Below are 48,050 nucleotides of genomic sequence, written 5' to 3'. Positions count from 1 at the left end.
CCCCGCGCACAGAAGGGGATTCCTTTTGTGTAGGCTTTGCGGAAATATGCTCATCTTAGGATACGCCCGGCGGCGTGGTCTGTTGACGACACAGCTAACGGCACGTATCCTATCGAACTGCGTGTTTCGTAGGGGGATGCTGACCCCTCGATTCAAGCCGTTGCACTTTACAGAAAGCTGGAATCATTCGAGAAGGAGTACGCTTTGCCTACTATTAACCAGCTGGTTCGCCAGGGCCGTCGTTCCGTGCCCAAGAAGTCCAAGAACGCTGCTCTGCAGCACAACTCCCAGAAGCGCGGCGTGTGCACCCGCGTCTTCACCACGAGCCCCAAGAAGCCGAACTCGGCTCTTCGTAAGGTTGCCCGTGTTCGCCTTGTCAACGGCATCGAAGTTACTGCTTACATCCCGGGTGAGGGCCACAACCTGCAGGAGCACTCCATCGTGCTCGTCCGCGGCGGTCGTGTCCGTGACCTCCCTGGTGTCCGTTATCACGTCATCCGTGGCGCTTACGACGCTGCTCCGGTCCAGAACCGTATGCAGGCCCGTTCCAAGTACGGTGCTAAGCGCCCCAAGGCCAAATAAGCCAGATAACGTTTTGATACTTTCGCCGTGTGCCGCCTAAGCGCCGCACGGTAGACACTTAAGGAGATTTCACATGCCGCGTCGTGCAGCAGCTAATCGTCGTGAGGTTCAGCCTGACGCCGTTTACAACAACCGCCTGGTGACTCAGCTCATCAACAAGGTCCTTCTTGACGGCAAGAAGGCCACCGCTGAGCGCATCGTTTACACCGCTTTTGAGATCGTTGCCGAGAAGTCCGAGGGTGGCGACGCTCTCGCTACCTTCAAGAAGGCTATGGACAACGTCAAGCCCACGCTCGAGGTTAAGCCCAAGCGTGTCGGTGGCGCTACCTATCAGGTCCCGATGGAGGTCAACTCCCGTCGTTCCACCGCTCTGGGCATCCGCTGGATTGTCAACTTCTCCCGCGCTCGCAAGGAGAAGACCATGGCCGAGCGTCTCGCCAACGAGATCCTCGACGCTTCCAACGGCCTGGGCGCTTCCGTCAAGAAGCGTGAGGACGTCTTCAAGATGGCCGAGGCCAACCGCGCGTTCTCTCACTATCGTTGGTAAGTTAAGGTAAGGAACTAACATGGCTAAGCCTAAGTACAAGCTTTCCGATACCCGTAACATCGGCATCATGGCCCACATCGATGCCGGTAAGACCACCACGACCGAGCGTATTCTTTACTACACCGGTAAGACCCACAAGATCGGTGAGGTTCATGAGGGCGCTGCCACCATGGACTGGATGGTTCAGGAGCAGGAGCGCGGCGTAACCATTACCTCCGCTGCTACCACGTGCTTCTGGAACAAGGACGGTAAGGACTACCGCATCCAGATCATCGACACCCCGGGCCACGTTGACTTTACCGCCGAGGTCGAGCGCTGCCTGCGCGTCCTCGATGGCGCTGTCGCCGTCTTCGACGCCGTTGCCGGCGTTCAGCCCCAGTCTGAGACCGTTTGGCGTCAGGCTTCTACCTTCAACGTCCCCCGCATCGCCTTCATCAACAAGTATGACCGCGTGGGCGCTGACTTCTTCAACGCTATCGAGACCATGAAGGATCGTCTCGACGCCAACGCTGTGGCCGCTCAGGTCCCGATGGGCGCCGAGGACAACTTCTGGGGCGTCATCGACCTCGTCACCATGACTGCATGGGACTTCAAGGCCGACGACAAGGGCATGACCTACCCCGAGCCGATGGACGAGATCCCGGCTGAGTTCGCCGACATCGCTGCCACCAAGCGCGAGGAGCTCCTCGACGCTGCTGCCAGCTTTGACGACGAGCTCATGGAGAAGATTCTCATGGAGGAGGACTTCACCGTCGAGGAGCTCAAGGCTGCTCTGCGCAAGGGCGTTCTGGCCAACGAGCTCAACCTCGTCTTCGTGGGCTCCGCCTACAAGAACAAGGGCGTCCAGGAGCTGCTCGACGCTGTCGTCGACTACCTGCCCAGCCCGCTCGACGTCGAGGCCGTCACCGGTACCGATCCGGACACCGGCGAGGAGATCGAGCGTCATCCTTCCTTCGACGAGCCCTTCTCCGGCCTGGTCTTCAAGATCATGACCGACCCGTTCGTCGGTAAGCTCACCTACGTCCGCGTTTACTCCGGCCGCGCCGAGTCCGGCTCCTACGTTGTCAACGCTTCCAACGGTCAGCGCGAGCGCCTCGGCCGCATCCTCGAGATGAACGCCGCCGAGCGTATCGACCGTGACGACGCCGCTGCCGGCGACATCGTCGCTTGCGTCGGCTTCAAGAACTCCACCACCGGTGACACTCTGTGCGCCGAGGGCAAGGAGATCGTCCTCGAGAAGATCGAGTTCGCTAAGCCCGTTATCGACGTTGCCATCGAGCCCAAGACCAAGGCCGAGCAGGACAAGATGTCCCTGGCTCTGACCAAGCTCGCCGAGGAGGACCCGACCTTCCAGGTGTCCACCAACCACGAGACCGGCCAGACCATCATCGCCGGCATGGGCGAGCTGCACCTCGAGATCATCGTCGACCGTCTGCTCCGTGAGTTCAAGGTTGACGCTAACGTTGGTAAGCCCCAGGTTGCCTACCGCGAGACCGCTGGTCACGACGTCGAGAAGGCTGAGGGCAAGTTCGTCCGTCAGTCCGGTGGTCGCGGTCAGTACGGCCACGCCGTCATCAAGCTCGAGAAGATGGAGGAGGGCTTCGGCTACGAGTTCGTCAACGCTATCGTCGGCGGCGTCGTGCCCAAGGAGTACATCCCGTCCATCGACAAGGGCATCCAGGAGGCCCTGAACACCGGTGTTATCGCCGGCTTCCCGGTCCTCGACGTTAAGGTCACCCTGTTCGACGGTTCTTACCACGAGGTCGACTCCTCCGAGGCCGCCTTCAAGATCGCCGGTTCCATGGCTATCAAGGACGCTCTCAAGAAGTCCGACCCGCAGCTGCTCGAGCCGATTATGGCTGTCGAGGTCGAGACCCCCGAGCAGTACATGGGCGACGTTATGGGCAACCTCTCCGGTCGCCGCGGCAAGATCGAGGGCATGGAGGATCGCAAGAACAGCAAGCTCATCCGTGCCAAGGTGCCGCTGGGCGAGATGTTCGGTTACGCTACCGACCTTCGCTCCCAGACCCAGGGCCGTGCATCCTACACGATGCAGTTCGACTCTTATGAGCCCGCGCCCAAGTCCATCGTGGACGAGGTCATGAGCAAGAACGCCTAAGTTCGAGCTCCCTGTTACGTAATCTGCGAGAACATCTCTCGCACTCTTTGGAGGTTTAAGTTGGCTACCCAGAAGATCCGCATTCGCCTCAAGGGCTATGATCACGAGGTCGTCGATCAGTCCGCGAAGCTCATCGTCGAGACCGCTCAGAAGACCGGCGCTCGCGTTTCCGGTCCTGTCCCCCTGCCCACCGAGCGCAACCTGTACACGGTTATCCGCTCGCCGCACGTGAACAAGGACTCCCGTGAGCAGTTCGAGATGCGCACCCACAAGCGCCTCATCGACATCCTCGACCCCACCTCGGGCACCGTTGATTCGCTCATGCGTCTCGACCTCCCCGCTGGCGTCGACATCGACATCAAGCTCTAAGCGATATTGCTCATAGCTTAAAGAGCCCCGCTGCCATTATGGTAGCGGGGCTCTTTTGTTTGAATGATGGTTTGGACTGCCGGGTAATACTGCCGAGCAGGTGGCTGCGGCGCCCTATTCGCTCAAGGGGCGCAGCGATGCCTCCTCAAAATGGAAGGATCGCAAGCCGTCTTCCGTCTCGATGCACGCGCGACCAAAGTTATCGACCGTTTGAAAGATGCCACGCGCCAGCTCGTCACCGGCAGGGGAACGGGCGATAACGTGCTCCCCAATCCAATTGAGATGACCGATATATTCGCCGTGGACGGGCGCGAGCGGTCCGGCGTCTCCTTCCATGGCGTTGAGACGCTCTGCTCACGCATCTACAGCTTCTATAACTGCGTGATAGACCTCTTTGAGTAGCACATCGACGGCGGGAACAGTTTCGTTGAGGTCTGAGAGGCCAATTGCCGCCAGGCCGCCATCGGGCACCTCTTGGGGCGTGTAGTTTACATTGACGCCAATGCCGCAGACAGCAAAGGGCTTGCCCTCGTTGTCACGAGCCGCCTCGACCAAGATACCGCCGAGTTTGCGCCCTCGCGCGACGAGGTCGTTGGGCCATTTGAGGTCAATCTCGTTTGCAAGACCCTGCTTTTCGAGCGCCTCGAGCACCGCTAGGCCGCTGACGGCGGCAAGACCAGAGTACTTTGCAGGATTAACGCATGGACGCAGGACAATCGAAAGCAATAGGTTGCCGGCGGTTGAATCCCACTTGTGGCCGCGCCGGCCGCGTCCTGCTGTCTGAGCCCGGGCGGCAAGTCCTGTGCCGTGCGGCGCTCCTTGTTTTCCTGCTTCGAGCAGGTCATCGTTGGTCGATCCGGTTACGTCGACTATCTTTAATTGGGCATCCATAGCGGCTGCTACCTCCTTAATGAATAAGTGAATAACGCAATGGTGTCGAGAGACAGACACAATGTGAAGCCTTTGTCGCATTTGGACAATTTAATGTTAACACGTCAACAATAACTGAAATGCGCTATCCTCTCTTGGTCGATGTAAACACGTCAACAACTCAAAGGAGGTTAGTGATGGGTTTCACGATACTGGGAACGGGCTCGGCACTTCCCGAGCGCAGCGTTTCTAACGACGAGCTGTCCGAGTTCCTTGACACCTCGGATGAGTGGATTTTTACCCGCACGGGGATCAAGAGCCGCCATGTGTGCACCACCGAGTCACTCGACGACCTTGCCGTGGCAGCGAGCGAGCAAGCGCTCCAGACGTCCGGAATCGATGCGAGCCAGTTGGATCTTATCGTCTGTTCGACGACGACGGGCGATCATCTCGTTCCTGCCGAAGCGTGCGCCGTTGCCGAGCGCCTGGGTGCCACATGTCCTGCCTTCGACGTCTCGGCGGCTTGTGCCGGCTTCGTATTTGCGCTCGATGTCGCCGAGGGTTATATCGCCCGCGGTCGCGCCAGGCACGTGCTGGTCGTTGCCGCCGAGCAGATGACGCGCGTGCTCGACTGGACCGACCGTGCCACGTGCGTGCTCTTTGGCGATGGCGCGGCTGCTGCGGTCATAGAGGCTGGGGGAGAGAATCCCCTTGCTGTTGAGCTTTCGACGTCGCCTGACGTCGAAACACTGCGCGTCCCCGGATTGGCGGGCTCCTCGCCGTATAAGGCGGCGCAGGACTGCGAAAGCGTGCTTTCCATGAACGGCCGTCGCGTCTTCAAGTTTGGCGTCAATGCCATCTGCGACACGGTAAACAAGCTTGCCTGCGACGCGAGCATCGCGGTCGAGGACATCGACCACTTTGTATTCCATCAGGCTAACGAACGAATCTTGAGCCAGGCAGTCAAGCGCCTGGGTGTGCCGGACGACCGTGTGGTCCGAACGTTGCGTGAAACCGGCAACATCTCGAGCGCCTGCATTCCGCTTGCTCTCGATCGACTGGCAAATACCGGCGCGCTGCACGCGGGCGACACCATCGCCCTGGTCGGATTTGGCGCCGGCTTGGATGTAGGTGGCTATCTACTTCGCTGGAAGTAGTTGCACATAGGAAATGAAAACGCCCCTAGGGCACAAACAAAGGAGAAATACCATGGCAGATCAGAAGACCTTCGAGCGCGTTTGTGACGTTATCCGCGAGACGGCCGGCCTTGACGATGTCGAGATGAAGCCCGAGTCCACGCTCGAGGAGATTGGCCTCGACAGCCTGGGTACCGTCGAGATCCTCGTTGCCGTCGAGGACGAGTTTGGCATTGAGCTCGATACCGAGGAGAACCCCAAGACGGTCGGCGAGTTCGTCGATACGGTCGAGGCGGCATTGGAGAAGTAGTGATGCTCAAGTCTCCTCTCTGCGATCTGCTCGGCATCGAAAAACCCGTGTTCCAGGGTGGCATGGCCTGGATTGCCGATGCCTCGCTGGCATCTGCCGTGTCCGAGGCGGGCGGCTTAGGCATTATCGCGGCCATGAATGCCGACGCAAACTGGCTGCGCGATCAGATCCACGAGCTGCGCGCCAAGACGGATAAGCCCTTTGGCGTCAACGTTATGCTCATGAGCCCGTTTGTCGACGAGGTCGCACAAGTGGTGATTGATGAGCGGGTGCCCGTTGTGGTGACCGGCGCCGGCAATCCCACCAAGTACATGAAGGCCTGGAGCGATGCAGGCATCAAGGTTATTCCCGTCGTGGCTTCGGTGGCGCTGGCGCGTCTCGTGGCGCGTCGCGGAGCCACTGCCGTGGTTGCCGAGGGTACCGAATCAGGCGGCCATATTGGCGAGACCTCGACGATGGCACTGGTGCCGCAGGTTGTCGATGCGGTCGATATTCCCGTGGTTGCGGCTGGCGGCATCGCCGATGGCCGCGGTGTGGCGGCTGCCTTTATGCTCGGCGCTGCCGGCGTCCAGGTGGGAACACGCTTCCTGGTCGCAAACGAGTGCACCGTATCCGAACAGTACAAAGAGCTGGTGCTCAAGGCAGGCGACACGTCGACGCGTGCGACCGGTCGCTCGACGGGACATCCGGTTCGCGCCCTCAAGAGCCCCTTCACCAACGCGTATGCCAAGAACGAGGCGGCGGGCGCAAGTCCCGAGGAGCTCGGGGCCATGGGCACGGGCGCGCTTCGCAAGGCCGCCAAGGACGGTAATTACGAAGAGGGTTCGTTTTTGTGCGGACAGATTGCTGGCATGGTCAACGAACGCCAGAGCGCACGCGAAATCGTCGACGATCTGGTCGAGGGTGCCGAGCGCGTCCTGAAGGGTGCGTGCGCATGGGTAGCGTAGCGTTTCTGTTTGCCGGCCAGGGCGCCCAGCACCCCGCGATGGGCGTCGATCTCATCGAGGCATCACCGGCGGCCGCCGAGGTGTTCGCCATTGCCGATGAGGTACGCCCGGGGACCAGCGAGCAGTGCCGGAGCGCCTCCAAGGAGGAGCTCTCGCAGACCGAGAACACGCAGCCTTGCGTATTCGTGCACGACTTGGCTGTCGCCGTCGCCCTGCGCGAGCGCGGCGTGGTGCCTGCCGCTTGTGCGGGATTCTCGCTGGGCGAGGTTGCTGCACTCACCTTTGCGGGGGCGTTCGATACGCGAGCGGGCTTTGAGCTTGTGTGCGAGCGCGCGGCGCTTATGGCCACGGCGGCTGAGCGTCACCCCGGCGGCATGCGCGCCGTCATCAAACTCGATGCGGCGCAGGTCGAGGGCTTGGCAAAACAGGCCGGCGAGGACTGCTGGCCGGTCAACTACAACAGCCCCCAGCAGACGGTTGTGGCCGGAGCGCCCGATGCGTTGCAGACCCTCGACGTCCTGGTAAAAGAGGCTGGTGGCCGCGCTATGAAAGTCGCGGTGTCGGGTGCATTCCATAGCCCCTATATGGCCGAGGCGACCTGTGGCCTTGCTGCATATATCGATGCCGGTCACGCGCCGTCCCCGTTGCTCATTCCCGTTATGGCAAATATGACGGCGGCGCCCTATCCGGCCGACCCGCAGGCGGCATCGGAGGTGCTGGCCAACCAGGTGAGTCATGCCGTGCGCTGGGTCGACACGCTGCATGCTCTGCAGGATCAAGGCATCGACACGTTTATTGAGGTCGGCCCCGGCAAAACGCTGTCCGGCCTGGTTAAGCGTACGCTGAGCGATGTTCGCGTGTATTCGTGCGAAACGGCCGAGCAGGTCGCAGCTATTGCCGACGAGCTCGCATAGCCCACAGGGCTGTAACCCGAAAGGAACGACATGGGCAATTTGAACAACGGCGCGCTCGAGCGCGACGAATCGCGCCGCGTGGCGCTGGTCACGGGCGGCTCGCGCGGCATCGGTCGCGCTTGTGCCGTGGGCCTGGCGGAGGACGGCTTTGATATCGCCGTCGTCTATGCCGGTAGCGCAGATGCGGCGCGCGAGACGTGCGAAGCCTGTGAGGCGGCTGGCGCCACGGCGCGCGCATATCAATGTGACGTGGCCGACCCCGCCGCCGTCAACACTTGCGTGGAGACGGTCCTCAACGACTTTGGCTCCATTTGGGCGCTCGTCAACAACGCCGGCATCACGCGAGACGGCCTGCTCATGCGTATGGGCGACGATGCCTTCGACCGCGTGCTCGATGTCAATCTCAAGGGCACGTTCAATACGACGCGCGCGCTCACCAAGACCTTTATGCGCCAGCGCGGCGGTTGCGTCATCAACATGAGCTCGGTCGTGGGCCTGATGGGCAATGCCGGGCAGGCCAACTATGCAGCCTCCAAGGCGGGCGTCATCGGTTTGACCAAGGCGGTAGCGCGCGAGCTTGCGTCCCGCGGCGTACGAGTGAACGCGGTCGCCCCCGGGTTTGTCGAGACCGATATGACGGCAAAGCTTTCGGAGAAGGTTCGCGCGGCAACCGAGGAGCAGATTCCCCTAAAGCGCATGGCGCACCCCGAGGAAGTGGCCGGCGTGGTGCGCTTTTTGGCGAGTGATGCGGCTGCCTACATTACGGGCGAGGTCGTGCGCGTCGACGGCGGAATGGCGATGTAGAAACCAGGGCCGAACAACGGCTTGAATGAGGAGACCATGATGGAACAGAGAGTTGCAATCACCGGTATCGGTGCCGTATCGCCGCTCGGTAACACGGCGCTTGCTACCTGGGCGGCCATGTGCGCCGGCACGTGCGGCATCGGCCCGATCACGCACTTCGATACCGATGCGTTTGCCGTTAAGGTGGCGGCCGAGGTCAAGGGTTTTGACGGCAACGAGTACTTTGGCAAGCGTGACGCCAAGCACCTGGACCCCTGCGTTCAGTTTGCCCTGGCAGCGTCGGACGAGGCCATGCACGATGCGGGCTTTGATGTCGAGGGCGCCATCGATCGCGAGCGCCTGGGCGTCTACGTGGGTTCGGGCGTGGGCGGCATGCAGACACTCGTCGACAACGTCCACACGATTGCCGACCGTGGGCCCCGCCGCGCATCGCCCTATATGATCGCGATGATGATCCCCAATATGGCTTCGGGCAATATCGCAATCCGCCACAAGGCAAAGGGCCCGACCCTGCCCGTGGTGACCGCCTGCGCGACCTCGGCCCATGCCGTGGGCGAGGCGTTCCGCGCCATCAAGCATGGCTATGCCGATGCGATTCTCGCCGGCGGCGCCGAGGCCGCAATCATCCCCGATGCCGTTGCGGGCTTTACATCCTGCCGTGCTCTCACCACTAATCCTGACCCGTCGACGGCTTGCCGTCCGTTCGATGCAGACCGCGACGGCTTTGTGATGGGCGAGGGCGCCTGCGTGCTGGTTCTCGAGAGCATGGAGCATGCGCAGGCGCGCGGTGCGCACATTTATGCCGAGGTCGTGGGCTACGGCAACACCGATGATGCCTATCACATCACGAGCCCCGATCCCGAGGCTGCCGGCATTGCCCGTGCGATATCGCTGGCGGTGGCTGAGGGCGACGTTAAGCCTTCCGAGGGCCTCTACATCAACGCTCACGGCACCTCGACCAAGCTCAACGATTCGTCCGAGACGGCGGGCATAAAGCGTGCGCTCGGCGAGGACGCGGCACGCGCCGCGCACGTCTCGTCGACCAAGTCGATGACCGGCCACATGATCGGCGCCACGGGCGCCATCGAGGTCATGGCCTGCGCCATGGCGCTCGAGCAGGGCGTGGTGCCCCCGACCATTAACTACCACACGCCCGATCCCGCCTGCGATCTTGATTACACGCCCAATCGAGCGGTTCGCGCCGACCTTACCTGGGCGCTTTCGACCAATCTGGGCTTTGGCGGACACAACGCTGCCATCGCGCTGCGTAGATATACGAGGAGCTAGAGCATGGATTCCAAAAGACTTGCCGAGATAGCCGATGTTATGGAGGACCGCGGCCTCACGCGTGTACGCGTTGAGGAGCCCGATGGCACCGCGGTTGAACTCGAGCGCGCGAGCGCCGCACAGCCGGTTGCCGTGCCCATGCCTATGCCGAGTGCCATGGCTGCTCCGGTTGCGGCTCCCGCAGTCGTGCCTGGCGCACCGGAGCCCGCTGCGCAGGCGCCTGCCGCCGCGCCGGAGCCTAAGGGCACCGAGGTGACCGCTCCCATGGTCGGCGTTTTCTATGCTGCCCCGGCACCGGGCGACGAGCCGTTTGTGCACGTGGGCTCCAAGGTCAAAGCCGGCGAGACCCTCTGCATTATCGAGGCCATGAAGGTTCTCAACGAGGTGACGGCAGAGGCGGATGGCGAGGTGCTCGAGATCTGCGTGGCCGACGGCGACCTCGTGGAGTTTGGCAGCTGCCTCATGAGGATCGGATAGGTGATATCCATGAACAAAGAAGAGCTCAAGAAGCTGTTGCCGCATCGTGAGCCGATGCTTTTGCTCGACGAAGCCGAGCTAGTGGGCGACGAGGCCCACGGCAAGATCACGATTACGGGCGACGAGTACTTTTTGCAGGGGCATTTTCCGGGAAACCCGGTCGTCCCCGGCGTGATTCAGTGCGAGATGCTCGCCCAGAACTGCTGCGTGCTGCTGATGGGCGATGAGGAGGCGCGCGGCGCGACGCCGTTCTACACCAGTCTGGACAAAGTGCGCTTTAAGCGTCCGGTGCGCCCGGGCGACACGGTTGATCTGGTGTGCTCCATCACGCGTGCGCGCGGGCCGTTCCGGTTTGCGACGGGCACCGCGAGCGTCAACGGCGAGGTGTGTTGCCGCGCCGATATGTCCTTTGCACTCATGCACGAAAGTTAAGGAAGGCTTCATGTTCGACAAAGTGCTCATCGCCAACCGCGGCGAGGTCGCGGTCCGTGTTATCCGCGCGTGCCGCGATATGGGCATCAAGACCGTCGCCGTCTACTCCACGGCCGATGCGGACGCGCTGCACGTGCAGCTTGCCGACGAGGCGTATTGCATCGGCGGTCCGCGTCTTGCCGAGAGCTACCTCAACGACGATGCCGTGCTCACCTGTGCCGTAAAGTCGGGGGCTAAGGCGATCCATCCTGGCTACGGTTTCTTTTCCGAGAAGGCGAGCTTCGTGCGCGACTGCGACAAGTACGGTCTGGCGTTTGTCGGTCCTTCGGCCGAGGTGATCGACAGCATGGGCGACAAGGATGCCGCACGTCGAACGGCTGCCGCGGCGGGCGTGCCCATCGTGCCGGGCTGCGATTTGCTCAAAAGCCCCGAGGAGGCAACGGCCGAGGCCGAGCGCATTGGCTGCCCCGTGCTTATTAAGGCGCGCGCGGGCGGTGGCGGCCGCGGTATTCGCAAGGTCGAGCGCGTGGAAGATGCGGCAAAGGCCTTTATTGAAGCACGTGCCGAGGGCGAGGCCGTTTTTGGCGACGGCGAGTGCTACATGGAGAAGTTCGTCGCGCCGGCGCACCACGTCGAAGTGCAGATTATGGCCGATAAGCAGGGCCATGTGTTTTCGCTCGGCGAGCGCGAGTGCTCGGTGCAGCGCCGCAACCAAAAGCTGATCGAGGAGAGCCCCGCACCGTGCCTCGACGGACACGACGATATTCGCGCGCACATGCACAAGGCCGCGCGCGACCTGGCCCGTGCCGTCGGCTACGAAGGGGCCGGTACCATCGAGTTCCTGTATTCGGACGACGGCAATTTCTACTTTATGGAAATGAACACGCGCTTGCAGGTGGAGCATCCAGTTACGGAGTTTGTGACCGATACCGACTTGGTCAAGTGGCAGCTGCGCGTGGCGGCCGGCCAGCCTCTGCCCTTTGAGCAGGAGGACATGCCGGTCCGCAACCATGCCATGGAGTGCCGCATCAATGCCGAAACGCCGGACTTTCTGCCGTCATGCGGAACGGTCACCGCGTTGCGCGTACCGGGTGGTCCGCGCGTGCGCTGGGATTCGGCCATGTTCACCGGTGCGACAGTTCCGCCGTACTACGACTCCATGCTCGGCAAGCTCATCGTGTGTGCGCCCACGCGTGACGGCGCCATTCGCAAGATGCGCTCGGCCCTGGGCGAGCTCGTGATTGAGGGCGTGAGCGAAAACAGCGAGCTTCAGCTCGACGTGCTGGCAAACGACGAGTTCTTGTCGGGCATGTATCACACCGATCTGATGGGGCATCTCTATGCTGATGAATAGAAAAGCGAAGACGGTCAATGTCCTTGAGGGGCCGATAACCGAGTCGTGCGCCGAGTTTCCCGCGCGCCACGTGTTTATCAAGTGCCCGGAGTGCCGTCGCGTGATCGATGAGGCACGCCTGCACGATAACCTGGAGGTCTGCCCTCGTTGCGGCAAACACTTTCGTGTGAGCGGTCGCGCGCGCATGCGCATGACGGTCGACGAGGGCACGTTTGAGGAATGGGATGCCAATCTGGCGTCGGAGGACTTCCTCTCGTTTCCCGGCTATGCCGACAAGCTCAAGAGCGTAAGCGAGCGTTCGGGCGAGCGCGATGCCGTTGTGTGCGGCAGGGGCAAAATCTGCGGTTGCGATACGGCGCTCTTCTTTATGGACGCCAACTTTATGATGGGCTCGATGGGTTCCGTAGTGGGCGAGAAGATCTGTCGCGCATTTGAGCGTGCGACCGAGCTGGGATTGCCAGTTGTCGGCTTTACCGTTTCGGGCGGTGCGCGCATGCAAGAGGGCGTGACCTCGCTTATGCAGATGGCCAAGATTTCTGCGGCGGTTAGGTGCCACAGCGAGGCGGGCGGCCTGTATATCACGGTGCTCACCGACCCCACGACCGGAGGTGTAACCGCGAGCTTTGCCATGGAGGGTGACATTATCCTGGCCGAGCCCGATGCCCTGACGGCATTTGCCGGCCCGCGCGTGATCGAGCAGAACATGCACAAGCGTCTGCCCAAGGGATTCCAGCGCTCCGAGTTTTTGCTGGAGCACGGCTTTTGCGATGCCGTTGTTCCGCGTGGCGAGATTGCGCTCACGGTAGGCGAGCTGTTGGCGCTGCACGAAGGGCATGCGCCCGGCCTGGGGGCACCGCATGAGATTGTGCATGCGGGTCGCCGCGGCAAAAAGCTGGGACACTTGTTTAAGCGCTCGCCGGCACCAAAAACCGCGCTCGAGATTGTCAAGCAGACCCGCTCGGCAGATCGCGCCACGGCGGGTGAGATGATCTCGCTGGGCCTGGATGGATTTGTGGAGCTGCACGGCGACCGTTACTTTGGCGACGACGCCGCTGTGGTGGCTGGCATTGGCTGGAAAGACGGACGCCCCGTAACGGTCATCGCCATCGAGCGCGGCACCACGACCAAAGAGCGTATGCGCCGCAACTTTGGCATGGCACATCCCGAGGGCTACCGTAAGGCGCGTCGCCTTATGCGCCAAGCCGAAAAGTTTGGTCGACCGGTTCTGTGCCTGGTCGATACTTCGGGCGCGTTCTGTGGCATCGGTGCCGAGGAGCGCGGCCAGGGCGAGGCGATTGCCCAGAACCTTATGGAGATGAGCGGCCTTAAGACGCCGATTGTCTCGGTGGTGACAGGCGAGGGCGGCTCTGGTGGCGCGCTGGCGCTGTCCGTGGCCGACCGCATCCTGATGCTCTCGAGCTCGGCCTATTCGGTCGTGAGCCCCGAGGCCTGCGCGTCGATCCTGTGGAAGGATACCGAGCGCGCGAATGAGGCCGCCGAGGCGCTGAAACTCACGGCCCCCGATCTGTTGGCGCTCGGCATCATCGACGGCATCGTTGACGATAGGGGCCTGTCTCATGAGGAGATCGCCGGTGCCGTCATGTCCTCGGCATTTGCCGCCTTCGATACGCTTGGGCGGCTCGACGACGCGACCCTCACAAACCTCCGCTACCGAAAGTACCGCGCAATCGGTCAGTACCGCACGATGTGACAAAGGGACAGTCCGCATGTCACATTGGGAAAGGGTTCCTGTGTCACAAGTTTCTAACACCTCGTTTACAACGACGGTCTCATCAAACGCCATGGCCGTGGTGGACTATCTGTCCAAAAGCATGATGTCGGCGCTGCCGTTTATTGTCTGCGCGGCGTTGTTCCGCACCGTCGCCGTCATTATGGGCGAAGGCATACTGGGCCTGTGGTCTGCCGATTCCGAAATCTATCGCCTGTTCTACAGTTGGCTCTATAACGCCGGCTACTACTTTTTGCCCGTTTATCTTGGTTGGGCGGCCGCCCGCCAGCTCGGTTGCTCGGAGCAGCTGGGCATGATGCTGGGCGGCGTATTGATTGCGCCCGATCTGCTTAAGCTCGTCGATACCGCATCGACGACGGGGGCATCGATGACTTCCGTGTATGGCCTGCTTCCCGCGCCGGTCAACGATTACACGACGACTGTTATTCCGGTTCTCATCTCGGTGCCCGTGCTATGGCGAGTGGAGTGTTTCTTTCGGCGCATTATCCCTAAGGCCGTGGCGTTTTCGTTTGTTCCGTTTGCGACCATGCTTGTTATGGTTCCGGTTTCGCTGTGTATTACGGCGCCGGCTGGTAGCTATTTGGGCATGCTGTTGGGCCAGCTTATGTTTATGCTTGGCAATTCCGGTGGCATCGTATCGCTGCTCACGCTCATGGGGCTTGCCGCGGGCTGGGAGTTCCTTAAGATCGCGGGCGTCAGCAACGTCGTCCTATCGCTCGCCTATGCGCAGTTTATGAGTGTGGGAACGGATTCGTGCATCCTGATCGCTGCGACGATGGCAACGTTCGCCGTTTGGGGCATGCCCTTTGGCGCGTCGCTCCGCGTTGCGGATAAGGACGAGAAGACGCTCATGCTGGGCCATTCAATCTCGGGTGTTCTTGGCGGCGTAAGCGAGCCGGCGCTGTACGGATGCGGTTTTAAATATGGCAGGTGCCTGACGTGCATGGCCATTGGCGGCGCCGTCGGAGGCCTTGTTGCGGCCGTGGGCCACGTTACGGCCTATACCATCGGCATGACGAATGTCCTCATGGTCATTGGTTTTGCCACAGGTGGTTTTTCGAACCTGCTGTGGTGCTGCGTTGCCGGCGGCACGGCTTTTGTGGTGTCTGCGGCGCTGAGCTACTGCTTTGGCGTGGTGCCGGCGAAGGGGCAGGCGACGGGGGACGGAGCCGATTCGCCCGAAACAGTGGCGAGCGCTGCTGAAGTAAGCGCATAAACCTGTGCGACAAAAGGACGATCCCTTTGTCGTGTTCCAAGGCCGTGGCTCGTGTGGGCTGCGGCCTTTTTGTATCTGGAGGACAAAGTGGCTACACTACAATCCGTTTGAGCAATAGATATATAAGTAGTACCGTGGGGGCGGATGTAGATGGTCGAGTGGATTGTTAGGCGCGCGCAGGGCGATCGTGCGCGTGTGGGCACGTTAGCGGGCATGGTGTGTATTGTCGCCAATGTTGCGCTTTGTGCTGCGAAGGGCGCAATTGGTGTGGTTTCGGGATCGGTTTCGATTGTGGCGGATGCCATGAACAACCTGTCCGATGCCAGCTCGAATATCGTGAGCGTGCTGGGCTTTAAGCTGGCGAGCAAGCCGGCCGACCCCGAGCATCCTTACGGCCACGGTCGCTATGAGTATCTCTCGGGATTGGTCGTGGCGGCGCTCGTGCTGCTGATTGGCGTTGAGCTGGTGAAGTCCTCGGTCGAGCGCGTCATCCACCCCGAACCCGTCGAGTTCTCGCTTGCCCTGGTGGCAGTTCTAGTGCTTTCGATGGTCGTAAAGCTCTGGATGGCGGCCCTCAACCAAAAGCTCGGCGATCGCATTGAGTCCGAGACGCTGCATGCGACCGCGCAAGATTCCAAGAACGATGTCCTTGCCACGGGCGCCGTGCTGGCGTGCGCAATTGTTTCGCAGGTGACGCACATCAATCTTGACGCGTGGGTCGGCCTTGCCGTTGGCGCCTATATTGGCTGGAGCGGCTTTGAGCTTATCCAAGATACGGTGAGCCCGCTTTTGGGCCAGACGCCCGATCCTAAGCTCGTCGAGCATATCCGCAGCAAGATCATGAGCTACCCCGGCGTTTTGGGCGTTCACGATCTGATGGTTCACGACTACGGCCCGGGCAGGAAGTTCGCAAGCGCTCACGCCGAGATGGCAGCCGAGGCCAGCCCGATGGAAAGTCACGACACGCTCGATAACATCGAGCAGGCGTTTAGGAACGAAGACGGCATGATCGTCACGCTTCACTACGATCCCATCGTGACCGATGACCCCAAGCTGGCGAGCATGCGTTTATGCATCAACGCTATGGCTCAAGAGATCGATAGCCGCCTTTCGATTCACGATTTGCGTTGCGTGCCGGGCCCTACGCACACCAATGTGATTTTTGACTGCGTGCGTCCCTCGGATCTGCACATGAGCGCCGAAGACGTAAGGCACGCGCTGGCACAACGGGTCGAATCGGAATATCCCAAGTCGGTCGCCAAGATTACGATCGACGAGGACTATGTCGGCCATGCCCACGAGCAGGGCTGTGCCGGCAAAGCAAGGTATACAGAAGGGGAGAACATGAAGCGTCTATATCTACTCCGCCACGGTCAGACGGAATTCAACGTTAAAAAGCTGGTCCAGGGCCACTGCGATTCTCCGTTGACCGACCTGGGCCGCAAACAAGCGGGAATGGCAGCCGCATGGCTCAAGACCCACGGCGTCGTCCCCGACAAAGTGGTCTCATCACCCTTAGGCCGAGCCATGGACACGGCGAGTCTCGTCGCATGCGAACTCCTCGGTCCGGACGCCGCAGTCGAGCCCTGCGAAGGCATCATCGAGCGCAGCTACGGCACCTTCGAAGAAGGCCCCCACGATGCCCTTCCCACCGACGTCTGGGACCCCGGCGAGGACCTTATCCCATTTAGCGGAGAAGGAAGCCATGCCCTGCAGGAGCGCATGGTGGGCACCCTCACCAATCTCATGGGCGCTAAGGACACCGAAACCCTCCTAGCAGTAAGCCACGGCAGTGCCAGCCGCCAATTCATCAAGGCTGCAGCCCCAGAGGGCTTCGAGCTCCCAACAAAACTCCCCAACTGCGCCATCATGATCTTCGATTTTGATGAGGCGGAGCCACAAGTAGAGGGCGAGCCAATGCAATGCAAGTTCACCCTCCAGCAAATAGTGGACCCCCAACAAAGTCATTAGCCTGAGCGAGCAGAGTTAAGCAGACATCAACGTGTCGTCTCCCGAGCACGGCGGAGGGCCGGAGAAATATATTAAGGTCATCGCGAGTTCCGCACGCAAAGGAGAGCACTTAATGTGCTCTCCGTCTTGCGCAGGACTGTAGAGCAGGGACCTTAATATATTTCTCCGGCCCTCCGCCGTGCTCGGGAGCCATCCACGCACTTTACCTGCGTAAACAATGTGAGTGAAATATGAATCTCGATGGATACGCCCGCAGCCGTGTATACTAAACAGCTGTGTGAAACCAGGGGAGTATTCTGGCTGGACAAAATGCCTGCTTAATAGGGTTGTCAGGTAGTCCGGGCGTAATACAAGACTGGGGAGCACGTCGTGTAAGTAGTGGTCCTCTAGGGGCGTACGCTCGGTGGTGTACGCATTGTCCCAAGACCACGCGAGAGTTGGGATCATATCTTGATCAGCATGATTCTCGGCCGCAAGATTGGCATGACCCAGGTTTGGGACGAGGACGACAACGTCGTTCCCGTCACGGTCATCCAGGCTGGCCCCTGCGCTGTCTCGCAGGTTAAAACTCAGGCAACCGACGGCTATGACGCCGTCCAGATCGGTTTCGGCGACATCAAGGCCAAGAACGTGAACAAGCCCATGGCTGGTCACTTCGCCAAGGCTGGCGTCGAGCCTGTCCGCTTCCTTCGTGAGGTCCGCGTCGAGAACGGCGAGGAGCACAAGGTCGGCGAGGTCGTCACCGTCGCTGATTTCGCTGATGTCGAGAAGGTCGACGTCATCGGTACCTCCAAGGGTAAGGGCTTCCAGGGTCGCATCAAGCGCTGGGGTCAGCGCCGCGGTCCTATGACGCATGGCTCTCACTTCCAGCGTCACCCCGGTTCTATCGGTCAGTGCGCCTATCCTGCGCGCGTCCTCAAGGGCGTCAAGATGGCCGGTCACATGGGTAACGAGCGCGTTACCGTCAAGAACCTTTCCGTTGTCCGCATCGATGCCGAGCAGAACCTCATCTTGGTCAAGGGCGCTGTCCCGGGTGCCAAGAATGGTCTCGTCGCCATCCGTATGGCCTAAGGGCCCAGCCCATTTAGCCCAGCGTCATACCAAGGAGAACACTTAAATGGCAAAGTTTGAAGTAAAGAACAGCGAGGGCAAGAAGGTCGCCGAGGCCGAGCTCGCCGCTGAGGTGTACGGCATCGAGCCGAACATCCACGTTATGCACCACATCGTCAAGTGCCAGATGGCCTCTTGGCGTCAGGGCACCCAGTCCGCTAAGGGCCGCTCTGAGGTTTCCGGTGGCGGCAAGAAGCCTTGGCGTCAGAAGGGCACCGGCCGTGCCCGCCAGGGTTCCATCCGTGCTGCCCAGTGGCGTCACGGTGGCGTCGTCTTCGCCCCCAAGCCCCGTTCCTACGCTAAGCGTATGAACAACAAGGAGGTCAAGCTGGCTATGCGCTCCGCGCTGTCCGCCAAGCTGGCCGATGGCGAGCTCGTGCTCGTCGACGACTACGGCTTCGAGAAGCCTTCCACCAAGGCTGCCGTCGCCATGCTCAAGGCTCTCGGCCTTGAGGGCAAGCGTCTGACCATCATCGTTCGCGATGAGGACGTCAACGCCTACCTGTCGTTCCGCAACATTCCCAAGACGTTCATCATCACTGCCGACGAGGCCAACACCTACGATCTCGTCAACAACAACGCCGTGCTGATGCCCGCCGACATCGCCGCTCACTTCGGGGAGGTGCTTGCATAAATGACCGCCCACGAGATCATCATCCGTCCGATCGTGTCCGAGCGTTCCTTCTCCGGCATGGAGCTGAACAAGTACACGTTCGAGGTCGCCAAGGATGCTAACAAGTATCAGATCAAGGACGCTGTCGAGGAGATCTTCGGCGTCAAGGTCGTTCGCGTGAACACCCTGACGGTCAAGCCCAAGACCAAGCGCGTGCGCTATGTCGCCGGCAAGACCCGTACTTGGAAGAAGGCCATCGTCACGCTGGCCGAGGGCGACACCATCGAGGTCTTTGGCAACCAGGCCTAAGACTCGCTGCTGTTGAGTGAGCTCATGCCTCCCAAATAGGGGAGGCGAGAGCTCAAGGTTTTGGGCGTATAAAATGGACACGCCCGGAACCGTGTATACGTCCGGTGTCATCGCACCCGAGGCAGAACCTCGAATCCCTGTCTGCGATGGCTAACGGATTCCTATTGAAAGGGATTGTAATGGCTGTAAAGCACCTTAAGCCGACCTCCGCTGGTAGGCGTTGGCAGACGATCTCCGACTTCTCCGAGATCACCTGCACCAAGCCCGAGAAGTCTCTTCTCGAGCCCCTGCCCAAGAAGGCCGGTCGTAACAACAACGGCCGCATCACCACCCGCCACCAGGGCGGCGGCGTGAAGCGTCGTTACCGCGTAATCGACTTCAAGCGCAACAAGGACGGCGTGCCCGCCAAGGTTGCCACGATCGAGTACGATCCGAACCGTTCCGCTCGCATCGCTCTGCTGCACTATGCTGACGGTGAGAAGCGTTACATCCTGGCCCCCAAGGGCCTCGAGGTCGGTCAGACCATCATGTCTGGTTCTGACGCCGACATCAAGCCGGGCAACGCTCTGCCCCTCGCCGACATCCCCGTCGGTACGCTCATCCACGCTGTCGAGTTCCAGCCGGGCAAGGGCGCTGCTATCGCCCGTTCCGCCGGTAACTCCTGCCAGCTGATGGGTAAGGAGGGCAAGTACGCTATCGTCCGTATGCCTTCCTCCGAGATGCGCCGCATCCTCGTTACCTGCCGCGCCACCGTCGGTGAGGTCGGCAACGCCGATCACGCCAACATCGTCATCGGCAAGGCCGGCCGTAAGCGTCACATGAACGTGCGCCCGACCGTCCGCGGTACCGTCATGAACCCTGTCGACCACCCGCACGGCGGTGGCGAGGGCAAGAACCACACCTCTGGTCGTCCCTCCGTTACCCCCTGGGGTAAGCCGACGAAGGGCCTTCGTACGCGCAAGAAGAAGAAGGTCTCGAACCAGCACATCATTCGTCGCCGTAAGAAGTAATTTCGGATACCGAGTTTTAGGAGAAAGCACTTATGAGCAGAAGTCTCAAAAAGGGCCCGTTCGTGGAGACTCGCCTTCTCTCGCGTATCACCGCGATGAACGAGGCTGGCAAGAAGGACGTCGTGAAGACCTGGTCCCGCGCGTCCACCATCTTCCCCGAGATGGTTGGTCACACCATCGCCGTCCACGACGGCCGCAAGCATGTGCCCGTGTATGTTACCGAGTCCATGGTTGGTCACAAGCTCGGCGAGTTCGCGCCGACTCGTACGTTCCGTGGCCACAAGGCCAAATAGGGGGTTAACCGTAAATGGCAACTAAGTCTATTGAAACTGAGGCCACCGAGGTTCGCGCCGTCGCTAAGTACGTGCGTGTTTCCCCCAGCAAGGCCCGCCTGGTGGTCGATCTGATCCGCCGCAAGCCTGTCGCTCAGGCCTTCGACATCCTCCACTTCTGCGACCGCGCCGTCGCCGTGGATGTCGAGAAGGTTCTCCGTTCCGCCGTTGCGAACGCCGAGAACAACAACGGTCTGCGTGCCGACAACCTGGTTGTCGCCGCTGCCTATGTTGACGAGGGTCCGACGCTTAAGCGCATCCGTCCCCGCGCCAAGGGTTCCGCTTCTCGCATTCTGAAGCGTACTTCCCACATCACCGTCGTCGTTGCTCCTCGAAAGGAGGCGTAAAGCTGTATGGGTCAGAAAGTCTACCCCACCGGCTTCCGTCTTGGCATTACCGAGAACTGGCGCTCCCGCTGGTTCGCAGAGAAGGATTACGCTAAGACCCTCGGTAACGATCTCGAGATCCGCAAGTACCTCGAGAAGCGTCTTTCCCGCGCAGCTGTCTCCCGCGTCGAGATCGAGCGCGCTGGCGACAAGGTGAAGGTCATCATCCTCACCGCTCGCCCCGGCGTTGTCATCGGTAAGAAGGGTGCCGAGATCGATACCCTCCGCACCGAGCTCGAGAAGGTCGCTGGCGTCTCCAAGGGCCAGCTCTCCGTCGACGTTGTCGAGATCAAGCGCCCCGAGCTCGACGCCAACCTCGTTGCTCAGTCCATTGCTGAGCAGCTCGAGGGCCGCGTTGCCTTCCGTCGCGCTATGCGCAAGGCTGTCCAGTCCGCCCGCAAGGCCGGCGCTAAGGGCATCCGTATCCAGTGCTCCGGTCGTCTCGGCGGTGCCGAGATGGGCCGTCGTGAGTGGTACCGCGAGGGTCGCGTGCCTCTGCACACCCTCCGTGCCAAGATCGACTACGGCACGGCTGTCGCCAGCACCACCATGGGCGCTTGCGGCGTGAAGGTCTGGATCTACCTGGGCGAGAAGCTCCCGGGCCAGCCTGTTCCCAACCCTGCACTCGAGGGCTCTTCCCGTCCTCGTCGTCGTAACTCCGAGAGGAGGGGTCAGTAGTGCTTGCCCCTAAGCGTATTCTTCACCGCAAGGTGCAGCGTGGCTCCATGAAGGGCCAGGCCAAGGGTAATACCGAGCTGCATTTCGGCGAGTTTGGTATCCAGGCTCTCGAGGCCCATTGGATCACCAACCGTCAGATCGAGGCCGCTCGTATTGCCATGACCCGCTACATGAAGCGTGGCGGTCGTGTGTACATCACGATCTTCCCCGATAAGCCCATCACCAAGAAGCCTGCTGAGACTCGCATGGGTTCTGGTAAGGGTAACCCCGAGGAGTGGGTGGCCGTCGTCAAGCCCGGCCGCATCATGTTCGAGGTCAAGGGCGTGCCCGAGGAGGTCGCTCGCGAGGCTCTGCGTCTTGCACAGCACAAGCTTCCCATCAAGACCAAGATTGTTGCTGCTAAGAACGCTGAGCAGCGCATCGAGAAGGAGATGGCTGAGGAGGCCGCTCTCGAGGCCAAGTGGGCTGCTGAGGACGCCGCCGCCGCCAAGGAGGAGAACTAATGAAGCCCGCAGAGATTCGTGAGCTCTCGGACGCTCAGCTCGTTGAGAAGCTGAAGGAAATGCGCGCCGAGCTCTTTAACCTTCGTTTCCAGATGGCCACCAGCCAGCTGGACAACACCGCTCGCGTCAACACCGTGAAGAAGGACATCGCTCGCGTCCTCACGGAGCAGCGCGCCCGCGAGATCGCAGCGGAGAAGTCCGCTGTCGCCGAGTAGGACCTAAGGAGAGAACATGACTGATTCGCGTAACTCGCGTAAGGTCCGTACGGGTGTCGTTACCTCCGTCTCCGGTGCCAAGACCATTGTCGTCACCATCACCGAGCGCAAGCGTCACCCCAAGTACGGCAAGATGATGACCAGCTCCAAGAAGCTGCACGCTCACGACGAGGAGTGCACGGCTGGCGTGGGCGATACCGTCCGCGTTATGGAGACCCGTCCTATGTCCAAGATGAAGCGTTGGCGCCTCATCGAGGTCGTCGAGCGCGCTAAATAAGCAGTCGCTCTTACGACTTGTACGTTTCCGAAGATGTGCGTATGCCTGGTTTGCATACCACAGGCCGCCTAAAGGCTGCGCACCTCTCTTCGGTTCTTAGTTCGGAGGAACATCTACCATGATTCAGATGCAAACCATGCTGAACGTCGCCGACAACTCCGGCGCTCGCAAGATTCGCTGCATCAAGGTGCTTGGCGGTTCCAAGCGTCGTTATGCAGGCATCGGCGATGTGTTCATCGGTGCTGTCCAGGAGGCTACCCCTGGCGCCAACGTCAAGAAGAAGGACGTTGTCCGTTGCGTCGTCGTTCGCACCGTTAAGGAGATCCGCCGCAAGGATGGCTCCTACATTCGCTTTGATGAGAACGCTTGCGTTGTCATCAACAACGATGGTTCGCCCGTCGGCACCCGTATCTTCGGGCCTGTCGCTCGCGAGCTTCGTGACAAGAAGTACATGAAGATCGTCTCGCTCGCTCCCGAGACCCTGTAGTTAGGGGAGATATATGTATATCAAGAAGGGCGATAAGGTCCAGGTTCTCTCTGGTAAGGATCGTGGCAAGCAAGGCGTTATCCTGCGTGCTCTCCCCGCCGAGAACAAGGTCGTTGTCGAGGGCGTTTCGGTCGTCAAGAAGGCCGTCAAGCCCAACGCTGCCAACCAGCAGGGCGGCATCGTTTCGCAGGAGGCTCCCATCGACGCCTCCAACGTCAATCTCGTTTGCCCCGAGTGCGGTAAGGTTACCCGCGTCGGTCACGAGAAGGACGGCAAGAACAAGCTGCGCGTCTGCAAGAAGTGCGGCCACAAGTTCTAAGCTGCCCGCAACATCAAGTTGCTAGCAAAGGCCCGGATGCCACGGCACCCGGGCCTTTTTCTATCCCTACTCATTGGGGACAGACTTAAATGAGTGGCCGTTGAGGACGTTCTTAACCGGCTAGTTGATGGGGACGGTCTTCAACTAAGTTGCGGTGAAATAGGGACTGATTGGGGGCTCTAGGGGGCTAAACAGTCCCTATTTCACCGCAACTTACGTCGGGTCTGTGGCGGTATGGCGCATGGATCGATGTGGCAGGAAAGGAACGTTCCTATGTGCCGGCAACCGGGGACGTTCCCTTCGTGTCGGCAGTTTGGGACAGTCATTTGGAGTCAGATGATCCGATTCTTCCGTCTTTCTGTCCATCTGATGGCGCGCGTTTCTGCGCATTAGTCTGCGTAGAATTACGTGAACGTGCGCAGAAATGCACCGTTTACGGTCGAATAATGACCGTTTCGCGGTAATACGCGCTAAAGTACGCACATACGCGCGTAATTATGCGAATATAGAGCTGTCAGAAATGCAAGACGTTCTATGACACAGGAGGCACATGATGGCAGATTCCAAACAGGCTCCGCTCGATGCTGCGGCAGCCGCTAAGGCAGCGTTCGCATCGGTCCAAGACAAGCCGTTCCCCGATGACCTCTTTACGGCTCCCGAGCTCCGTTGGGCCGTGATCGGCTGCGGCGTTATCGCCAACCAGATGGCTCAGTCCCTCGCACTTGCCGGCCGCAAGCTCGCTGGCGTTGCAAACCGCACGCTTTCCAAGGCGCAGGCTTTTGCCGAGCAGTATGGCGTCGAGAAGGTGTACGACACGGTCGAGGATCTCTATGCCGATCCGGATATCGACGCCGTCTATATCACCACGCCGCACAACACGCATATCACCTATCTGCGTGCCGCGCTGGCCGCCGGCAAGCACGTGCTCTGCGAGAAGGCCATTACCCTCAACTCTGCCGAGCTCGACGAGGCCCGTACCATCGCCGACGAGCATAACGTGGTCCTTATGGATGCTACCACGGTGCTCCACATGCCGCTGTATCAGGAGCTGCGCCGTCGCATGGATGCGGGCGACTTTGGCCGCATGAACCTCGCCCAGCTCAACTTTGGCAGCTATAAGGAGTACGGCGACCTGACCAACCGCTTCTACAACCGCAGCCTTGCCGGCGGCGCCATGCTCGACATTGGCGTGTATGCCCTGTCCGTCATGCGCCTGTTTATGGCCAGCCAGCCAGCCGAGGTCGTGTCTCTGGGCAATACCTGCGAGACTGGCGTTGACGTCGCGGGTGGCATTGTCTGCCGTAATGCTGAGCAGCAGCTGGGCGTTGTGAGCCTTACGCTCCACTCCAAGCAGCCCAAGCGCTCGGTCATCAGCTTCGATAAGTGCTATATCGAGGTCAACGAGTATCCGCGTGCCGATCATGCGACCATCGTGTGGACTGCGGACGGTCACCGTGAGGAGGTCCACGCTGGCACCGAGGCATACGCTCTGTGCTACGAGATGGCCGACCTGGAGAAGGCCGTTGCCGGCGATGATTCGAAGCGCGAGCTTCTGGGCTATGCTTCTGATGTTATGGAGCTGATGACCAAGCTCCGCGCCGACTGGGGAGTCGTGTACCCCGAGGAGGAGTAAGCGATGCTTGCGGAAGATAGGCTCAACGCGATCGTGACGATGGTGCAGCAGGCCGGCTCGGTTACCGTGCCGGAGCTTGCTGAAGCCCTGGGCGTGACGGCGTCTACCATTCGGCGCGACCTGCAGGCGCTCGACCGTGCACACCGTATCGCCAAGGTGCACGGAGGCGCGACGAGTCTGGAGCGTGCGCACGTGACGCGCGACCTGACGATCAGCGAGCGCAGTGATCTCCATAACGATGACAAGGAGCGCATCTGCGCCCGTGCCGCGGCTCTGGTGGAGCCCGATAGCTTTGTGTATATCGATTCGGGCTCCACGACCCTCAAGCTCATCGAGCATCTTCCGCGCCTTGAGGGTGTCACCTATGTGACCGATTCCGTGCTCCATGCTCAGCATCTCGCCCTGCGTGGTATGCGCACCGTGGTGCTAGGCGGCGAGCTCAAGCCCGAGACCGAGGCACTCGTCGGTCCCGATGCCTTGGCAACTCTGGACCGCTATAACTTCAACTGCGGCTTTTGGGGTTCCAATGGCATCGCCGCCGAGCAAGGTCTCACCACACCGGATATCGAGGAAGCGCAGGTCAAGCGTATCTCGATGCGCCATACCGCCAAACGCTTCGTAATCTCGGACGCCAGTAAATTTGGCATGGTGGCGCCCGTTAAGTACGCGGACTTCCGCGACGCAACGATTATTACCGCAGGTGAGGTGCCCGCCAAGTACCAGACAATGGATAACGTCATCACGGTCTAGCGACAGGGCAAGGTCAAAACCATTTAGGTTCCTCAATAGAAAAGCGGCAACACCCTCGATGGGCGATGCCGCTTTTGTTGTCTGCCGTTTTGTCTAAATCTGTAACAACTGGACCGTTAAAAGTGGGTTAGATGTTACAGATTGAGATACTTCCGAACCGCGCGGTCCCTTTGTCTCAATCGGTAACATCTGGGACCGATTTTGCCGAGTTATTGTTACACATTGAGATTTTCCCTTAAGGGGGATTCGAATATCTCGATCTGTAACAGATAGACCGGAAAATGGGTTCTAACTGTTACAGATCGAGACGTTTTGGGACCGCGGCTGAGCCATTGCGGCAAACCCGCCACAAAGGTGACTGTCCCTTTTTTGGCAGGTTTTAGGGCTCCCAGGGGCAGGGGGCTTCGATGTGGATGTGCTCATCGGTTACGGGATGCGTGAAGGACACGCTGTGGGCATGGAGCATCAGGCCGCAGGGGCGCGGCGTTCCGTACAGGTCGTCGCCAACCAGGGGATGACGCTCGCTTGCCAGGTGCACACGGATTTGGTGCTTGCGGCCGGTGAGCAGCTCGACATCGATATACGAGCGCGTGGGCAGGCCACGACGGCTCTTAAGGCGCTTGAGCACCTTCACGCGCGTTAGAGACGGCTTGCCGCTGGCGCCGACGCGCATCTTTCGGCTGTCGTGACGGTCGCGGGCGATGGGCTTGTCGATGAGCTTTTCGTTCCAGTCGATCTTGCCCTCGGCGAGCGCCAGGTAGTGCTTTTCGAAAGCGTGGTCGATGACCATCTGGTCAAAGGCGGGCTGCGTCTGCTTGTCGAGCGAAAACAGCACTACGCCGGTGGTGTCGCGGTCCAGGCGGTTGAGCGGCTGCATGTCGGTCGCGGCAAAGCCGTCGCCCATCGCCAGCAGCAGGTCGCTGGCGTAGTCGGTGAGCGTGCGCTCGCCGGTGCCGTCGCCGTGGACGATCATGCCGGCGGGCTTGTCGATGGCCATGAGCCAGGCGTCGCAGTAGAGGACTTGAGGTTCTTCGTTCACGTGTAAGCCTTTCGGTTAGCTGATTCCCACAAACATGCAGCCCGAGGTGGCGCCGCGCAGGCGGGCGGCGGGCTTTCGGCCGGCTTGAGCCGCCTCGACGGCGCGACGGACGCGGGCGACGGCACGACCCACCTCATCCGCCTCGAGCAGCGTTCCGTCCACCATGAGACGACGCACGCCGGCATCGAGCAGCTGAGGAACCTGCGGCGTGAGGTCGATGGGGTAGGCATCGTACAGGCGAGAGCGGCCGTGGATGTCGGTGCGGACGGGCATGACCTTTCCGTCGATATTCTTGAGCGAGAGCTTGCGGGCACGCAGACGGCAGTTGACACAATCGTGGATGCAGCCGTTGGCAACCTGCAGAATGCAATGCTCGCTTGTCATAACGCGCGGGCGGCCAAAGACGGTGATGCCCAGAGCCGCGGGCGCGGCGGCGCCGAGCGAGATAATCTCGTCGAGCGTGATCTCGGGCGAGAGCCAAAACGCACCGGCTCCGCGCTCGGCAAGCGCCTCCATGCAGGGCGTGTTGTGCACCGGCAAGCAAGAGCGAATCTCGACCGTGGCGCCGGCCTGCGCGGCTACGGCGAGCTCGGAGATATTGCCGACGGCGACGGTGGCTCCGGCATTGATCCAGGGATCGACGCGCTCGTGGTCAACGGCGCGGCAGACCTCGTCGAGTATGGGCACGATACCCTGCCCAAATGCATCGGCAGGGGAGAGCCCGGCGGCCTCGAGCGCGTCGGTGGTCATGTAGATGCGCGCGGCCCCCTCGGCACGAGCTGCCTCGGCGGCTTCGAGCGTGGTGACGGCGGCGCAGATTTGCGGCTCGTCACGGTAATGCTCGGGCATGGCGCGCGTACATTTGTCGAGCACCGGCAGCTCGAACGTTTTCGCGCGTTCCTCGTACGGCGACAGAATGGCCTCCTCCAATGCTTTACAGGCAGCGGCGCGCACCTTGTGCACGGCGGAGAAGCCCATACCGCAGCCGGCGTCGAGCGAAACGTCAAAGCTCGCTGCCTCAAAGGGCGAGGAACCCATGCGGCCTACATGCTCAACCAGGTCTGCCGCCTCGACGGCGCGGGTCTTGGCGGCCTCGACGGTGAAGCCTGTGGCGGTGGCGGTGAGCGCGGGGTTGTCACAGCAGGTGAGTGTGACGGTAAACGGCTCGCCCAGGCGCGCCACGACAGACACATCAACAGCTCGGCGTCGCAGCACGTCGCGCTTGAGCGCGGCGCCGGCGGCGTCGGTGGCACGCTGACTGCGAATCACGCGGACGCGGCAGCCCTCGGGCATGCTGCGGGGCACGCGACATTCGATGATGTCACCGGCGGCGGCATCATCGGCGGCAATGGTGGTCAGGAACTGGTCGAATTCGTCGTCGTGGCGAAGCTCCAGCAGGTCGCCCTTGCCCACGGGCTCAAACAGCTCAATGCGGGCGATGGCGGCGCGGCGACGGCGGTCGTCGGGCTTGAGGCCGCGCACATCGCGGTTGGCCGGGCGGCTGCCTAGCACTGTGCCCACGATCTGGCCGCGGTTGTTGGAACGCTCATAGCTCATCATCTCGTCGCCCGAGGTGCCGTCCTGATAGGCGTGCGTAAAGTCGCGGTTGAAGCAGCGCTTGAGCTGGCGCTGGCGGGCGGCTTCCTCGTCCTTGGCAACGGTGGCTCCGGATAGCATGTCGTCAATTTCGTGACGATACACATCGACGATGGAGTACACGTAATCGGGCGCCTTCATGCGGCCCTCGAGCTTGAGCGACGCGGCGCCGGCATCATACAGACGACGAACAAGCTGTGAGGTGTTGGTGTCACGCGGGCATAGCGCACGCTCGCGGCCGGCGGGGGAGAGCGCGCGACCGTTCTCGTCGATCAGCTCGTAGGGCAGGCGGCAGGGCTGGGCGCACATGCCACGGTTGGCCGATCGTCCCGCCATGGCAAAGCTCGAAAGCAGGCATAGGCCCGAGTAGCAAAAGCAGATGGCACCATGGCTAAAGACCTCGAGGTCGACATCGGGTGCGGCACCGTGAATGGCGGCAATCTCGTCGATGGAGAGCTCGCGCGACAAGGTAACGCGGTCGGCGCCCTGCTCGCGGCACCAAAGGGTTCCGCGGTCGTCATGGATGTTCGCCTGGGTCGAGATATGCGTCTCGATGCCGGGCATGGTGCGCTTGACCTCAAAGAACAGGCCCCAGTCCTGGATGATGAAGGCGTCGGCGCCCAGCATGGAGCAGCGATGGATGAGTTGCAGCGCATCGCCCATCTCGGACTGCTTGATGACGATGTTGACCGTGACGTAGACGCGCGACCCGGCTAGATGTGCGGCTCGGCAGGCTTGCTCAAAGGCCTCGTCGGTAAAGTTGGTGGCCTTGCGACGGGCGTTGAAGCTGCCCATGCCGCAGTAGATGGCGTCTGCCCCGGCGGCGAGTGCGGCGGCAAAGGGCTCTGGCCCTCCGGCGGGCGCTAAAAGCTCGGGTCTGCGGTTGGTGGTTCGGCTGGCGGTTGCGGTCATATCCTGCCTTTCAAAATGCTCAGATAAACAAAAGTATAGTGGTGCTGTTGCGGCGGACGAGTCCTGTGGCCCAAGCAGGATAAAGTCTTCAGCAGCCCTTCCAGCAAAAATGATCCGTTCCCCTCCGTCCCCATCGGATCAGGTGATCCATAGGGGACGGAGGGGAACGGATCATTTTGAGCTTCACCGTTCGGTCGTGCCGTTCAGCGGCCGACAGGCGCCGTTGGGCGATAAATTATTCTCGTAACGTGATAATAATCTTGCATCGCGCGGGAACCTTGAGTACTATCCCAAATCAAGCGCGGTGTTCAGACCGAATTGTGCCTCCCGGTGCGAACGCCGCGCTCACGCTCTCTATCTGATCGTAAGGAGAAAAACATGAGCAAGACCGTCGTGTCTTCCGATAACGCACCCGCAGCCATCGGCCCGTATTCCCCCGGCATCCAGACCGGCAACATGGTGTTCCTGTCCGGCCAGCTGGGCATCGACCCCGCAACCGGCAAGATGCCCGAGGGCGTCGAGGCCCAGGCTAAGCAGTCCCTTGCTAACGTCGAGGCGCTGCTGACCGCTGCCGGCGCCACCTTTGCCGATGTCGTCAAGACCACGGTCTACCTGGCCGACATCGCCGACTTCGCTGCCGTGAACGAGATCTACGCTTCCAAGTTCGAGGCTCCGTTCCCCGCGCGCAGCGCTTTCCAGGTTGCCGCCCTTCCGGCCGGCGGTCTGGTCGAGATCGAGGTCGCCGCCGCCCTCTAAGATGTAGGCGAAGCAAGACATGACATGCAAAAAAGAACCCTGCAGCGCGTGCGAGCTGCAGGGTTCTTTTTGTCGAGCGACGGATCACTTGTGAATCCACCAGGGGCAGTCTTTTTGGGACGGGGCTATTTTAGCTACCCCTACATGCAGGATTGTTTTTACTTGCGGCTCATCGAAATCACGGGCAGAGAGGGGGTAGCTAAAATAGCCCCGTCCCAAAAAGACTGCCCGCGCTCCATTTTGCTTGTTAGCCTTCCTTGCGAACTTTTTGCAGGTAGCGGTAGACGCTGGGCTCCGAGATGCCCAGCGCGGTTGCGGCGCAGGCCACGGCACCCTTGAGCATGAACACCCCGTTGCCGTTGAGGTGGCGAATGACGTCCACGCGGTCGCTCTGACCAAGTGACGCTACATCCAGCCCGCGCGCGCTCAGCAACTCGGCAATGCTGCGGTCGATGAGCTCCTGTGTAGACTCCGAAAGACTTTCGACTTCGATAGACGCAGGCTCCGCCTGCCTTGGCACAGCGTCGAAGCACGACATGAGCTGCTGCGCCATGGCGTTGATGGAGCGCACAGTCGAGAGGTCGGTGTTGACGCAGAGCATACCGACGATCTCGTCATTCTCGCGGATAAAGTACGTCGCCGACTCCAACGTCTTGCCGCTGGCACCGCGCCCCTCATAGCCCGTAATAAACGGCAGGTCGCGATACTTGGCGTCGTGCATGATCTTGAGTGCCAGATCGGTGGCGGGACCGCCGACCTTGCGACCGCTCACGATGCCGTTGCGAATATCGACGATGGCGTGGTCGGGATCCGAGAAATCGTGCAGCACGATTTCGCTGTTCTTACCGAGTATCTGCTCCAGGAAATCGACCATCGGCAAAAAGCGACGTACGGTCTCGTTCACGGGCAACTCCTTGGGGTGAAATCGAAAATGTTCATAACAATTTTTTCTCATGGTAACACGCTGTTCGTCATCTCGTATATTCGCAGGTACATTGCGTAATACAGACGAGCGGTAGGAATTCGGCGGTAAACGGTCGACCAAAAGAAAAGTTAGATGTTATTTTGACCAGACAATTTCCTGACCTGCGGAAATGCATTGTCTCAGCTCAAGAATAGTCTGATAACAAAAAATTATTATTGAGAATGAGAATCATCTTTAATACGATATCCAACGAAGGCACAACCTCAACCCCGCACTGCGTCACAATAGAGCGTTAGATGCGAAAACAACTATTTCGAGGATTGGTGGTCAAATGACCCAGGAGACGGTTACGAACGGCACTGAAGCCCTGTTCACTCGTGAAGGCATGCCTCCCGTTAAGGAAATGATCCCGTGTGCCCTTCAGCACGTGCTGGCATCGTTTGCCGGCATCATTACCCCGGCGGTCATCATGGCCGGCGTCTACGGATTTAATAGCCAGCAGAGCACCGACATCATCCAGGTCGCGCTCATTCTTTCGGCAATCGACACGGCCCTTCAGGCCTTCGCTCCCTTCCGTCGCATCGGCGGCGGCCTGCCCATCGTCATGGGCGTTTCGTTCGCGTTCCTCCCGGCCCTCCAGGCCATGGGTGCCTCGGGCTTTAGCTTTGGCGCTCTGCTGGGCGGAGAGATCGTCGGCGGCGCCGTCGCGGTCCTCTTTGGTCTGGCCTACAGCAAGATTAAGTGGCTGTTCCCGCCTGTCGTGACCGGTACGGTCATCTTCTCCATTGGCGTCTCTCTCTATCCCACGGCCGTCAAGTACATGGCCGGTGGCATGGGCACGCCGCTGTGGGGCACTCCGCAGGCCTGGTGCGTCGCTCTTATCACCTTCGCCGTGGTCTTTGCGCTCGCCAACTTTGGCAAGGGCACGCTCAAGCTGGGATCCGTGTTCTTTGGCATGATCGTTGGCATGATCGTTTCGATTCCCTTTGGCATGATCGACTTCTCCAGCGTTGCCACCGCTCAGGTCTTCGCCCTTCCCAAGCTCATGCCCTATGCGCTCGAGTTTGATCCCGAGGTCTGCATTACCCTCGCCGTCGTGTTCCCCATGGTTGCCATCCAGGTTATCGGTGACGTCTCCGCCGCCTGCCTGGGCTCCATCGACCGTATGCCCACCGAGCGCGAGCTCTCCGGCGCTATCGTGTCCCAGGGTCTCACCTCTATGGTCGGCGGCCTGCTGGGCGGTCTTCCCACCAGCGCCCTTGGCCAGAACGTGGGCATCATCTGCTCCAACAAGGTCGTCAACAAGTGGGTCTTTGTGATCATCGCGGCCGTCTTTGCCATCGCCGGTCTGTTCCCGCAGCTCTCTGCTGTCCTTTCCGCTATCCCGCAGCCCGTCATCGGCGGCGCGACCGTCGGCGTCTTTGGCACCATCACTATGAACGGCGTGCGCATGTTCACCCGCGAGGGCCTCACGCAGCGCACTACCACCATCGTCGGTACCTCCGTTGTCTTTGGCCTGGGTATTTGGATGGCCAGCGGTTGCCTTGCCGGCGAGGGCATGCCCGCCTGGGTGTCCACCGTCATCGGCTCCAATGCCGTAACCCCCACCGCCATCATGGCCATTGTCCTTAACCTGATCCTTCCGCAGACGCCAGTCGTGGCTCAGCACATCGATGCCGCCAAGGACGCTGCCGTGGATCTGGTCTTGCCCGAGAGCAAGAAGTAACCAATATCGGTGCTATTCGTCGGCGGGCGCATCGCCTCGTCCGCCGACGTCATGCGGCGCCAAGCCGCACTTCAAAGGGTTTGTCCCTTTGGTGAAGCGTTGACGGGAGAGGGCCCGTTTCCGGTGTAGGCCGGCGCTTCGCACTCCGCCATGTCAGAGGTGTCAAACCCCGCCTCTGATGTCGAAGGGAGCATCCATGCTTCTGGTCGCTAACGGTTCCGTCTTTACCCGCAACGCTCAGGCCCCGTTCATCCCCAACGGTGCGGTCGCCATTGACGGAGATACGATCGTCGAAGTGGGCCCCGAGTGCGAGCTCAAAGCCAAGTACCCGGATGCCGAGTACGTCGACGCCCGGGGCAACCTCATCATGCCCGGACTCATCAACTGCCACACCCACATCTACTCGGGTCTGGCCCGCGGCCTTGCCATTAAGGGCTGCAACCCCACCAACTTCCTGGAGAATCTTGAGCAGCAGTGGTGGAAGATCGACGACAACCTGACGCTCGACGGCACCAAGGCCAGCGCCTATGCCACGATCTTGGACTCCATCCGCGATGGCGTCACCACGATCTTCGATCACCACGCGAGCTTCTGCGAGATCCCAGGCAGCCTCTTTACCATTAAGGATGCAGCTCAGGAGCTGGGCATGCGTTCGTGCCTGTGCTACGAGGTCTCCGACCGCCGCGGTCAGGAAAAATGCGACCAGGCCATTGCCGAGAACGCCGAGTTTGCCCAGTGGGCCGCCAAGGAGCGTCGCGATAACGACAACCACATGATTGCCGCCATGTTTGGCGGTCACGCCACCTTTACGCTGTCGGACGAGACCATGGATAAGATGGCCGAGGCCAACAACGGCCTGACCGGCTTCCACATCCATGTGTGCGAGGGCATGAATGACGTGTGGGACTCCCGCCTCAACCGCGGTGGCATCAGCCCCGTCGAGCGCCTGCTGCAGCACAATCTGCTGGGTCCCGACACCATGCTCGGCCACTGCATCCACGTGACGCCTGCCGAGATGGATATCGTCAAGGAGTCCGGCACCTGGCTGGTCAACAACCCCGAATCCAATATGGGCAACGCCGTGGGCTGCGCCCCCGTGCTCGAGTTCTTCCGCCGCGGTATCCCCGTGTGCATGGGCACCGACGCCTACACCCACGATATGCTCGAGAGCCTTAAGGTCTTCCTGATCATTCAGCGCCACAACGCCGCCATGCCCAACGTGGGCTGGTGCGAGGCCATGACCATGCTGTTCGAGAACAACGCCAAGATGGCGAGCAAGTACTTCGATCGCAAGCTCGGCGTGCTCGAGGCCGGCGCTGCCGCCGATGTCATCGTCATGGACTACAAGCCCTTTACGCCGCTGAGCGAGGAGAATATCGACGGCCACATGCTCTTTGGCATGATGGGCAAAAACTGCCGCACCACCATCATCAACGGCCGCGTCCTGTACAAGGATCGTGAGTTCGTTGGGATTGATGAGGACAAGATCAACGCGTGGACCATGGCCGAGTCCAAGAAGCTTTGGAGCACGCTCAACGATCGCGTGTACTAATTCCAATTGGAGATTCGCGCGCGTCGGATGTTTCGCCGCATCCGACGCGCGCATAGGCGGCCTCCGCGGGGTCGCCGGCGCTGTGCTAGCGCTACACCGTATTTGCGCCCGCCGCGCGGTCTCGCCGGGCGTTACAGAGAGGAGCTCACTATGAGCGACATCATGAGGCCGATCCCGTTTTCGCAGCTGATGAACTGGATCATCGAGGAGCACAAGACCCAGGACGCCATCTTTGGCGTGCGTAAGATGGTCACGACCAACCAGGAGGGTGCGCTTCCCATTTTTGACGAGCGCATCGAGACTCCGTTTGGCCCGGCTGCCGGTCCCAATACGCAGCTGGCCCAGAACATCGTGGCCTCTTATGTGGCCGGTTCTCGCTTCTTTGAGCTCAAGACCGTCCAGGTTATGGACGGCGAGGAGCTCTCCAAGTGCGTCAACAAGCCCTGCATCGTGGCTCAGGACGAGTGCTACAACTGCGAATGGTCGACCGAGCTCGAGGTTCCGCAGGCCTTTGCCGAGTACGTGAAGGCATGGTTTGCCTGCCACCTGATCGCTCGCGAGTACGGTCTGGGCAGCCCGGACGGCTTTGTCTTCAACATGTCGGTGGGCTATGACCTGGAGGGCATTAAGAGCCCCAAGGTCGACGCCTACATCGAGGGCATGAAGGATGCCAGCGGCTCCGACGTCTGGAACGAGTGCCGTGCCTGGGCACTCGCCAACCTGGACAAGTTTGAGCATGTCGACGCCGCGTTTGTCGAGTCCATCCCGGCACGCGTCTCCAACTCCATCACCGAGTCCACGCTGCATGGCTGCCCGCCCGCCGAGATCGAGCGCATCGCGACCTACCTCATCACCGAGAAGGGCCTCAACACCTACATCAAGTGCAACCCCACGCTGCTGGGCTATGAGTTTGCCCGCCAGCGTCTGAACGAGCTGGGCTTTGACTACATCGTCTTTGATGATACGCACTTTCGCGAGGACCTGCAGTGGGCCGACGCCGTGCCCATGTTCGAGCGCCTGATTGCCCTGTGCGCCGAGCGCGGCCTGGAGTTTGGCGTCAAGCTGACCAACACGTTCCCCGTCGACGTGACGAGGAACGAGCTGCCTTCCACCGAGATGTACATGTCCGGCCGTTCGCTGTTCTCACTGACCATCGAGGCCGCCCGCCGCATTACCGAGCAGTTTGACGGCAAGCTGCGCATCAGCTACTCCGGTGGTGCCACGGTCTACAACATCCGCGCCCTGTATGATGCCGGTATTTGGCCCGTTACCCTGGCGACCGACGTGCTCAAGCCCGGTGGCTACGAGCGCTTTAGCCAGATGGCCGGCGAGTTTACCGATCTGGACGGCAAGCCGTTCGCGGGCGTCTCGCTCGAGGCCGTGACCGCGATCCAGACCGACTCGCTTACCAACCCGCTCTACAAGAAGCCGCTGCGTCCGCTACCCGACCGCAAGGTCGCCGGCAAGAGCCCGCTTTCCGACTGCTTTACCACGCCGTGCCGCACGAGCTGCCCCATCCAGCAGGATATTCCCGCCTACCTGGCGGCTGTTGACGAGGGCCGCTACGAGGACGCGCTCAACATCATCATCGAGCGCAACGCCCTGCCGTTCATTACCGGTACCATCTGCCCGCATCCCTGCGGCCGTGCCTGCGAGCGTGCATTCTACGAGCCCGAGGGCGCCCAGATTCGCGCCAGCAAGCTCAAGGCCGCCCGCGAGGCCATGACCGCCGTGCTGCCCAAGCTGCGCGCCCAGGCCATTGCCAACGACGCCGAGCGCAACGTTGCCGTTATCGGCGGCGGCCCGGCCGGCCTGGCGACGGCGTTCTTCCTGACGCGCGCCGGCGTGCCCGTCACTATCTTCGAGGCCCGCGACTCGCTCGGCGGCGTGGTCCGTCACGTGATCCCCGAGTTCCGTATCGCGAGCGACGATATCTCCCACGATGCCGAGCTCTGTCTGGCCTTTGGCGCCAAGGTGCAGCTCAACGCCCGCGTGGAGTCCATTGACGAGCTCAAGGCTCAGGGCTTTACCGACGTGGTCGTGGCCACCGGTGCCTGGATGCCCGGCTCTGCAGGCTTGGGCGAGGGTGCCGAGCTCGACGTGCTGGAGTTCCTCGAGGCCGCCAAGAAGGGCGAGAAGCTCGAGCTGGGCGAGGACGTCGTGGTCATCGGCGCCGGCAATACCGCTATGGACGCGGCCCGCGTGGCCAAGCGCCTGACTGGCGTGAAGAACGTGCGCCTGGTGTATCGCCGCACCAAGAAGCAGATGCCCGCCGACGAGGAAGAGCTCGATCTTGCTCTTGCCGACGGCGTTGAGTTCTGCGAGCTGCTGGCGCCCAAGGCGCTCAACGGCGCCGTGCTGACCTGCGACGTCATGGAACTTGGCGAGCCGGATGCAAGCGGCCGTCGTAGCCCTGTCGCCACGGGCGAGACCGTCGAGCTTGCCGCCACCACGGTGATCTGTGCCGTGGGCGAGGGCATCGATGCCAGCCTGTACGATGCCGCGGGCGTCGAACACGACCGTCGCGGCCGCCTTGCCGCCACCTCCACCGGCGTCGAGGGCGTCTGGGCTGCGGGCGACTGCCGTCGCGGTCCTGCCACCGTGGTCGAGGCCATCGCCGATGCCGCCGAGGTTGCCCGTGCCATTGTCGGCGTGGACTTTAACAAGTACGCCGACTGCAACGAGCAGGCCGGCCGCGAGGACACCTGCTACGAGCGCAAGGGGTCGCTGTGCCGCGACAAGCGCAACTGCACCAAGACCCGCTGCCTGGGCTGCGGCTCGGTGTGCGAGGTCTGCTGCGACGTGTGCCCCAACCGCGCCAACGTGGCAATTAAGGTGCCGGGTCTCGCCAAGCATCAGGTCGTTCACGTCGACGGCATGTGCAACGAGTGCGGCAACTGCGCTGTGTTCTGCCCCTACCAGGAGGGTCGTCCCTACAAGGACAAGCTCACCCTGTTCTGGAGCGAGCAGGACATGGAGAACTCCGAGAACGAGGGCTTCCTGGCCGTGGACGAGGGCCACTTTAAGGTCCGCGTCGCCGGCACGGTCCGCACCGTCTCGGTCGATGCCGTCAACACCGGTCTTCCCGAGGCCGTCCGCCTGACCATCAGGGCCGTGCGCGACAACTATTCGTACCTTCTTAAGAAATAGGCGAGTCTCTTATGGCCAAATCCATTCAACATAACGTGGCCTACGTTGCCTGCGGAAGCGGTTGCGCCTCCGCAGGCGGCGACGCCCGCTGCAGCGAAGGCTGCATTGGCTGTGGCGCCTGTGTCACGGCCTGCCCCCACGGCGCTATTGCGCTGGTCGATGGCATCGCCCGCGTGGATCGCTCCAAGTGCACGGGCTGTGGCCTGTGCGGCATGGCGTGCCCGCAGCGCGTGATTGCCTTCGTCCCCGGCTACCAGAACATCCTGGTGCGCTGCAACAACACCGATAAGGGCGCCATTGCGCGCAAGATCTGCGACACGAGCTGCATCGGTTGCGGCATGTGCGCCAAAAAGTGCCCTGCCGGCGCTATCCGCATCGAGGACAACTGCGCCCATATCGACGGCGTGGACTGCCTGTCGTGCGGCATGTGCGCCGTCGTCTGCCCGCATGGCGCCATCCACGACCGCACCGGCATCGCCGCCGGCGTGTAGAAGGGAATCACCATGGCACAGGAATTCACTTTTACCGTTAACGGCGTCGAGCGCACGACGACCCAAAACAAACCGCTGCTGCGCTACCTGCGCGACGACCTGCATATCCATTCCGCCAAGGACGGCTGCTCCGAGGGCGCATGCGGTACCTGCACCATCCATGTGGACGGTGCGGCCGTCAAGGCGTGCGTGCTGACCACCGCGCTTGCCGCCGGCCGCAACATCGTGACCGTCGAGGGCCTGCCCGAGAACGTGCGCGAGGCGTTTGTGTACGCCTTTGGCGCCGTGGGCGCCGTGCAGTGCGGCTTTTGTATCCCCGGTATGGTCATGGCGGGTGCAGCGCTCATCGCCGAGGATCCCGAGCCTACCGAGGAGCAGATCAAGTACGCCATCCGCGGCAATGTTTGCCGTTGCACCGGCTACAAGAAGATCATCGAGGGCATCGCACTCGCCGCTGCGGTGCTCCGCGGCGAAAAGCAGATCGACGAGGACTTGGAGCGCGGCGACAACTACGGCGTAGGCAAGCGCGCCTTCCGTATTGACGTGCGCAAGAAGGTGCTCGGCGAGGGCAAGTACCCCGACGACATCGACGAGATCGACCAGCCGGGCCTGACCTACGCCAGCGCCGTGCGCTCCAAGTATCCGCGTGCCCGCGTGCTCTCCATCGATACCTCCAAGGCCGAGGCCCTACCCGGTGTGGTGGGCATCCTGCGCGCCGAGGACGTGCCGGTCAACCAGGTCGGCCACCTTATCCAGGACTGGGACGTCATGATTGCCCAGGGCGATATCACCCGCTGCGTGGGCGATGCCATCGTGCTGGTGGTTGCCGAGGACGAGGCGACGCTCGAGAAGGCCAAGAAGCTCGTAAAGATTGATTACGAGCCGCTGGAGCCCGTGCGCAACATCGCCGAGGCCAGGTCTGCCGACGCCCCGCGCCTGCACGACAGCTTCTTTGCTTTTGGCAACACGGTGGAGCTCAAGGACAACGTGTGCCAGAGCCGTCACGTGACGCGCGGTGACGCCGCCAAGGCGCTGGCGGAGAGCGCGTTTACCGTGACACAGCGCTTTACCACGCCCTTTACCGAGCATGCCTTCTTGGAGCCCGAGTGCGCCGTGGCCTTCCCGTACAAGAACGGCGTCAAGGTGCAGTCGACCGACCAGGGCGCCTACGATACGCGCAAAGAGTGCGCCCACATGTTTGGCTGGGATAACGAGCCCGAGCGCGTGGTCGTCGAGACCATGCTCGTGGGTGGCGGCTTTGGCGGCAAGGAGGATGTGTCCATCCAGCACCTGGCCGCGCTCGCCGCATATAAGTTCCAGCGTCCTGTGAAGTGCAAGCTCACGCGCGCCGAGTCGCTTGCGTTCCATCCCAAGCGCCATGCCATGGACGGTACCTTTACGCTGGGCTGCGACGCCGAGGGCAACTTTACCGGCCTGGACTGCGAGATCAACTTTGATACCGGCGCCTACGCGTCGCTGTGCGGCCCGGTGCTCGAGCGCGCCTGTACGCACGCCGTCGGCCCCTACAAGTACCAGAACACCGACATCCGCGGTTTTGGCTACTACACCAACAACCCGCCCGCCGGTGCGTACCGAGGCTTTGGCGTTTGCCAGTCCGAGTTTGCGCTCGAGAGCCTGATCGACTTGCTGGCCGAGAAGGTCGGCCTGGATCCGTGGGAGATTCGTTACAGAAACGCTATCGAGCCGGGTGAGGTTTTGCCCAACGGCCAGATTGCCGACTGCTCCACGGCGCTTAAGGAGACGCTGCTCGAGGTCAAGGATGCCTACTACGCACATCCCGGACACGCCGGTATCGCCTGCGCCATGAAGAACGCCGGCGTGGGCGTGGGCCTGCCCGATGCCGGCCGCTGCAAGATTCGCATCGAGGACGGCGTGGCCGTGGTCTATGCCGCCACGTCCGACATCGGCCAGGGCTGCAACACCGTCTTTTTGCAGGACGTTGCCGAGGCATGCGGCCTGCCGCTTCGCTGCATCGCCAATGGCGAGTGCTCTACCGAGAACGCTCCCGACTCCGGCACCACGTCTGGCTCGCGTCAGACGGTCGTGACCGGCGAGGCCGTGCGCGGTGCCGCCTTCCTGCTGCGCGATGCCATGCTTGACATCGAGGCCGGCAAGCATGCACCCGATGCTCCTGTGAGCGCCCATGGTAATGGCGTCAAGATCGAGTACGACGACGGTCGCGCCTACCAGTTGCGCACGCAGGAACTCGTTGCCGGCCAGGGTATGCATCCTCAAGATCCCGCTGCCGCCATCAAGGCGCTCGAGGGCTGCGAGTTTGGCTACGTGTACCTGGAGCCGACCGACAAACTGGGCGCCGACGTTCCCAACCCCAAGAGCCACATCTGCTACGGTTTTGCCACGCATGTGGTCATTCTGGATGATGACGGCCGCGTGAGCGAGGTCTATGCCGCGCACGATTCCGGCAAGGTGGTCAATCCCATCTCCATCCAGGGTCAGATCGAAGGCGGCGTGCTCATGGGTATGGGCTATGCGCTTACCGAGGATTGGCCGCTCAAGGACTGCGTCCCCCAGGCAAGGTACGGCACGCTCGGACTGTTCCGTGCGCCCGAGATTCCGGATATCCACGCCATCTACGTGGAGAAGGACGAGCTGCTGCCCGTGGCATACGGCGGCAAGGGCATCGGCGAGATTGCAACGATTCCCACGGCGCCTGCCGTGCAGAATGCCTACCGCGCATTTGACGGCAAGCTGCGTCCAGATCTGCCCATGGTGGATACGCCGTACAGCCGCGCCCGTCACCGCGAGTAGGGTAGGGCGCAGACGGCATTGCTGATGGGCTGTTCGCGCACAACACCAACTGTATATGCTGCACCTTTGGCCCCAGCTCCATCGCGAGCCGGGGCCTTTTGCTTGGAGCGGAAAGCGTGTCCCGAAATGAGCGCTCAGAATGGGATGCAGTTTCCCCTTGGAGCCCTCGGCGGAAATTACATCCCAGAATCGATGCTCAGAATGGGATGCGCTTTCCGGTAGAGCCTCTGGCGGAAAGCGCATCCCGGAATTCGGCTCCAGAGTGGGACACACTTTCCGGTTGGAGCTTCAACCGGAAAGTGTGTCCCGGTTTGGCAGGCAGACGGGCATAAGCTCAACAGCTCCTACAACTCCACCTCGTTGAGCCATGTCGGCAGCGCGGTCTGCCGGATGCCTGCCGTCTGCAGCTTTTTCGCGAGCAGTCCTGCCGAGCGGACTTCGCTCATGGTAAAGCGCAGCAGAGGGTGACCGTAGAGCGATAGGTGCGCCTCGCGCTGTCGTTCGGCAACGAGCGCCTCGGCGGTGGTGCGTCCGGCCAGCATGGTCTGGTCGGTATATTTGATGAGCCCGTCGAGCTCGCCCAGCGTGAGTTCCCGCGCCTGGCGCTCCCAGGCAAAGTCCGTTCGTATGGGCTTGGCCGAATCGAAGGGGTCCGTCAGCTCGTATTGAAGCCAGTCGGGCGCAAAGCCCGTCTCGATCATGACGGCTCGGGCGACCGATTCCCCGCCGCTCTCGGCGCGGGCGTCGGCATATCGAAGCGTTGTGAGGGCGGTGCGAATCGCGCGACCATTGCGGGCAGTCGCTCGTTGCTCAACGGCCTCCATCAGCTGTTCCGGCGCAAGGCCGAGCTTTGAGATCGCCGAATCGGCAATGGGCATGCCGTCGGCAAAACCAGTTTGCAGCAGGCAATCTGTGGCCGTTTGGATGGGCGGCGTTACTGATGTGCCGGATAGACGGATTGCTCCGGCCGGCTCGATCTGATGCCGCTGAATATGCGCGCCCGGGCGAGCCGACGGCTTTGTCGAGCTACAGACATGCACAACGTTCAGATGTCGCCACGAGACCTCGAGCCCCAGCAGGCAGGCGGCCGAAAACGAGCAGAACGTCCAATCGGGGTGGATGATCGCAAGGGCGCGAATAATCTCGCAATGACGCTGTGCCCGGTTGAGTTCATCCCAGCGCATTTTGCGCGCGAACAGTCCCGGCATGGGCGAGACGACCGCGCTGCCGATGCGCCGAAGGAGCGCTTTTCGGATTGCCGTGCTCGGGGGAATCAGACAGCGCCCCTCTTGTTCGGCTTGAGTGAGCAGTTGGTCGATGAGTTGGTCATTGCAATGGGTCATGAGCTACCGCCTCCTTTTGGGTAGCAAAAAACGTATCAGCCGCAACTTGCCGCCCAACTGACCAAAAGCTGACCAAAATCTAACCATGCAGGTAGATGGCCTGTTTTCGGCGACATTTTTACATTCGAATCGGTGGGCGGTGATCGGCTCCCGTGAACGGCAACAAGTTATGAAGACCTGGTAAGTTTAGGGACGTGTACTTTTTCGAAAAACGGTAGTCTCTCCGCGGAAAGTGCATCCCAGAATTAAGCCTCGGAACGGGATGCATTTTCCAGTAGATGCTTCAGTGGAAAGTTCATCCCAGAATTCAGGCTCAGAACGGGACACGCTTTCCGGATGGCATGCTTGGCGGAAACTACGACCCAGTATTTGGCTCCAGAACGGGACAACCTTTCCGAATCGGTCTTCAAGCGGAAACTACGCCCCGGATTTGACCTTCAGATCGGGATGCCGTTTCCGGTTGAGGCCTCGAGCGGAAAGCGCATCCCATAATCCCCAATGGCACCGCAGCGCATTTCGTGTCCGCGTGGGCGTTTGCGCCGGTCGTCGAATGACGTTATAGCTGGCTATATTATGGGTAGCTATAATGTTCGACTTTTCGACAACCCTCGGCCTGTGGCAGAGCATGGGTCGCCAATCAAGGCGGCGGTTGCCGAGGCCTCGTTACCGAAAATCCATTTGTTAAACCTGGCACCCGTGGGTAGAATAAAGTCGACGGCAGCCCAAGTAGTGAAGAGCTGGGCAGCGCCGTTACTCAGTTTAAGGGGTCAATGCCTTAACGGCGTCGACCCCTCTTTTTATGCTTCGAATGCTGCTTGAGTGCCTCGGAAAGTTCGATAAGCGCCGTGAAGAGCGAGACCAAAGCAACCAAGAGCTCTACGAGCTCTGATGGGCCCGGGATGACCTCTGATTCAAGTCACCGGGCCTAAATCTTTTTCAGGCATTTGAATAGAGCGGGCGATTCTCTTGGGGCCGTCTGCATGGCGTATGCCTGGCGCGCGTGGCATTGCGTCCCGCTTTTGTGTCCGCACGGGCGCCTATCCTTACGGCAATGTAGCCGCCTATGTAACGAGCGGCAGTTGACGGAGAAAGGCCCAACCGTGTCAGCTGAAAAGACGCCGTGTATCTCGGCTATCGATACGACGAACTTTGCGCGCCAGATTGTGCTGGACTTTGAGTTTGCGCCGGTGCCAAAGCAGCGTCAGCGCCGTGGACTGTGCAATGAGATTATCGAGGCCGGCGCCGTCAAGCTCGATTACCACGGCAACGTTATGGGCGAGTTCTCGCAGTTTGTACAGACGGAATTTACCGAAGGCGTTGCGTTCCCCGTCCGCGAGCTCACAGGGATATCGGCCGTGGGCACCGCGATGGCCGATCCGCTCTACATGGTGATCAAAAGGCTCAGCGATTGGATCGGGCGCTACTCCGCCCGGGTGGTCTGTTGGAGCGGGGCGGATCGTCGACAGCTTTTGATCGAGTGCCAAGCAAAGCACATCGATCTTTCCGCATTTCCTACGGACTGGGCCGACCTGCAGGCGTTTTACACCTCGATCATGGACATGAGCAGCCACGGGTGCGTCTCTTTGAGTGACGCAGCGACGTGGTTTGGCATCGAGTTCGACGAGTCGACGGGTCACGCCCACAGCGCCCTAGCCGATGCGCGCGTGACCGCCAAGCTGCTCAAGCAGATGGTGGACGGGGACTACCGCGTGAGCCCGCGCGCCCAGGAGGTCCGTCAACGGTGGGGGATGGGCGAGCGAGCTCAGACGCGCTTTTCCAGCAAGTGCTCCGAGCTGGGCGACCTGCTGCTAAAGCTGAAGGCGGAGGGGGTAGGCCTTTTGAGAACGCCATTCGGTTTGGCATGGCGGGGCTGTAAGCGCGAGCCCGCCCTGCTGTTTGAATCGAAGCGTCAACCAGTATGACGAGCTGTCTGGTCTGTCTGCCTACGCCCCCGCAATCCCGCGGGCCGCACTCAACAGCTCATACTCCCTCTGGCTCCACTAGTACAGCTCGGCCGTGCGTACGGCGTCGCGGCACAGGTCCAGGAATGCCTCGGCTCCCTCGCAGAAGCACTCTCGGGCAAAGGCGCCGGATCCGTCCGCAACGCATACGCCGTCAGCAAAGAGCTTCCAGCTAGACGGCTCGCGAGAGTCGTCTCCAAGCAGCTTGATCTGCAGCACGTGCGGGCTGCCGGCGGCGCAGAGTTCTTCCTCGAGCACCTGCACCGTAAAGCGCATCTGGTGGGAGAGGCTGCTCTTGATCATGGCCGAGGCGTAGCCATTTGGCTTATCCAGAAGATGCATGTGATTCGGTTTGACGATCAGGTTGTGGAAGTTACGCTCGCTGCGCACGGAGAAATTGTCCATACGGACTCCTTTCATCGATGTTGGCAGGGCCACCGTGCCTCTTGGCCGGTTGGCGTCGGGATCGTGGAGCCAACTCTCTACCCCGACTCTGGATAAAATGCGCCCGCTCCTTGCGGGCAAGAGGAAGTCTATCAACGTGTACGGACAGAAATCAAGCGCCGCCTGCGAAATGACGCGTGAACGGCGTTGGTTTCCCAAGTGATTATTCGGCTTTCATCCGGAAAAGTGTCGAAATCAGCCGTGTAAAAGTACGGAAAAGTGTCGAAATAGGCACCTTAAAACTTCGGAAAAGTGTAGCTGGATGACAAAACAGCACTTAGAAGCCGGTGCTGGATGCGGGATCCTGCGGCCGCCTTCAGCTCTCGCTACTCATCGTCTCCGTCGTTGGGGTCGCCCTTGAGGGTGTTGATGTCCAGATACTCGTCATCGTCCTCTTTTTGCTGGGTCTCCGACTCCGCTTGGGTGGGGCCGGAGAACAGCCGGAATCCCTCAAACGCAATGACGCCGAGCAGGGCAATGACAATGGCGATAAAGGCAACCTTGACTGCCTGCGGAAATTCCGAGAAACGCAGCGCCTTTTCCTCGGCGTAATAATCGGCGAAGCGCTCTTCGCCCGTGCTTTTGGTATACGCCGGTGCGGACGCGGCCTCCGGGTCATATTCCGGTGCAGGCGTGGCGGCGTACGGATCGTTGAGATAATCGCTCGATGTGGTGCCATAATCCTCGGTCTCGATGCGACCGGCGTCAGCATAGCCATCGGAATAATCGGAATATGCCGCACCGCCCTCATAGCCCGCGGCGCTCGTGTTGGCGGCAAAAAGCGGGTTAACTGGAACGTCGAGCGCCGGCATGCCGGTAGAGGTCTCATCCAGATCGGCTGCAGCCCAGGAATCGTAGGCAACCTGATGGGCAACGGGCTCATCGAGCCTTGTGACCGGAGGCTTGCGTGCCGCAGGAACAGGCAACTGCTGGGCGCTGTACATAACGGTGCTGTCGGCCGATTTGCCCTGCGTCGCTGCAGCGAGAAATGCCGCCGTCTCGGACGGGTCGCTTGCGGGGCGGGGAGTGGGTGTGGGCGCAGACGCGGGCGTCGAAACAGGCGGCTGCGCAGGAGTCGGCGCAGATGCGGGCTTAGGCGCAAGTGCGGGATTGGGGCTTGACGGGCGAGCCCCACCGCCCATGAGTTCGTCGGCGGTCCACGGGCGATCATCCATCACGTCGTCAAGGCTCAGCGAAAACAGGTCGTCTTCACCCTCATCGAACATGCGGTGCACATGTCCACCAATTGCCGGAATCAATCCGCGACCGGTGCATGATGCCTTGCTCAACGCCATTCTGTTCCACCCTTTCGAAATACTAATGACATCGATTATATGGAACTTCCCAAGCGGCTCGGTCTTGGATTCGTGCTTTCCAGAACTCGCGCCCAAAAGGGGAGGGGCAATCCAGGCGAGTGCCTACTTGTCGCCTGTCGCCGCCTTGGCCTCATTGAGGTAGCTATAGAAGCTGTACTTGGAGATGCCAAAGAACTCGCAGGCGCGCTCGCTCGACTTGGAAATGAGGAAGGCGCCGCGACGGTCGAGGTAGCCAATGGCACGAATGCGCTCGTCTTTGGTCATGAGTGCCGCGGGCTTGCCCACAAACTGTTCGCACTCGTGCAGCAGGTCCTCGAGCAGGTCGCCGATGTTTTTGGTAATGGGCTCGGGCTCGGTGTAGCCCGTGCCGCCGGTGCCGGTAAAGGCGTCGAGCGAACGCTCAAAAGCCTTCATAAGCGTAATGTCAAAGTTGATGCCCAAAATGCCGACGGGCTTGCCCTCGTCGTTGCGGATAAAGATGGTCGAGGACTTGAGCAGCTTGCCGTCGGTGGTCTTGGTGAGGTATGGCTCGCGGTCGTGCACGTCGGTGGTGCCCTCGTGCATGGACTCAAACACAATATGGCTGGGGCCGTCACCCAGTTTGCGCCCGCTGACGTGGCCGTTTTCGATCACTACGATGGAGTGGTCCACGTCCTCGGTCTCCAGGTCGTGGACGACGACTTCGCAGTTGGGGCCAAATTGGAGCGCCAGGCCGTGTGCAAGGCGCTTGTAAAACTCAATCTGTGCGGGGGTCATGGGTGCCTTCCTAAAAATTAGTTTGGGCACACTTTGCCATAAACCACACTTGTTCGCAAATAACGAAAGCGTTGCTGCGTTATGTGACCGTTCGGCGGCGAAAAGGTACCGATTACGGCAACAAACAATTTGTTAGGTATACCAATCAAAAAGTGTGATAGAACAGTACTAACAAACTTTTTGTTTGGCCTCCACATAAAAGTTCAGCCGTGTGAATGGGATCGGGCTGAAACGCGTATGCGGGGGCCGGCAAGAGAGAACTTAAGGAGTTCACCGTATGGCCGATAAGATCCAGTGGGCGGGCAACACGATGCCCAAGAGCGATGACAAGCACTTGGGAATCATGAGCCTCGACCACGTGAAGAAGGCCCGCGCCTTCCACCAGTCGTTCCCCCAGTACACCGTCACTCCGCTTGCCCGCCTGGATGGTCAGGCTGCGCGCCTGGGCCTTTCCAACCTGTGCGTTAAGGACGAGAGCTATCGCTTTGGCCTCAACGCCTTTAAGGTCCTGGGCGGTTCGTTTGCCATGGCCAACTACATTGCCGACGAGACCGGCAAGGACGTTGCCGAGTGCACCTTCGATTACCTGACCTCCGATCAGCTTGCCAAGGACTTTGGCCAGGCCACCTTCTTTACTGCCACCGACGGCAACCATGGCCGCGGCGTGGCATGGGCTGCCAACAAGCTGGGCCAGAAGGCCGTCGTGCACATGCCCAAGGGTTCCACCAAGCCCCGCTTTGATAACATCGCCGCCGAGGGCGCCACGGTGACCATCGAAGAGGTCAACTACGACGAGTGCGTGCGCATGGCCGCCGCCGAGGCCGACGCCTGCGAGCGCGGCGTCATCGTTCAGGATACCGCCTGGGAGGGCTACGAGAAGATCCCGTCCTGGATCATGGAGGGCTACGGCACCATGGCTTCCGAGGCTGCCGAGCAGCTGCGCGAGATGGCCATCAACCGCCCGACGCACGTCTTTGTCCAGGCTGGCGTGGGCTCGCTCGCCGGCGCCGTGGTGGGCTACTTCACCAACCTGTATCCCGATAACCCGCCCACCTTCGTCGTGGTCGAGTGCGCGCCTGCCGCCTGCCTGTACAAGGGCGCTGCCGCCGGCGACGGCGATCCGCGCATCGTGGACGGCGACATGCCCTCCATCATGGCCGGCCTGTGCTGCGGCGAGCCCAACATCCTGGGTTGGGATATCCTGCGCAACCACACCACCGCCTTCGTGTCCTGCCCCGACTGGGTCACCGCTCGCGGCATGCGCACCCTGGGCGCTCCCGAGAAGGGCGACCCGCGCGTCATCTCCGGCGAGTCCGGCGCGGTGACCACCGGCCTGGTCGAGACCCTCATGCTCGATCCCGAGTACGCCGAGCTCAAGGAGCTCATCGGCCTGGACAAGACGAGCTCCGTGCTCTGCTTCTCCACCGAGGGCGACACCGATCCGGATCAGTACCGTCGCATCGTCTGGGAGGGCGAGTACCCGACTTGCTAGCAGACTGACCTGTCCGGAGGCAGCCGGAGGACTTTACTCCCTGCTCGGACAGTCCTGCTCGCACGGAGAGCACATTAAGTGCTCTCCGGCTCGT

At 61.1% G+C, this 48,050-nt stretch carries 46 protein-coding genes, 1 pseudogene and 1 riboswitch; of the genes and pseudogenes, 38 read left to right on the top strand and 9 right to left on the bottom strand.

From position 1 onward, the window contains the following. The first annotated feature begins 204 nt into the window (after nt 1-204). The 4 genes from rpsL (at nt 205) to rpsJ (ending at nt 3,617) form a co-directional block, all read left to right on the top strand. Nucleotides 205-582 carry a 30S ribosomal protein S12 gene (gene rpsL / locus I2G43_RS03535; RefSeq protein ID WP_006235012.1) on the top strand — a complete coding sequence of 126 codons (378 nt, stop codon included), beginning with the start codon at nt 205-207 and terminating at the stop codon, nt 580-582. Between the two features lie 73 nt (nt 583-655). Next, nucleotides 656-1,129: a 30S ribosomal protein S7 gene (gene rpsG, locus I2G43_RS03530; RefSeq protein WP_006235013.1), complete on the top strand. Its 474-nt coding sequence runs from the start codon at nt 656-658 to the stop codon at nt 1,127-1,129. Nucleotides 1,130-1,148: 19 nt separating this feature from the next. Then, a complete protein-coding gene (gene fusA / locus I2G43_RS03525; RefSeq protein ID WP_117854517.1) occupies nt 1,149-3,248 on the top strand; it encodes an elongation factor G in 2,100 nt (699 codons plus the stop codon). Between the two features lie 60 nt (nt 3,249-3,308). Then, a complete protein-coding gene (gene rpsJ / locus I2G43_RS03520) occupies nt 3,309-3,617 on the top strand; it encodes a 30S ribosomal protein S10 (RefSeq protein ID WP_022094184.1) in 309 nt (102 codons plus the stop codon). A 114-nt stretch (nt 3,618-3,731) separates the two neighbouring features. On the opposite strand, the gene I2G43_RS10695 is transcribed toward rpsJ, so the two are convergent. Further along, the gene (locus I2G43_RS10695; protein ID WP_195535091.1) at nt 3,732-3,953 is read right to left on the bottom strand and encodes a hypothetical protein; all 222 of its coding nucleotides are present in this window, start codon (nt 3,951-3,953) and stop codon (nt 3,732-3,734) included. Nucleotides 3,954-3,971: 18 nt separating this feature from the next. Beyond that, on the bottom strand, nt 3,972-4,508 hold the full coding sequence (locus I2G43_RS03510; RefSeq protein WP_195535090.1) for a biotin--[acetyl-CoA-carboxylase] ligase: 537 nt from the start codon (nt 4,506-4,508) through the stop codon (nt 3,972-3,974). A 176-nt stretch (nt 4,509-4,684) separates the two neighbouring features. Here I2G43_RS03510 and I2G43_RS03505 point away from each other — a divergent pair, with 176 nt between their 5' ends. The 26 genes and pseudogenes from I2G43_RS03505 (at nt 4,685) to I2G43_RS03380 (ending at nt 25,707) form a co-directional block, all read left to right on the top strand. After that, complete coding sequence (locus tag I2G43_RS03505) at nt 4,685-5,644, top strand: 3-oxoacyl-ACP synthase III family protein (protein WP_195535089.1); 960 nt, start codon at nt 4,685-4,687, stop codon at nt 5,642-5,644. Between the two features lie 52 nt (nt 5,645-5,696). Beyond that, nucleotides 5,697-5,933, top strand: coding sequence for an acyl carrier protein (locus I2G43_RS03500; protein ID WP_055285196.1), 237 nt, complete (start codon nt 5,697-5,699; stop codon nt 5,931-5,933). A 2-nt stretch (nt 5,934-5,935) separates the two neighbouring features. Next, the gene (gene fabK / locus I2G43_RS03495) at nt 5,936-6,880 is read left to right on the top strand and encodes an enoyl-[acyl-carrier-protein] reductase FabK (RefSeq protein ID WP_195535088.1); all 945 of its coding nucleotides are present in this window, start codon (nt 5,936-5,938) and stop codon (nt 6,878-6,880) included. Beyond that, complete coding sequence (locus I2G43_RS03490; RefSeq protein WP_195535087.1) at nt 6,868-7,794, top strand: ACP S-malonyltransferase; 927 nt, start codon at nt 6,868-6,870, stop codon at nt 7,792-7,794. Before fabK ends, I2G43_RS03490 begins: the two co-directional genes overlap by 13 nt. A gap of 30 nt (nt 7,795-7,824) precedes the next feature. Then, a complete protein-coding gene (gene fabG / locus I2G43_RS03485; RefSeq protein ID WP_195535086.1) occupies nt 7,825-8,598 on the top strand; it encodes a 3-oxoacyl-[acyl-carrier-protein] reductase in 774 nt (257 codons plus the stop codon). A 39-nt stretch (nt 8,599-8,637) separates the two neighbouring features. Further along, nucleotides 8,638-9,885 carry a beta-ketoacyl-ACP synthase II gene (gene fabF, locus I2G43_RS03480; RefSeq protein WP_117790117.1) on the top strand — a complete coding sequence of 416 codons (1,248 nt, stop codon included), beginning with the start codon at nt 8,638-8,640 and terminating at the stop codon, nt 9,883-9,885. A gap of 3 nt (nt 9,886-9,888) precedes the next feature. After that, on the top strand, nt 9,889-10,362 hold the full coding sequence (accB, locus tag I2G43_RS03475) for an acetyl-CoA carboxylase biotin carboxyl carrier protein (RefSeq protein WP_195535085.1): 474 nt from the start codon (nt 9,889-9,891) through the stop codon (nt 10,360-10,362). 9 nt (nt 10,363-10,371) lie between these two features. Next, nucleotides 10,372-10,794, top strand: a complete 423-nt coding sequence (fabZ, locus tag I2G43_RS03470; RefSeq protein WP_099432064.1) for a 3-hydroxyacyl-ACP dehydratase FabZ — start codon at nt 10,372-10,374, stop codon at nt 10,792-10,794. A gap of 10 nt (nt 10,795-10,804) precedes the next feature. Next, nucleotides 10,805-12,148 carry an acetyl-CoA carboxylase biotin carboxylase subunit gene (locus I2G43_RS03465; RefSeq protein WP_195535084.1) on the top strand — a complete coding sequence of 448 codons (1,344 nt, stop codon included), beginning with the start codon at nt 10,805-10,807 and terminating at the stop codon, nt 12,146-12,148. Continuing rightward, nucleotides 12,135-13,859, top strand: coding sequence for an acetyl-CoA carboxylase, carboxyltransferase subunit beta (gene accD, locus I2G43_RS03460; protein WP_195535083.1), 1,725 nt, complete (start codon nt 12,135-12,137; stop codon nt 13,857-13,859). Before I2G43_RS03465 ends, accD begins: the two co-directional genes overlap by 14 nt. Before the next feature lie 40 nt (nt 13,860-13,899). After that, nucleotides 13,900-15,114 (top strand): PTS fructose transporter subunit IIB, encoded by a 1,215-nt coding sequence (locus tag I2G43_RS03455; RefSeq protein WP_195535082.1) that lies wholly within the window; start codon nt 13,900-13,902, stop codon nt 15,112-15,114. A 150-nt stretch (nt 15,115-15,264) separates the two neighbouring features. Further along, complete coding sequence (locus tag I2G43_RS03450; RefSeq protein WP_195535081.1) at nt 15,265-17,085, top strand: cation diffusion facilitator family transporter; 1,821 nt, start codon at nt 15,265-15,267, stop codon at nt 17,083-17,085. 450 nt (nt 17,086-17,535) lie between these two features. Beyond that, a complete protein-coding gene (rplC, locus tag I2G43_RS03445) occupies nt 17,536-18,156 on the top strand; it encodes a 50S ribosomal protein L3 (protein ID WP_035137484.1) in 621 nt (206 codons plus the stop codon). 46 nt (nt 18,157-18,202) lie between these two features. Further along, nucleotides 18,203-18,829 carry a 50S ribosomal protein L4 gene (gene rplD, locus I2G43_RS03440; RefSeq protein WP_006235032.1) on the top strand — a complete coding sequence of 209 codons (627 nt, stop codon included), beginning with the start codon at nt 18,203-18,205 and terminating at the stop codon, nt 18,827-18,829. Then, the gene (rplW, locus tag I2G43_RS03435) at nt 18,830-19,117 is read left to right on the top strand and encodes a 50S ribosomal protein L23 (RefSeq protein ID WP_195535080.1); all 288 of its coding nucleotides are present in this window, start codon (nt 18,830-18,832) and stop codon (nt 19,115-19,117) included. It abuts the gene before it with no gap. Nucleotides 19,118-19,296: 179 nt separating this feature from the next. Continuing rightward, nucleotides 19,297-20,127 (top strand): 50S ribosomal protein L2, encoded by an 831-nt coding sequence (rplB, locus tag I2G43_RS03430; protein ID WP_055250219.1) that lies wholly within the window; start codon nt 19,297-19,299, stop codon nt 20,125-20,127. 32 nt (nt 20,128-20,159) lie between these two features. Then, nucleotides 20,160-20,420, top strand: a complete 261-nt coding sequence (gene rpsS, locus I2G43_RS03425) for a 30S ribosomal protein S19 (RefSeq protein WP_006235035.1) — start codon at nt 20,160-20,162, stop codon at nt 20,418-20,420. Between the two features lie 14 nt (nt 20,421-20,434). After that, nucleotides 20,435-20,806: a 50S ribosomal protein L22 gene (gene rplV / locus I2G43_RS03420; RefSeq protein WP_006235036.1), complete on the top strand. Its 372-nt coding sequence runs from the start codon at nt 20,435-20,437 to the stop codon at nt 20,804-20,806. A gap of 6 nt (nt 20,807-20,812) precedes the next feature. Beyond that, nucleotides 20,813-21,523, top strand: coding sequence for a 30S ribosomal protein S3 (gene rpsC, locus I2G43_RS03415; protein WP_006235037.1), 711 nt, complete (start codon nt 20,813-20,815; stop codon nt 21,521-21,523). Then, nucleotides 21,523-21,918, top strand: a pseudogene (gene rplP / locus I2G43_RS03410) (50S ribosomal protein L16); the annotation flags it as partial. The gene rpsC and the pseudogene rplP, both read left to right, overlap by 1 nt. A 107-nt stretch (nt 21,919-22,025) precedes the next feature. Next, a complete protein-coding gene (gene rpmC / locus I2G43_RS03405; protein ID WP_006235039.1) occupies nt 22,026-22,241 on the top strand; it encodes a 50S ribosomal protein L29 in 216 nt (71 codons plus the stop codon). Between the two features lie 16 nt (nt 22,242-22,257). Continuing rightward, a complete protein-coding gene (rpsQ, locus tag I2G43_RS03400; protein WP_006235040.1) occupies nt 22,258-22,518 on the top strand; it encodes a 30S ribosomal protein S17 in 261 nt (86 codons plus the stop codon). 118 nt (nt 22,519-22,636) lie between these two features. After that, a complete protein-coding gene (gene rplN, locus I2G43_RS03395; protein ID WP_006235041.1) occupies nt 22,637-23,005 on the top strand; it encodes a 50S ribosomal protein L14 in 369 nt (122 codons plus the stop codon). A gap of 13 nt (nt 23,006-23,018) precedes the next feature. Further along, nucleotides 23,019-23,324, top strand: coding sequence for a 50S ribosomal protein L24 (gene rplX / locus I2G43_RS03390; protein ID WP_099432059.1), 306 nt, complete (start codon nt 23,019-23,021; stop codon nt 23,322-23,324). Nucleotides 23,325-23,877: 553 nt separating this feature from the next. Next, nucleotides 23,878-24,957, top strand: a complete 1,080-nt coding sequence (locus tag I2G43_RS03385) for a Gfo/Idh/MocA family protein (RefSeq protein ID WP_195535079.1) — start codon at nt 23,878-23,880, stop codon at nt 24,955-24,957. Between the two features lie 3 nt (nt 24,958-24,960). Beyond that, nucleotides 24,961-25,707 (top strand): DeoR/GlpR family DNA-binding transcription regulator, encoded by a 747-nt coding sequence (locus I2G43_RS03380; protein ID WP_195535078.1) that lies wholly within the window; start codon nt 24,961-24,963, stop codon nt 25,705-25,707. Between the two features lie 379 nt (nt 25,708-26,086). Here the strand turns inward: I2G43_RS03380 and I2G43_RS03375 are convergent, their stop codons facing one another. Next, on the bottom strand, nt 26,087-26,746 hold the full coding sequence (locus tag I2G43_RS03375; RefSeq protein WP_324249490.1) for an RluA family pseudouridine synthase: 660 nt from the start codon (nt 26,744-26,746) through the stop codon (nt 26,087-26,089). Nucleotides 26,747-26,761: 15 nt separating this feature from the next. After that, nucleotides 26,762-29,254 (bottom strand): peptidase U32 family protein, encoded by a 2,493-nt coding sequence (locus tag I2G43_RS03370; RefSeq protein ID WP_195535077.1) that lies wholly within the window; start codon nt 29,252-29,254, stop codon nt 26,762-26,764. A 378-nt stretch (nt 29,255-29,632) separates the two neighbouring features. On the opposite strand from I2G43_RS03370, the gene I2G43_RS03365 reads away from it, so the two are divergent. Continuing rightward, the gene (locus I2G43_RS03365; protein ID WP_195535076.1) at nt 29,633-30,010 is read left to right on the top strand and encodes a Rid family detoxifying hydrolase; all 378 of its coding nucleotides are present in this window, start codon (nt 29,633-29,635) and stop codon (nt 30,008-30,010) included. Nucleotides 30,011-30,257: 247 nt separating this feature from the next. Here I2G43_RS03365 and I2G43_RS03360 read toward each other — a convergent pair whose 3' ends face one another. Then, entirely contained in the window at nt 30,258-30,914 is a 657-nt protein-coding gene (locus I2G43_RS03360; protein WP_324249489.1) for a helix-turn-helix transcriptional regulator, read from the bottom strand. A 352-nt stretch (nt 30,915-31,266) separates the two neighbouring features. Here I2G43_RS03360 and I2G43_RS03355 point away from each other — a divergent pair, with 352 nt between their 5' ends. The 5 genes from I2G43_RS03355 to xdh all read left to right on the top strand — a co-directional run bounded on the left by I2G43_RS03355 (nt 31,267) and on the right by xdh (nt 40,644). Next, entirely contained in the window at nt 31,267-32,661 is a 1,395-nt protein-coding gene (locus tag I2G43_RS03355) for a uracil-xanthine permease family protein (protein ID WP_055285183.1), read from the top strand. Between the two features lie 196 nt (nt 32,662-32,857). Next, a complete protein-coding gene (gene ssnA / locus I2G43_RS03350) occupies nt 32,858-34,213 on the top strand; it encodes a putative aminohydrolase SsnA (protein WP_195535075.1) in 1,356 nt (451 codons plus the stop codon). A 150-nt stretch (nt 34,214-34,363) separates the two neighbouring features. Then, nucleotides 34,364-37,363: a putative selenate reductase subunit YgfK gene (gene ygfK, locus I2G43_RS03345; RefSeq protein WP_195535074.1), complete on the top strand. Its 3,000-nt coding sequence runs from the start codon at nt 34,364-34,366 to the stop codon at nt 37,361-37,363. Nucleotides 37,364-37,374: 11 nt separating this feature from the next. Beyond that, on the top strand, nt 37,375-37,854 hold the full coding sequence (locus I2G43_RS03340) for a 4Fe-4S binding protein (RefSeq protein ID WP_006235055.1): 480 nt from the start codon (nt 37,375-37,377) through the stop codon (nt 37,852-37,854). 12 nt (nt 37,855-37,866) lie between these two features. Next, nucleotides 37,867-40,644 carry a selenium-dependent xanthine dehydrogenase gene (gene xdh / locus I2G43_RS03335; protein ID WP_195535073.1) on the top strand — a complete coding sequence of 926 codons (2,778 nt, stop codon included), beginning with the start codon at nt 37,867-37,869 and terminating at the stop codon, nt 40,642-40,644. A gap of 344 nt (nt 40,645-40,988) precedes the next feature. Here the strand turns inward: xdh and I2G43_RS03330 are convergent, their stop codons facing one another. Beyond that, nucleotides 40,989-41,987 carry a hypothetical protein gene (locus I2G43_RS03330; protein WP_195535072.1) on the bottom strand — a complete coding sequence of 333 codons (999 nt, stop codon included), beginning with the start codon at nt 41,985-41,987 and terminating at the stop codon, nt 40,989-40,991. A gap of 1,100 nt (nt 41,988-43,087) precedes the next feature. Between I2G43_RS03330 and I2G43_RS03325 the strand changes: the two genes are divergently transcribed. Further along, nucleotides 43,088-43,909 (top strand): exonuclease domain-containing protein, encoded by an 822-nt coding sequence (locus tag I2G43_RS03325; protein ID WP_195535071.1) that lies wholly within the window; start codon nt 43,088-43,090, stop codon nt 43,907-43,909. Between the two features lie 78 nt (nt 43,910-43,987). Here the strand turns inward: I2G43_RS03325 and I2G43_RS03320 are convergent, their stop codons facing one another. From I2G43_RS03320 to I2G43_RS03310, 3 genes are all read right to left on the bottom strand, one after another. After that, the gene (locus tag I2G43_RS03320) at nt 43,988-44,353 is read right to left on the bottom strand and encodes a hypothetical protein (protein ID WP_117797438.1); all 366 of its coding nucleotides are present in this window, start codon (nt 44,351-44,353) and stop codon (nt 43,988-43,990) included. Between the two features lie 8 nt (nt 44,354-44,361). Next, nucleotides 44,362-44,452: riboswitch (SAM riboswitch) on the bottom strand. Between the two features lie 266 nt (nt 44,453-44,718). Further along, nucleotides 44,719-45,687, bottom strand: a complete 969-nt coding sequence (locus I2G43_RS03315) for a hypothetical protein (RefSeq protein ID WP_195535094.1) — start codon at nt 45,685-45,687, stop codon at nt 44,719-44,721. Nucleotides 45,688-45,810: 123 nt separating this feature from the next. Continuing rightward, nucleotides 45,811-46,464 carry a helix-turn-helix transcriptional regulator gene (locus I2G43_RS03310; RefSeq protein WP_055252226.1) on the bottom strand — a complete coding sequence of 218 codons (654 nt, stop codon included), beginning with the start codon at nt 46,462-46,464 and terminating at the stop codon, nt 45,811-45,813. 277 nt (nt 46,465-46,741) lie between these two features. Between I2G43_RS03310 and dpaL the strand changes: the two genes are divergently transcribed. Beyond that, a complete protein-coding gene (gene dpaL / locus I2G43_RS03305) occupies nt 46,742-47,956 on the top strand; it encodes a diaminopropionate ammonia-lyase (RefSeq protein WP_055252227.1) in 1,215 nt (404 codons plus the stop codon). Nucleotides 47,957-48,050 lie beyond the last annotated feature (94 nt).

This window comes from Collinsella aerofaciens (genome assembly GCF_015557435.1).
Lineage (GTDB): Bacteria > Actinomycetota > Coriobacteriia > Coriobacteriales > Coriobacteriaceae > Collinsella > Collinsella aerofaciens_Z.
Note: the sequence above shows the minus strand (reverse complement) of the source record. Positions and strands in the feature narration are given on the sequence as shown.

Coding starts and splice junctions, on each gene's coding strand:
- rpsG (WP_006235013.1), top strand. CDS start 656: ATGCCGCGTCGTGCAGCAGCTAATCGTCGTGAGGTTCAGCCTGACGCC.
- fusA (WP_117854517.1), top strand. CDS start 1,149: ATGGCTAAGCCTAAGTACAAGCTTTCCGATACCCGTAACATCGGCATC.
- I2G43_RS10695 (WP_195535091.1), bottom strand. CDS start 3,953: ATGGAAGGAGACGCCGGACCGCTCGCGCCCGTCCACGGCGAATATATC.
- I2G43_RS03510 (WP_195535090.1), bottom strand. CDS start 4,508: ATGGATGCCCAATTAAAGATAGTCGACGTAACCGGATCGACCAACGAT.
- I2G43_RS03505 (WP_195535089.1), top strand. CDS start 4,685: ATGGGTTTCACGATACTGGGAACGGGCTCGGCACTTCCCGAGCGCAGC.
- I2G43_RS03500 (WP_055285196.1), top strand. CDS start 5,697: ATGGCAGATCAGAAGACCTTCGAGCGCGTTTGTGACGTTATCCGCGAG.
- fabK (WP_195535088.1), top strand. CDS start 5,936: ATGCTCAAGTCTCCTCTCTGCGATCTGCTCGGCATCGAAAAACCCGTG.
- I2G43_RS03490 (WP_195535087.1), top strand. CDS start 6,868: ATGGGTAGCGTAGCGTTTCTGTTTGCCGGCCAGGGCGCCCAGCACCCC.
- fabG (WP_195535086.1), top strand. CDS start 7,825: ATGGGCAATTTGAACAACGGCGCGCTCGAGCGCGACGAATCGCGCCGC.
- fabF (WP_117790117.1), top strand. CDS start 8,638: ATGGAACAGAGAGTTGCAATCACCGGTATCGGTGCCGTATCGCCGCTC.
- accB (WP_195535085.1), top strand. CDS start 9,889: ATGGATTCCAAAAGACTTGCCGAGATAGCCGATGTTATGGAGGACCGC.
- fabZ (WP_099432064.1), top strand. CDS start 10,372: ATGAACAAAGAAGAGCTCAAGAAGCTGTTGCCGCATCGTGAGCCGATG.
- I2G43_RS03465 (WP_195535084.1), top strand. CDS start 10,805: ATGTTCGACAAAGTGCTCATCGCCAACCGCGGCGAGGTCGCGGTCCGT.
- accD (WP_195535083.1), top strand. CDS start 12,135: ATGCTGATGAATAGAAAAGCGAAGACGGTCAATGTCCTTGAGGGGCCG.
- I2G43_RS03450 (WP_195535081.1), top strand. CDS start 15,265: ATGGTCGAGTGGATTGTTAGGCGCGCGCAGGGCGATCGTGCGCGTGTG.
- rplD (WP_006235032.1), top strand. CDS start 18,203: ATGGCAAAGTTTGAAGTAAAGAACAGCGAGGGCAAGAAGGTCGCCGAG.
- rplW (WP_195535080.1), top strand. CDS start 18,830: ATGACCGCCCACGAGATCATCATCCGTCCGATCGTGTCCGAGCGTTCC.
- rplB (WP_055250219.1), top strand. CDS start 19,297: ATGGCTGTAAAGCACCTTAAGCCGACCTCCGCTGGTAGGCGTTGGCAG.
- rpsS (WP_006235035.1), top strand. CDS start 20,160: ATGAGCAGAAGTCTCAAAAAGGGCCCGTTCGTGGAGACTCGCCTTCTC.
- rplV (WP_006235036.1), top strand. CDS start 20,435: ATGGCAACTAAGTCTATTGAAACTGAGGCCACCGAGGTTCGCGCCGTC.
- rpsC (WP_006235037.1), top strand. CDS start 20,813: ATGGGTCAGAAAGTCTACCCCACCGGCTTCCGTCTTGGCATTACCGAG.
- rpmC (WP_006235039.1), top strand. CDS start 22,026: ATGAAGCCCGCAGAGATTCGTGAGCTCTCGGACGCTCAGCTCGTTGAG.
- rpsQ (WP_006235040.1), top strand. CDS start 22,258: ATGACTGATTCGCGTAACTCGCGTAAGGTCCGTACGGGTGTCGTTACC.
- rplN (WP_006235041.1), top strand. CDS start 22,637: ATGATTCAGATGCAAACCATGCTGAACGTCGCCGACAACTCCGGCGCT.
- rplX (WP_099432059.1), top strand. CDS start 23,019: ATGTATATCAAGAAGGGCGATAAGGTCCAGGTTCTCTCTGGTAAGGAT.
- I2G43_RS03385 (WP_195535079.1), top strand. CDS start 23,878: ATGGCAGATTCCAAACAGGCTCCGCTCGATGCTGCGGCAGCCGCTAAG.
- I2G43_RS03380 (WP_195535078.1), top strand. CDS start 24,961: ATGCTTGCGGAAGATAGGCTCAACGCGATCGTGACGATGGTGCAGCAG.
- I2G43_RS03370 (WP_195535077.1), bottom strand. CDS start 29,254: ATGACCGCAACCGCCAGCCGAACCACCAACCGCAGACCCGAGCTTTTA.
- I2G43_RS03365 (WP_195535076.1), top strand. CDS start 29,633: ATGAGCAAGACCGTCGTGTCTTCCGATAACGCACCCGCAGCCATCGGC.
- I2G43_RS03355 (WP_055285183.1), top strand. CDS start 31,267: ATGACCCAGGAGACGGTTACGAACGGCACTGAAGCCCTGTTCACTCGT.
- ssnA (WP_195535075.1), top strand. CDS start 32,858: ATGCTTCTGGTCGCTAACGGTTCCGTCTTTACCCGCAACGCTCAGGCC.
- ygfK (WP_195535074.1), top strand. CDS start 34,364: ATGAGCGACATCATGAGGCCGATCCCGTTTTCGCAGCTGATGAACTGG.
- I2G43_RS03340 (WP_006235055.1), top strand. CDS start 37,375: ATGGCCAAATCCATTCAACATAACGTGGCCTACGTTGCCTGCGGAAGC.
- xdh (WP_195535073.1), top strand. CDS start 37,867: ATGGCACAGGAATTCACTTTTACCGTTAACGGCGTCGAGCGCACGACG.
- I2G43_RS03330 (WP_195535072.1), bottom strand. CDS start 41,987: ATGACCCATTGCAATGACCAACTCATCGACCAACTGCTCACTCAAGCC.
- I2G43_RS03320 (WP_117797438.1), bottom strand. CDS start 44,353: ATGGACAATTTCTCCGTGCGCAGCGAGCGTAACTTCCACAACCTGATC.
- I2G43_RS03315 (WP_195535094.1), bottom strand. CDS start 45,687: ATGGCGTTGAGCAAGGCATCATGCACCGGTCGCGGATTGATTCCGGCA.
- I2G43_RS03310 (WP_055252226.1), bottom strand. CDS start 46,464: ATGACCCCCGCACAGATTGAGTTTTACAAGCGCCTTGCACACGGCCTG.
- dpaL (WP_055252227.1), top strand. CDS start 46,742: ATGGCCGATAAGATCCAGTGGGCGGGCAACACGATGCCCAAGAGCGAT.